The sequence below is a fragment of the Pseudomonas sp. FBCC-B545 genome, assembly GCF_059134095.1.
In genome coordinates this window covers 6,158,994-6,214,977 of sequence record NZ_CP101441.1, presented here as the reverse complement: position 1 = coordinate 6,214,977, position 55,984 = coordinate 6,158,994, and the positions used below count along the sequence as shown (strand labels likewise).

Annotated in this window: 58 protein-coding genes (2 of these 58 only partly in view); 37 read left to right on the top strand and 21 right to left on the bottom strand. The window is 59.7% G+C overall.

Annotation, left to right across the window (positions count from 1 at the left end):
- On the top strand, positions 1–7 hold the 3' portion of the coding sequence (locus NMB39_RS28490; protein WP_198719436.1) for a LysR family transcriptional regulator. It extends 890 nt beyond the left edge of the window; 7 of the gene's 897 nt are visible here — the last part of the coding sequence; its start codon lies off the left edge, out of view; it ends in the stop codon at positions 5–7.
- A gap of 8 nt (positions 8–15) precedes the next feature.
- Here NMB39_RS28490 and NMB39_RS28485 read toward each other — a convergent pair whose 3' ends face one another.
- Positions 16–342 carry an ElaB/YgaM/YqjD family protein gene (locus tag NMB39_RS28485; RefSeq protein WP_003170746.1) on the bottom strand — a complete coding sequence of 109 codons (327 nt, stop codon included), beginning with the start codon at positions 340–342 and terminating at the stop codon, positions 16–18.
- Positions 343–499: 157 nt separating this feature from the next.
- Between NMB39_RS28485 and NMB39_RS28480 the strand changes: the two genes are divergently transcribed.
- The gene (locus NMB39_RS28480; RefSeq protein ID WP_005783406.1) at positions 500–715 is read left to right on the top strand and encodes a dodecin; all 216 of its coding nucleotides are present in this window, start codon (positions 500–502) and stop codon (positions 713–715) included.
- A 115-nt stretch (positions 716–830) separates the two neighbouring features.
- Positions 831–1,055 (top strand): DUF1161 domain-containing protein, encoded by a 225-nt coding sequence (locus NMB39_RS28475; RefSeq protein ID WP_198719435.1) that lies wholly within the window; start codon positions 831–833, stop codon positions 1,053–1,055.
- A gap of 58 nt (positions 1,056–1,113) precedes the next feature.
- Here NMB39_RS28475 and NMB39_RS28470 read toward each other — a convergent pair whose 3' ends face one another.
- Complete coding sequence (locus tag NMB39_RS28470; protein ID WP_046070243.1) at positions 1,114–2,115, bottom strand: LLM class flavin-dependent oxidoreductase; 1,002 nt, start codon at positions 2,113–2,115, stop codon at positions 1,114–1,116.
- A 218-nt stretch (positions 2,116–2,333) separates the two neighbouring features.
- Here NMB39_RS28470 and NMB39_RS28465 point away from each other — a divergent pair, with 218 nt between their 5' ends.
- A complete protein-coding gene (locus NMB39_RS28465) occupies positions 2,334–2,765 on the top strand; it encodes an OsmC family protein (RefSeq protein ID WP_043048284.1) in 432 nt (143 codons plus the stop codon).
- Between the two features lie 205 nt (positions 2,766–2,970).
- Positions 2,971–3,210, top strand: a complete 240-nt coding sequence (locus NMB39_RS28460) for a DUF1161 domain-containing protein (protein ID WP_057023210.1) — start codon at positions 2,971–2,973, stop codon at positions 3,208–3,210.
- On the opposite strand, the gene NMB39_RS28455 is transcribed toward NMB39_RS28460, so the two are convergent.
- Positions 3,211–3,633, bottom strand: coding sequence for a PA0061/PA0062 family lipoprotein (locus NMB39_RS28455; RefSeq protein WP_494339756.1), 423 nt, complete (start codon positions 3,631–3,633; stop codon positions 3,211–3,213). It abuts the gene before it with no gap.
- 110 nt (positions 3,634–3,743) lie between these two features.
- Between NMB39_RS28455 and NMB39_RS28450 the strand changes: the two genes are divergently transcribed.
- Complete coding sequence (locus NMB39_RS28450; protein ID WP_494339757.1) at positions 3,744–4,787, top strand: aminopeptidase; 1,044 nt, start codon at positions 3,744–3,746, stop codon at positions 4,785–4,787.
- Positions 4,788–4,871: 84 nt separating this feature from the next.
- On the opposite strand, the gene NMB39_RS28445 is transcribed toward NMB39_RS28450, so the two are convergent.
- Entirely contained in the window at positions 4,872–5,531 is a 660-nt protein-coding gene (locus tag NMB39_RS28445) for an HAD family hydrolase (protein WP_494339758.1), read from the bottom strand.
- The gene (locus NMB39_RS28440) at positions 5,528–6,070 is read right to left on the bottom strand and encodes a gamma carbonic anhydrase family protein (RefSeq protein WP_494339759.1); all 543 of its coding nucleotides are present in this window, start codon (positions 6,068–6,070) and stop codon (positions 5,528–5,530) included. Before NMB39_RS28440 ends, NMB39_RS28445 begins: the two co-directional genes overlap by 4 nt.
- Before the next feature lie 102 nt (positions 6,071–6,172).
- Between NMB39_RS28440 and prlC the strand changes: the two genes are divergently transcribed.
- The 8 genes from prlC (at position 6,173) to NMB39_RS28400 (ending at position 16,363) form a co-directional block, all read left to right on the top strand.
- On the top strand, positions 6,173–8,224 hold the full coding sequence (prlC, locus tag NMB39_RS28435; protein ID WP_494343365.1) for an oligopeptidase A: 2,052 nt from the start codon (positions 6,173–6,175) through the stop codon (positions 8,222–8,224).
- On the top strand, positions 8,221–8,496 hold the full coding sequence (locus NMB39_RS28430) for a YheV family putative zinc ribbon protein (protein WP_017528719.1): 276 nt from the start codon (positions 8,221–8,223) through the stop codon (positions 8,494–8,496). Before prlC ends, NMB39_RS28430 begins: the two co-directional genes overlap by 4 nt.
- 290 nt (positions 8,497–8,786) lie before the next feature.
- Positions 8,787–9,539 carry a gluconate 2-dehydrogenase subunit 3 family protein gene (locus NMB39_RS28425; RefSeq protein WP_057023204.1) on the top strand — a complete coding sequence of 251 codons (753 nt, stop codon included), beginning with the start codon at positions 8,787–8,789 and terminating at the stop codon, positions 9,537–9,539.
- 2 nt (positions 9,540–9,541) lie between these two features.
- Complete coding sequence (locus NMB39_RS28420) at positions 9,542–11,326, top strand: GMC family oxidoreductase (RefSeq protein ID WP_056847535.1); 1,785 nt, start codon at positions 9,542–9,544, stop codon at positions 11,324–11,326.
- Between the two features lie 12 nt (positions 11,327–11,338).
- A complete protein-coding gene (locus tag NMB39_RS28415) occupies positions 11,339–12,637 on the top strand; it encodes a cytochrome c (RefSeq protein WP_057023203.1) in 1,299 nt (432 codons plus the stop codon).
- A 79-nt stretch (positions 12,638–12,716) separates the two neighbouring features.
- Positions 12,717–13,775, top strand: coding sequence for a PA0069 family radical SAM protein (locus tag NMB39_RS28410; RefSeq protein ID WP_306956751.1), 1,059 nt, complete (start codon positions 12,717–12,719; stop codon positions 13,773–13,775).
- A gap of 226 nt (positions 13,776–14,001) precedes the next feature.
- Entirely contained in the window at positions 14,002–14,730 is a 729-nt protein-coding gene (locus tag NMB39_RS28405; RefSeq protein ID WP_043048302.1) for a carbonic anhydrase, read from the top strand.
- An 85-nt stretch (positions 14,731–14,815) separates the two neighbouring features.
- Positions 14,816–16,363: a SulP family inorganic anion transporter gene (locus NMB39_RS28400; protein ID WP_494339761.1), complete on the top strand. Its 1,548-nt coding sequence runs from the start codon at positions 14,816–14,818 to the stop codon at positions 16,361–16,363.
- Positions 16,364–16,518: 155 nt separating this feature from the next.
- Here NMB39_RS28400 and NMB39_RS28395 read toward each other — a convergent pair whose 3' ends face one another.
- Positions 16,519–17,166 carry a hypothetical protein gene (locus tag NMB39_RS28395; protein ID WP_043048304.1) on the bottom strand — a complete coding sequence of 216 codons (648 nt, stop codon included), beginning with the start codon at positions 17,164–17,166 and terminating at the stop codon, positions 16,519–16,521.
- A 369-nt stretch (positions 17,167–17,535) separates the two neighbouring features.
- Between NMB39_RS28395 and coxB the strand changes: the two genes are divergently transcribed.
- The 4 genes from coxB (at position 17,536) to NMB39_RS28375 (ending at position 21,918) form a co-directional block, all read left to right on the top strand.
- On the top strand, positions 17,536–18,663 hold the full coding sequence (gene coxB / locus NMB39_RS28390) for a cytochrome c oxidase subunit II (RefSeq protein ID WP_057011596.1): 1,128 nt from the start codon (positions 17,536–17,538) through the stop codon (positions 18,661–18,663).
- Between the two features lie 58 nt (positions 18,664–18,721).
- Entirely contained in the window at positions 18,722–20,305 is a 1,584-nt protein-coding gene (gene ctaD / locus NMB39_RS28385; RefSeq protein ID WP_494339762.1) for a cytochrome c oxidase subunit I, read from the top strand.
- Positions 20,306–20,443: 138 nt separating this feature from the next.
- A complete protein-coding gene (locus tag NMB39_RS28380; protein WP_124398841.1) occupies positions 20,444–20,995 on the top strand; it encodes a cytochrome c oxidase assembly protein in 552 nt (183 codons plus the stop codon).
- Positions 20,996–21,030: 35 nt separating this feature from the next.
- Positions 21,031–21,918, top strand: coding sequence for a cytochrome c oxidase subunit 3 (locus NMB39_RS28375; RefSeq protein ID WP_043048310.1), 888 nt, complete (start codon positions 21,031–21,033; stop codon positions 21,916–21,918).
- A gap of 6 nt (positions 21,919–21,924) precedes the next feature.
- On the opposite strand, the gene NMB39_RS28370 is transcribed toward NMB39_RS28375, so the two are convergent.
- Positions 21,925–22,128, bottom strand: a complete 204-nt coding sequence (locus NMB39_RS28370) for a twin transmembrane helix small protein (protein WP_046070265.1) — start codon at positions 22,126–22,128, stop codon at positions 21,925–21,927.
- A 32-nt stretch (positions 22,129–22,160) separates the two neighbouring features.
- On the opposite strand from NMB39_RS28370, the gene NMB39_RS28365 reads away from it, so the two are divergent.
- Genes NMB39_RS28365 through NMB39_RS28345 form a run of 5 tightly spaced genes read left to right on the top strand, consistent with a single transcriptional unit; the run spans position 22,161 to position 26,084 of the window.
- Positions 22,161–22,925 carry an SURF1 family protein gene (locus NMB39_RS28365; RefSeq protein WP_057023198.1) on the top strand — a complete coding sequence of 255 codons (765 nt, stop codon included), beginning with the start codon at positions 22,161–22,163 and terminating at the stop codon, positions 22,923–22,925.
- The gene (locus NMB39_RS28360; protein WP_046072616.1) at positions 22,891–23,475 is read left to right on the top strand and encodes a PA_0111/PP_0108 family redox-active disulfide protein; all 585 of its coding nucleotides are present in this window, start codon (positions 22,891–22,893) and stop codon (positions 23,473–23,475) included. The genes NMB39_RS28365 and NMB39_RS28360 overlap by 35 nt, the downstream gene beginning before the upstream one ends.
- A 10-nt stretch (positions 23,476–23,485) precedes the next feature.
- The gene (locus NMB39_RS28355; protein ID WP_494339763.1) at positions 23,486–24,565 is read left to right on the top strand and encodes a COX15/CtaA family protein; all 1,080 of its coding nucleotides are present in this window, start codon (positions 23,486–23,488) and stop codon (positions 24,563–24,565) included.
- Entirely contained in the window at positions 24,553–25,452 is a 900-nt protein-coding gene (gene cyoE, locus NMB39_RS28350; protein WP_464006557.1) for a heme o synthase, read from the top strand. Before NMB39_RS28355 ends, cyoE begins: the two co-directional genes overlap by 13 nt.
- The gene (locus NMB39_RS28345; RefSeq protein WP_198719481.1) at positions 25,449–26,084 is read left to right on the top strand and encodes an SCO family protein; all 636 of its coding nucleotides are present in this window, start codon (positions 25,449–25,451) and stop codon (positions 26,082–26,084) included. Before cyoE ends, NMB39_RS28345 begins: the two co-directional genes overlap by 4 nt.
- A 482-nt stretch (positions 26,085–26,566) precedes the next feature.
- Here the strand turns inward: NMB39_RS28345 and NMB39_RS28340 are convergent, their stop codons facing one another.
- From NMB39_RS28340 to NMB39_RS28330, 3 genes are read right to left on the bottom strand one after another with little or no spacing between them, the layout of a single operon-like run.
- Positions 26,567–27,337: a MetQ/NlpA family ABC transporter substrate-binding protein gene (locus NMB39_RS28340; protein WP_057023194.1), complete on the bottom strand. Its 771-nt coding sequence runs from the start codon at positions 27,335–27,337 to the stop codon at positions 26,567–26,569.
- A 49-nt stretch (positions 27,338–27,386) separates the two neighbouring features.
- Positions 27,387–28,061: a methionine ABC transporter permease gene (locus NMB39_RS28335; RefSeq protein WP_057023193.1), complete on the bottom strand. Its 675-nt coding sequence runs from the start codon at positions 28,059–28,061 to the stop codon at positions 27,387–27,389.
- Positions 28,061–29,068: a methionine ABC transporter ATP-binding protein gene (locus NMB39_RS28330; protein ID WP_494339764.1), complete on the bottom strand. Its 1,008-nt coding sequence runs from the start codon at positions 29,066–29,068 to the stop codon at positions 28,061–28,063. Before NMB39_RS28330 ends, NMB39_RS28335 begins: the two co-directional genes overlap by 1 nt.
- A gap of 265 nt (positions 29,069–29,333) precedes the next feature.
- Between NMB39_RS28330 and katE the strand changes: the two genes are divergently transcribed.
- Complete coding sequence (gene katE / locus NMB39_RS28325; RefSeq protein WP_057023191.1) at positions 29,334–31,475, top strand: catalase HPII; 2,142 nt, start codon at positions 29,334–29,336, stop codon at positions 31,473–31,475.
- A gap of 101 nt (positions 31,476–31,576) precedes the next feature.
- On the opposite strand, the gene NMB39_RS28320 is transcribed toward katE, so the two are convergent.
- From NMB39_RS28320 to zur, 4 genes are read right to left on the bottom strand one after another with little or no spacing between them, the layout of a single operon-like run.
- Positions 31,577–32,296: a PA5502 family lipoprotein gene (locus tag NMB39_RS28320; RefSeq protein WP_057023190.1), complete on the bottom strand. Its 720-nt coding sequence runs from the start codon at positions 32,294–32,296 to the stop codon at positions 31,577–31,579.
- 37 nt (positions 32,297–32,333) lie between these two features.
- On the bottom strand, positions 32,334–33,122 hold the full coding sequence (znuB, locus tag NMB39_RS28315) for a zinc ABC transporter permease subunit ZnuB (RefSeq protein ID WP_057023189.1): 789 nt from the start codon (positions 33,120–33,122) through the stop codon (positions 32,334–32,336).
- Complete coding sequence (znuC, locus tag NMB39_RS28310) at positions 33,115–33,885, bottom strand: zinc ABC transporter ATP-binding protein ZnuC (protein WP_057023188.1); 771 nt, start codon at positions 33,883–33,885, stop codon at positions 33,115–33,117. Before znuC ends, znuB begins: the two co-directional genes overlap by 8 nt.
- Entirely contained in the window at positions 33,885–34,367 is a 483-nt protein-coding gene (gene zur / locus NMB39_RS28305) for a zinc uptake transcriptional repressor Zur (RefSeq protein ID WP_043048330.1), read from the bottom strand. Before zur ends, znuC begins: the two co-directional genes overlap by 1 nt.
- A 58-nt stretch (positions 34,368–34,425) precedes the next feature.
- On the opposite strand from zur, the gene NMB39_RS28300 reads away from it, so the two are divergent.
- The gene (locus NMB39_RS28300) at positions 34,426–35,355 is read left to right on the top strand and encodes a zinc ABC transporter substrate-binding protein (RefSeq protein ID WP_494340615.1); all 930 of its coding nucleotides are present in this window, start codon (positions 34,426–34,428) and stop codon (positions 35,353–35,355) included.
- Positions 35,356–35,874: 519 nt separating this feature from the next.
- Here the strand turns inward: NMB39_RS28300 and NMB39_RS28295 are convergent.
- Both NMB39_RS28295 and NMB39_RS28290 read right to left on the bottom strand, forming a co-directional pair.
- Entirely contained in the window at positions 35,875–36,828 is a 954-nt protein-coding gene (locus NMB39_RS28295; RefSeq protein WP_057023187.1) for a homoserine kinase, read from the bottom strand.
- A gap of 56 nt (positions 36,829–36,884) precedes the next feature.
- Positions 36,885–37,175, bottom strand: coding sequence for a DUF2782 domain-containing protein (locus tag NMB39_RS28290; protein ID WP_016978788.1), 291 nt, complete (start codon positions 37,173–37,175; stop codon positions 36,885–36,887).
- 74 nt (positions 37,176–37,249) lie between these two features.
- Between NMB39_RS28290 and polA the strand changes: the two genes are divergently transcribed.
- Positions 37,250–40,045: a DNA polymerase I gene (polA, locus tag NMB39_RS28285; RefSeq protein WP_057023186.1), complete on the top strand. Its 2,796-nt coding sequence runs from the start codon at positions 37,250–37,252 to the stop codon at positions 40,043–40,045.
- Positions 40,046–40,313: 268 nt separating this feature from the next.
- Here the strand turns inward: polA and yihA are convergent, their stop codons facing one another.
- Positions 40,314–40,955 carry a ribosome biogenesis GTP-binding protein YihA/YsxC gene (gene yihA / locus NMB39_RS28280; protein WP_043048336.1) on the bottom strand — a complete coding sequence of 214 codons (642 nt, stop codon included), beginning with the start codon at positions 40,953–40,955 and terminating at the stop codon, positions 40,314–40,316.
- Between the two features lie 192 nt (positions 40,956–41,147).
- On the opposite strand from yihA, the gene NMB39_RS28275 reads away from it, so the two are divergent.
- The 6 genes from NMB39_RS28275 (at position 41,148) to NMB39_RS28250 (ending at position 46,648) form a co-directional block, all read left to right on the top strand.
- On the top strand, positions 41,148–41,369 hold the full coding sequence (locus NMB39_RS28275) for a hypothetical protein (protein ID WP_057023185.1): 222 nt from the start codon (positions 41,148–41,150) through the stop codon (positions 41,367–41,369).
- A 33-nt stretch (positions 41,370–41,402) separates the two neighbouring features.
- Positions 41,403–42,029 carry a c-type cytochrome gene (locus NMB39_RS28270; RefSeq protein WP_057023184.1) on the top strand — a complete coding sequence of 209 codons (627 nt, stop codon included), beginning with the start codon at positions 41,403–41,405 and terminating at the stop codon, positions 42,027–42,029.
- Positions 42,030–42,198: 169 nt separating this feature from the next.
- A complete protein-coding gene (gene dsbA / locus NMB39_RS28265) occupies positions 42,199–42,834 on the top strand; it encodes a thiol:disulfide interchange protein DsbA (protein WP_057023183.1) in 636 nt (211 codons plus the stop codon).
- 10 nt (positions 42,835–42,844) lie between these two features.
- Entirely contained in the window at positions 42,845–43,723 is an 879-nt protein-coding gene (locus NMB39_RS28260; protein ID WP_046070282.1) for an endonuclease/exonuclease/phosphatase family protein, read from the top strand.
- The gene (locus NMB39_RS28255) at positions 43,720–45,783 is read left to right on the top strand and encodes a GGDEF domain-containing protein (protein ID WP_494339765.1); all 2,064 of its coding nucleotides are present in this window, start codon (positions 43,720–43,722) and stop codon (positions 45,781–45,783) included. The genes NMB39_RS28260 and NMB39_RS28255 overlap by 4 nt, the downstream gene beginning before the upstream one ends.
- A gap of 88 nt (positions 45,784–45,871) precedes the next feature.
- Positions 45,872–46,648 (top strand): N-acetylmuramoyl-L-alanine amidase, encoded by a 777-nt coding sequence (locus NMB39_RS28250; RefSeq protein ID WP_046070284.1) that lies wholly within the window; start codon positions 45,872–45,874, stop codon positions 46,646–46,648.
- A 105-nt stretch (positions 46,649–46,753) separates the two neighbouring features.
- On the opposite strand, the gene NMB39_RS28245 is transcribed toward NMB39_RS28250, so the two are convergent.
- Entirely contained in the window at positions 46,754–48,541 is a 1,788-nt protein-coding gene (locus tag NMB39_RS28245; protein WP_057023181.1) for an ATP-binding protein, read from the bottom strand.
- A 10-nt stretch (positions 48,542–48,551) separates the two neighbouring features.
- Positions 48,552–49,898 (bottom strand): sigma-54-dependent response regulator transcription factor AlgB, encoded by a 1,347-nt coding sequence (algB, locus tag NMB39_RS28240; RefSeq protein ID WP_057023180.1) that lies wholly within the window; start codon positions 49,896–49,898, stop codon positions 48,552–48,554.
- A 390-nt stretch (positions 49,899–50,288) separates the two neighbouring features.
- Here algB and NMB39_RS28235 point away from each other — a divergent pair, with 390 nt between their 5' ends.
- The 5 genes from NMB39_RS28235 (at position 50,289) to NMB39_RS28215 (ending at position 54,662) form a co-directional block, all read left to right on the top strand.
- Entirely contained in the window at positions 50,289–50,573 is a 285-nt protein-coding gene (locus NMB39_RS28235) for a hypothetical protein (RefSeq protein WP_057023334.1), read from the top strand.
- Positions 50,574–50,651: 78 nt separating this feature from the next.
- Positions 50,652–50,816, top strand: coding sequence for a DUF1328 domain-containing protein (locus tag NMB39_RS28230; RefSeq protein WP_003187386.1), 165 nt, complete (start codon positions 50,652–50,654; stop codon positions 50,814–50,816).
- A 2-nt stretch (positions 50,817–50,818) separates the two neighbouring features.
- On the top strand, positions 50,819–51,286 hold the full coding sequence (locus tag NMB39_RS28225; protein WP_057023179.1) for an inhibitor of vertebrate lysozyme family protein: 468 nt from the start codon (positions 50,819–50,821) through the stop codon (positions 51,284–51,286).
- Positions 51,287–52,002: 716 nt separating this feature from the next.
- The gene (gene gltP / locus NMB39_RS28220; protein ID WP_057023178.1) at positions 52,003–53,334 is read left to right on the top strand and encodes a glutamate/aspartate:proton symporter GltP; all 1,332 of its coding nucleotides are present in this window, start codon (positions 52,003–52,005) and stop codon (positions 53,332–53,334) included.
- Positions 53,335–53,432: 98 nt separating this feature from the next.
- Complete coding sequence (locus tag NMB39_RS28215; RefSeq protein ID WP_494339766.1) at positions 53,433–54,662, top strand: nucleoside recognition domain-containing protein; 1,230 nt, start codon at positions 53,433–53,435, stop codon at positions 54,660–54,662.
- Between the two features lie 92 nt (positions 54,663–54,754).
- Here NMB39_RS28215 and NMB39_RS28210 read toward each other — a convergent pair whose 3' ends face one another.
- A complete protein-coding gene (locus tag NMB39_RS28210; protein WP_464006560.1) occupies positions 54,755–55,366 on the bottom strand; it encodes an ABC-type transport auxiliary lipoprotein family protein in 612 nt (203 codons plus the stop codon).
- On the bottom strand, positions 55,363–55,984 hold the 3' portion of the coding sequence (locus tag NMB39_RS28205) for an MlaD family protein (protein ID WP_057023176.1). 317 nt of this gene lie beyond the right edge of the window; the window shows 622 of its 939 coding nt (coding positions 318–939); its start codon lies beyond the right edge, outside the window — the gene reads right to left on this strand; the stop codon is at positions 55,363–55,365. Before NMB39_RS28205 ends, NMB39_RS28210 begins: the two co-directional genes overlap by 4 nt.

Below are 55,984 nucleotides of genomic sequence, written 5' to 3'. Positions count from 1 at the left end.
GCTATAGCCGGTAAATCAGTCGCCGCGCTTGCACAGCAGGTAAGCCGCCAGCAGACCCAGCGCGCCAACGGCGACGCCGGCGGTGGTCCATGGATGCTCTTGTGCATAGTCCCGGGTGGCAACACCGGTTTCGCGGATTTTGACTTTGCTTTCTTCATAGGCATCGCTGATCAGATGACGAGAGTGCTTGAGGGCGTTCTCGGCGTTGCTTTTCAGGGCCTTCAGCGTTTTGCGCGACTCATCGGATGCATCATCCTTGAGGCTCTCAAGGGACTTGAGCAGGCTCGAGATCTCGGCTTCCATGCTTTCCAGCGACGCTTTGCGTAAAGAAGTGTTGGCCATGTGAACATCTCCTGAAGTGATTGAGTGGCGTGTGTAGATACCGACTGCGGCGGTTTCAGAAAGTGCAGTAATTCTGAACTTTCACCTCTCAACGGTCGCCAGAAGCAGTACGAGTATTCACTGCTAGTCTTGATTAACGACCCCTAGGAGAAACGCCATGAGTGATCATCACACCTACAAGAAAGTCGAACTGGTGGGTTCTTCCACCACCAGCATTGAAGATGCGATCAACAATGCCCTGGCTGAAGCGAACAAAAGCATCAAGCACCTGGAGTGGTTTGAGGTGACCGAAACCCGTGGTCACATCAAGGATGGCAAGGCCGCGCACTTCCAGGTCACGCTTAAGGTGGGATTCCGAATTGCCAGTAGTTAATCGGCTGAGTTGAACTTTGACCGCTGGCCGATTGCCATAACCTGCGCTACAAACAACGGGTGCCGACGCGATGAGCGTCGGCACGCTCTTTCGATCAGCGCAAGGAAAGTAACGGATGAAGAAGTTTCTGTTGGCGGTAGGTTTGTTGGGCATTGCGGGCACGGCCCTGGCGGCGGGCAAGCCTTGTGAAGAGCTGAAAAGCGAAATTGCAGCGAAAATCGACGCCAAGGGCGCGTCGGGTTATTCACTGGAAGTGGTGGATAAAGGCGCTTCGACCGACGCTAAAGTGGTCGGCACCTGCGAAGGTGGCACCAAGGAAATCGTCTACAAACGCGGTTAATCCCGTGTTGCAGACATAAAAAACCGACGCAGGTGCGTCGGTTTTTTTTCGTCTGGGTTCAGCCTTTCATAACCTGTGCCAGCAACTCGTAGGAATGAATCCGGTCGGCGTGCTCGTACAGGTCACTGGTGAAGATCAGCTCATCGGCGCCGGTCTGCTCGATCAACACCTCCAGCTTGGCGCGGATCTTCGCCGGGCTGCCGACCATGGCCAGGCCGAGGAAGCTTGCGACCGCGTCTTTTTCATGGGGCAACCACAGGCCATCCATGGTTTTCACCGGTGGGCGCTGCACCAGGCTTTGGCCGCGCATCAGCGCGAGGATGCGCTGGTACACCGAGGTGGCCAGGTAATCGGCCTGTTCATCGGTATCCGCCGCCACCAGAGGAATGCCGAGCATCACGTAGGGCTTGTCCAACACTGCCGACGGCTTGAAGTGATTGCGGTACACGCGAATCGCCTCATGCATCAAGCGCGGTGCGAAATGGGAGGCGAAGGCGTAGGGCAAACCCCGCTCACCGGCCAATTGCGCGCTGAACAGGCTTGAACCCAGCAGCCACACCGGCACGTTGGTGCCGGTGCCCGGTACGGCGATCACCCGTTGATCGGGCGTACGTGGGCCCAGGTAGGCCATCAATTCGGCCACATCCTCGGGGAAATCATCGGCACTGCCTGAGCGTTCACGGCGCAGAGCGCGGGCGGTCATCTGGTCGGAGCCGGGCGCTCGGCCCAGACCCAGGTCAATACGGCCGGGGTAGAGGCTTTCCAGGGTGCCGAACTGCTCGGCGATCACCAGCGGCGCATGGTTAGGCAGCATGACTCCGCCGGAACCCACGCGGATGGTCGAAGTGCCGCCGGCCAGGTAGCCGAGCAGTACCGAGGTGGCCGAGCTGGCGATGCCGTCCATATTGTGGTGCTCAGCTACCCAGAAACGGTGGAAGCCGAATTTTTCCACGTGCTGGGCCAGGTCCAGGGAATTGCGCAGCGACTGCGCTGGGTTGCCGTCGGCGCGCACGGGCACCAGGTCGAGTGTCGAAAATTTTACGTCGGACAGCGATTTCATAAGCCTGCTTCTCCAAAGGGGCGCACAGGCTTTTTTTATCGAGCCAAAACCTGCCGCGGCATGTGCATGCCCTATGCAATGAGGGCATATACCCGAGATTCAATAGTACGCGAGAATTTTCCTACTTAATCACTAGGTTTTTCTTACGAGTGAACTTTGCCGTGGCGTCTATCCTCAGAACCCTTACTGACACAAAACCACCGTTCGAGGAGAAAGCTATGAGCATCGTTAAAAAGGCATCCGCGCATTGGGAAGGTGATCTGAAGACTGGCCTGGGTTCCATTTCCACGGAAACCGGCGTACTGCGCGAAGCGCCCTACGGCTTTAAGGCCCGATTCGAGGGCGGCAAGGGCACCAACCCAGAAGAACTGATCGGCGCGGCTCATGCCGGCTGCTTTTCCATGGCGTTTTCCATGATTCTCGGCGATGCCGGGCTCAAGGCAGACAGCATCGACACCCAGGCTGATGTGACGCTGGACCAGGTCGATGGCGGCTTTGCGATCACTGCGGTGCATCTGACCCTGAAAGCGAAGATCCCAGGCGCCAGCCAGGCACAGTTCGATGAACTGAGCAAAAAGGCCAAGGAAGGGTGCCCGGTTTCCAAGGTGCTGAATGCGACCATCACCCTGGATGGCACGCTGGTTAACTAACTCAGCACTGCCTGTGTGGGAGGGGGCTTGCCCCGATAGTGGTGGGTCAGCCAATAGTTGGATGGCGGATACACCTTTATCGGGCACAAGCCCCCTTCTCATTTAGTTCTGCGTTAAATCAGAACTCGTGTTTCCCCCATGTGGTCCTATAGCCTATGCAGCCTTAGGCGCACACTCGTGCGCATGCATTCAGGGAGCTACACACATGAAACGTTTTGCCTTGGCGATCATCTGCGCTGTATTGGCCACTTCGGCCGTGGCCGCGCCAAAAGATTGTGAAGAGCTCAGGAAGGAAATCGAGGTGAAGATCCAGGCCAAGGCGATTCCGTCCTACACCCTGGAAATCATCACCGCCGAAGAAGCCAAGAATCATGACGAAGCCATGATTGTCGGGTCGTGCGAAAACGGCACCAAGCGCATCATCTATCAGAAGAACAACGACTGATCAAATGCAGTTAACGCTGCGTTCTTCGGCCAGCAACTGCCGTGCTGAGTCATACAGCCGGATATTGGGCGTGAACGCCAGCGAGCGGCCTTCGAGCACATAGCGCTGGCCGGCCTGGAAATGGTCGTACTGCAAGGTCATGAAGCAGGTTCGATACATCATCTGGCTGAGCCCCCCCAAACCACCGCCGGCGGGCACTTCAAAATCAAAGCGCACCATCAGCTCGTGATGGCCGGGGGGCATCTGGAAAAAGCGTCCGTCGTCGAGGTTTTTCCCATCCAGTCGCTGGGCCATGACCAACTTGGAGCCCGGGGTCGGCGTGGTGAAGTCGACCCAGGCCTGCTGCGGGTCGGCTGGCGGGAGAGGCGTCGAAGCGCAGGCGCTGAGGAACAGGGCGGCGACGGGAAACATAAACTGACGCATGGCAGGTACTCAACGCAGGGAGAGGTTTGAGTATAAACACGCCGCGCCGTAGAAAAATTCCATAAAAGCGCGATAGCTTGGCGAATTAATCAACCAGGAGCAGTGGGGGCATGATCAGGCGTTTTCTTCCAGGGTTGATGGTTGTGCTACTCAGCGGTTGTTCCAGCGTCAGTTATTACAGCCAGTTGGCGAGCGGCCAGTGGCAGTTGTTACGCGCCAGGGAGCCGGTTGCCGAGGTCATTGCCGACCCCTCTCGCCCGCCATTGCTGCGCGAGCATCTGGTTCAATCGCAGAAAGCCCGAGCCTTTGCCAGTGAGCACTTGCATCTGCCCGACAACCAGAGTTACCGGCTATATGCCGATATCGGTCGGCCCTATGTGGTGTGGAATGTCTTTGCCACGCAGGAGTTTTCCCTGTCCGCTGAAAACCACTGCTTTCCCATTGCCGGTTGCGTCGCCTATCGCGGCTACTACCGCCAGGGTGCGGCGCGTGGCGAAGCGGCGCTGTTGCGGCAACGGGGCATGGACGTATCGATCGGTGGCGTCGAGGCCTATTCCACCTTGGGTTGGTTCAACGACCCGATCATGAGTTCGATGATGAGTTGGGGCGACGAGCGCCTGGCCACACTGATTTTTCATGAGCTGGCCCACCAACGCTTTTACGTGAAAGACGACACCGAGTTCAATGAATCCTATGCCAGCTTCGTTGAGCAGGAAGGCACTCGTCAATGGCGGGCGGCACGAGGCCTGGCGCCCGTCAGCGATGCGGCGTTGAAGCAGCGCGACCAGTTTATCCGGCTGATTCTCGAAACCCGCAAACGCCTGGAAGCGCTGTATGCGCAGCCGTTGGCAGCGGACGTGATGCGGCAGGCCAAAGCGGCGCAGTTCGAGCGCTTGCGCAGTGAATACCGGCAGATGCGTGATAGCCAATGGGGCGGCGACAAACGTTATGACGCCTGGATCAACCAGCCGATGAATAACGCACGGCTGTTGCCGTTCGGGCTGTATGACCAGTGGGTGCCGGCGTTCGCAGCGTTATTTGCACAGGAAGGTGGGGATTGGGTGAAGTTTTATGCGGCTGTGGAAAGGCTGGGTGGGTTGCCAGTGGAGCAGCGTAAAGCGGCGTTGAGGCAGTTGGAGGGTGCTGGCCGTTAGGGCCTAATCGGGGGCAAGCCCCCTCCCACAATTGGACTGCGTTCACAGTTCAGTGTGGGAGGGGGCTTGCCCCCGATAGCGATTTCAAGTGCGCTGTAAAAACGCCTGATGCATCAGTGCCAACGTTTCGAAATGCCAGGTCGGTGCCTCGGCATTCAACTCCTCAAAACTGCCAAACCCATACCCCACCGCCGCCGAATCCAGCCCGTTGCTGCGTGCGCCAATCAGGTCATGCTTGCGATCACCAATCATCAAGGTGGTGGCCGGGTCCAGCCCTTCCTCACGCATCAAGTGGGCGATCAACTCGATCTTGTTGGTGCGCGTGCCGTCCAGCTCGCTGCCGTAGATCACCTTGAAGTGCTTGGCGAAGCCGAAATGCCGCGCAATCTCACGGGCAAATTCCCACGGCTTGGAGGTGGCTACGTATAGCTGGCGGCCCTGGCTGTTCAGCTCTTCCAGCAATGGCATGACGCCGTCGAATACGCGGTTTTCATACAGCCCGGTGACCTTGAAGCGTTCGCGATAGAAGTTCACCGCTTCCCAGGCCTTGGCCTCGTCGAAGCCGTAGAACTGCATGAACGCCTGCAGCAAGGGCGGACCGATGAAGTGTTCGAGCTTGGTCAGATCGGGCTCGTCGATGCCCAATTTGCCGAGGGCATACTGGATCGACCGGGTAATGCCCTCACGTGGGTCGGTCAGGGTGCCGTCCAGGTCGAACAGGACGGTGGAGTGGTTCAGATTCATTGATCGAAGCCTTCATCCAGGTGCAGGTCCTTGAGCTTCACGTAGTTCGCGGCGCTGTAGGTGAAAAAGGCACGCTCCTTGTCAGTCAGGGCGCGGACCTGTTTAACCGGGCTGCCCACGTACAAGAAGCCGCTGGCGAGTGTCTTGCCTGGCGGCACCAGGCTGCCGGCGCCGATGATCACGTCGTCCTCGACCACGGCACCGTCCATCACGATACTGCCCATGCCGATCAGGATGCGGTTACCTACGGTGCAGCCATGCAGCATGACCTTGTGGGCGATGGTCACGTCGTCACCGATCAGCAGCGGGAAACCGTCAGGATTGAACGGCCCTGCGTGGGTAATGTGCAGCACGCAGCCGTCCTGCACGCTGGTCCGTGCACCGATGCGGATGCGGTGCATGTCGCCGCGTATCACTGTCAGCGGCCATACCGAGCTGTCGGCGCCGATTTCGACATCGCCGATCACCACCGCCGAAATATCGACAAAAGCCCCGGTGCCCAGGGTCGGCGTGTGGTTCTGATAGGTGCGAAGGGTCACGATAGCCTCTCTCTCTTCTGCTGATAGCTGCGGTGGGTGTTGATTGTAATTAAGATGGCCCCATCTTTGTTCTTACATGTTTCTTCAGCCAAGGTGCCAACCGTGAGCGCGAACAACCCTCTTTTGCAGTCCTACGACCTGCCGCCGTTCTCGGCGATCCGTGCCGAGCACGTCCAGCCGGCCATCGAACAGATCCTCGCCGACAACCGTGTGGCTATCGCAGACATCCTGCAAAGCCAGGGTAAAAATCCGACATGGGCCGGTCTGGTCCTTGCCATGGATGAACTCAATGATCGTCTTGGCGCTGCCTGGAGCCCGGTCAGCCACCTCAATGCCGTGTGCAACAGCGCCGAGCTGCGCGAAGCCTACGAGGCTTGCTTGCCGGCATTGAGCGCCTACTCCACCGAAATGGGCCAGAACCGCGAACTGTTCCAGGCCTTCGAAGCCTTGGCCAACAGCCCAGAGGCCGCCGGTTTCGACGTGGCGCAGAAAACCATCCTGGAACACGCCCTGCGCGATTTCCGCCTGTCGGGCATCGACCTGCCGCCGGAACAGCAAAAGCGCTACGCCGAAGTGCAAAGCAAGCTTTCCGAGCTGGGCAGCAAATTCTCCAACCAGTTGCTGGACGCCACCCAAGCCTGGACCAAACACGTCACCGATGAAACCACCCTCGCCGGCCTGACCGACTCTGCCAAGGCGCAAATGGCCGCTGCGGCCCAGGCCAAGGGCCTTGATGGCTGGCTGATCACCCTGGAATTCCCCAGCTACTACGCGGTAATGACCTACGCCCAGGACCGCGCCTTGCGTGAAGAGGTGTACGCCGCTTACTGCACCCGTGCATCGGACCAAGGTCCGAACGCCGGCCAGAACGATAACGGCCCGGTGATGGAGCAGATCCTCGACCTGCGTCAGGAACTGGCCCAGTTGTTGGGTTTTGCATCCTTCTCCGAGCTGAGCCTCGCAACCAAGATGGCCGAGTCCAGTGACCAGGTGCTGAGCTTCCTGCGCGACCTGGCCAAGCGCAGCAAGCCGTTTGCCGCCCAGGATTTGCAGCAGCTCAAGGCTTACGCCGCCGAACAAGGCTGCGCCGACCTGCAGAGCTGGGACAGCGGTTTCTACGGCGAAAAACTGCGCGAGCAGCGCTACAGCGTGTCCCAGGAAGCCCTGCGCGCCTACTTCCCCATCGACAAGGTGTTGGGTGGGCTGTTTGCCATCGTTCAGCGCCTGTATGGCATTGAGATTGCCGAGCTAAAAGGCTTCGACACCTGGCACCCGGATGTCCGCCTGTTCGAAATCAAGGAAGGCGGAAAGCACGTCGGGCGCTTCTTCTTCGACCTGTACGCTCGCGCCAACAAGCGCGGCGGTGCCTGGATGGATGGAGCCCGTGACCGCCGCCGCACCGTCGATGGCGTGCTGCAAAGCCCCGTGGCCAACCTGGTGTGCAACTTCACTCCAGCCGACAGCGGCAAGCCTGCCCTGCTGACCCACGATGAAGTCACCACGCTGTTTCACGAATTCGGCCACGGCCTGCATCACCTGCTGACCCGCGTCGAACATGCCGGCGTATCCGGTATCAACGGCGTGGCGTGGGATGCGGTGGAGTTGCCGAGCCAGTTCATGGAGAACTGGTGCTGGGAGCCCGAGGGCCTGGCACTGATTTCCGGCCACTATGAAACCGGCGAGCCGCTGCCCCAGGACCTGCTGGAAAAAATGCTCGCCGCGAAAAACTTCCAATCCGGCCTGATGATGGTGCGCCAGCTGGAGTTTTCGCTGTTTGACTTCGAGCTGCACGCCACCCATGGCGATGGCCGCAGCGTGGCGCAGGTCCTTGAAGGCGTGCGTGACGAAGTCTCGGTGATGCGTCCACCGGCCTACAACCGCTTCCCTAACAGCTTCGCGCACATTTTTGCCGGTGGTTATGCGGCGGGTTACTACAGCTACAAGTGGGCGGAAGTGCTGTCCGCGGACGCATTTTCCAAGTTCGAAGAAGACGGAGTGCTCAACGCCCAGACCGGTCGCGCCTTCCGCGAAGCGATCCTGGCGCGTGGAGGTTCCCAGGCACCGATGGTGCTGTTCGTCGACTTCCGCGGACGAGCGCCGTCGATTGACGCACTCTTGCGCCACAGCGGCCTGAGTGAGGACGCGGCAGCATGAGTGAAGGGCCTGTGATTACCAAAAAGCAATTTATCGCTGGGGCAGTCTGCCCGGCGTGCAGCGAGCCGGACAAGTTGAAGATGTGGACCGAAGACAGCGTGCCGCACCGTGAATGCGTGGCCTGCGGCTATACCGATACGCTGAATGATCAAGGCCTGTCGGTGCCCAAGGAGTTGGGCACGCGGGTCAATACGTCGGCGCTGAAAGCGCCTGCGGATCCAAAAGTGCAAGCCGTGCAGTTCTTTCCCAACCCCAAGTTGAAAAAAGACTAACAACCTGTACGCATACCGAAATGTGGGAGGGGCTTGCCCCCGATAGCGGCGTTCCAGCCATGCATAGGTTGGCTGACACGACCCTATCGGAAGCAAGCCCCCACCCACTTTCTATGCGACTTAGGTCGCTGAATCTCTCCTCTACATCCTTAGCCTGCTATCATTTGTAACTATTGATTGCGGCTGCGCTCTATTTCATTGGATCGGTTGGATCCAATGTGCCGCTAAAAAAAGACGAACCGTTCTCAGAAGCGGCTGCCGAACCCGTGCCCACATGATGAGGTGTACCCATGTCTGATCAAGATCAAGACAACCCCCGGCGTGACTTTCTACGCAAATCCTTGACCTTGATCCCGGTGGTCACGGTTGCCAGCACCGGCCTTGGCGGTTCGATGCTGATGGCCACGCCGGAGCCTGCCCAGGCCGCACCGGTCAAGCCGGCCCCAAACGACAAGACCTATGAGCCAAGCTATTTTACGGCTGAGGAATGGGCATTTATCAATGCCGCCGTGGAGCGCTTGATTCCCGCTGACGCACAGGGCCCTGGCGCCTTGGAAGCTGGCGCGCCGGAATACATCGACCGTCAGATGAATACGCCATATGCCAGTGGCGCGCTGTGGTACATGCAGGGACCGTTCAATGCCGATGCAGCACCGGAGATGGGCTGGCAGAGCAAACTAGTGCCCAAGGAAATCTACCGCCTGGGTATTGCTGCGACGGATGCATGGTCGAAGGCGTTCAACGGTAAAGTTTTTGCTGCGCAAGACAGCGCTACCCGAGACGATATGCTGCGGCGCCTGGAGGCTGGCGGCAGTGAGGTCGCAGCGCATTTCGAGGCGGTGCCAGCGAAGATATTCTTCAACCTGCTGCTGCAAAACACTAAGGAGGGTTTCTTCTGCGATCCCATCCACGGCGGCAATAAGGGCATGGTCGGCTGGACCATGATCGGCTTCCCGGGCGCCCGCGCCGACTTCATGGATTGGGTAGAACGCAACGAGCAATACCCCTTTCCGGCTGTTTCCATTCGCGGCGAGAGGGCATAAACGTGGCGACTATCATGAAGAAAGTGGATGCGGTGATTGTTGGCTTCGGCTGGACCGGCGCGATCATGGCCAAGGAGCTGACGGAAGCGGGCCTCAACGTGGTAGCGCTGGAGCGCGGCCCGATGCAGGACACTTATCCGGACGGCAACTATCCCCAGGTCATCGACGAATTGACCTACAGCGTGCGTAAGAAGCTGTTCCAGGATATCTCCAAAGAGACGGTGACCATTCGCCATAGCGTGAATGATGTTGCCCTGCCCAACCGTCAGTTGGGTGCATTCCTGCCGGGTAATGGCGTAGGGGGCGCGGGCCTGCATTGGTCAGGTGTGCATTTTCGTGTCGACCCCATCGAACTGCGCATGCGTAGCCATTACGAAGAGCGCTATGGGAAGAACTTTATTCCCAAGGACATGACCATCCAGGATTTCGGTGTCAGCTACGAAGAGCTGGAGCCATTTTTCGACTATGCGGAAAAAGTCTTCGGCACCTCCGGTCAGGCGTGGACCGTCAAGGGGCAGTTGGTAGGCGAAGGTCGTGGGGGCAACCCGTATGCGCCGGATCGCTCCAACCCGTTCCCGTTGGAGGCGCAGAAAAATACGGTCTCCGCACAGCTGTTTCAGAAAGCCGCGGCTGAAGTGGGCTACAAACCCTACAACCTGCCGTCGGCCAATACTTCGGGGCCCTACACCAACCCTTATGGCGCGCAGATGGGCCCGTGTAATTTCTGCGGTTTTTGCAGTGGCTACGTGTGCTACATGTATTCCAAGGCTTCACCGAACGTGAACATTCTGCCGGCCCTTCGCCAAGTGCCGAACTTCGAGCTGCGACCCAATTCCCACGTGCTTAAGGTCAACCTCGACAGCACCCAGAAAAAAGCCACCGGCGTGACTTATATCGACGCCCAGGGCCGCGAATGCGAGCAGCCGGCAGACCTGGTGATTCTTGGCGCGTTCCAGTTCCATAACGTGCGCCTGATGCTGCTGTCGGGCATCGGCAAGCCCTACGACCCGATCACCAATGAGGGCGTGGTGGGCCGCAACTTCGCCTACCAGAACATGGGCACCATCAAGGCGTTCTTCGACAAGGACACTCACACCAACAATTTCATCGGCGCGGGCGGCAATGGCGTGGCCATCGACGACTTCAACGCCGACAACTTCGACCACGGCCCCCACGGCTTCGTGGGTGGCTCGCCGATGTGGGTCAATCAGGCCGGCAGCCGGCCGATTGCCGGTACCTCCAACCCGCCGGGCACGCCGGCCTGGGGCAGCGCCTGGAAGCGCGCCACCGCCGATTACTACACCCATCAGGTGTCGATGGATGCCCACGGCGCCCATCAGTCCTACCGCAGCAACTACCTGGACCTGGATCCGGTTTACCGCGATGCCTACGGTTTGCCGCTGCTACGCATGACCTTCGACTGGCAAGAAAACGACATCAAGATGAACCGCTTCATGATCGAGAAGATGGGCAAGGTCGCCCAAGCCATGAACCCCAAGGCCATCGCGGTGTTGGGTAAAAAAGTCGGCGAGCACTTCAATACCGCCTCATACCAGACCACCCACCTTAACGGTGGCGCGATCATGGGCACCGACCCAAAAACCAGTGCGTTGAACCGCTACCTGCAGTGCTGGGATGTACACAACGTGTTTGTCCCAGGTGCCTCTGCCTTCCCACAAGGGTTGGGCTATAACCCTACGGGGCTGGTGGCAGCGTTGACCTATTGGTCGGCTCGAGCGATCCGCGAGCAGTACCTGAAAAACCCCGGCCCACTGGTTCAGGCATAAGGAGCGATGACCATGAAAGCATTCGTTATCGCCTCCCTGGCGCTCTTCAGCAGTTGCTCGGTCAGCGCTGCCGAAACCGACTTGATCAAGCAGGGTGAATACCTGGCGCGTGCCGGTGACTGCGTGGCCTGCCATACCGCCAAGGGTGGCAAACCCTTCGCCGGCGGCCTGCCCATGGAAACCCCCATCGGGGTGATCTATTCCACCAACATCACCCCGGACAAGACCGGCCTGGGCGACTATAGCTTCGAGGACTTCGACAAGGCCGTGCGCCATGGCATCGCCAAGAACGGTAGTACGCTTTACCCGGCGATGCCCTATCCGTCTTATGCGCGCGTTAGCGACAGCGATATGCAGGCGTTGTATGCGTATTTCATGAAGGGCGTTGAGCCGGTTGCCCAAGAGAACAAGGACAGCGATATTCCCTGGCCCTTGAGCATGCGCTGGCCTTTGGCGGCTTGGCGCTGGATGTTCGCGCCAGCGGTCGAGGAGCATCAGGCGCAAACCGCTGCTGATCCGGTGATCAATCGTGGTGCTTATCTGGTTGAAGGCCTCGGCCACTGCGGCGCCTGCCATACGCCTCGTGCCCTGACCATGCAGGAAAAAGCCCTGAGTGCCGCTGATGGCAACGCCTTCCTGTCTGGCAGTGCACCGTTGGAAGGCTGGATCGCGAAAAGCCTGCGCGGTGACCACAAGGATGGCCTCGGCAGCTGGAGCGAGGAGCAACTGGTGCAGTTCCTCAAGACCGGTCGCAGTGACCGCAGCGCGGTGTTCGGTGGCATGAGCGATGTTGTCGTCCATAGCATGCAGTACATGTCGCAGGACGACCTGACCGCTATCGCCCGTTACCTCAAGAGCCTGCCGGCGGTCGACCCCAAGGACCAGCCACACCAGTACGACAAGCAGGTAGCCCAAGCGCTCTGGAAAGGCGATGACAGTGAGCCAGGCGCGTCGGTGTATATCGATAACTGCGCGGCCTGCCACCGTACCGATGGCCATGGCTATACGCGTGTGTTCCCAGCACTGGCGGGTAACCCGGTGTTGCAGACGGCGGATGCCACATCGTTGATCAACATCGTGTTGAACGGCGGTACTTTGCCTGCGACCCATACGGCGCCATCGACCTTCACCATGCCGGCGTTCGCCTGGCGCCTGTCGGACCAGGAAGTGGCGGACGTGGTCAGTTTCATCCGTGGCAGCTGGGGCAACAAAGGGGCGCCAGTCAATGCCAGTGAGGTGGCGGACCTGCGCAAAAGCAATATGCGCACGACCTCGGGGGATGACTTGGGGCAGGTGACGCAAAAGCGCTGACCTCCCTGGCCGCCCAACGGCACTGGTCAGAAACCTCACGCCTCGATACTGTATATAAAAACAGTATCGAGGCGTTTTCATGTCTACTGCGTTGCCGCCCCGGGGTCGGGGTACAGCCACCAACCTGCACAACCGGTTTGCACCTACTGTCAGCGTGGCTGAGGACGACGGCTGGTATCAGGAGGTGCCCGAGACCCAAGGCACCGAGGTGCGTATTGAAACGGCCAAGACCATCATCACGCGCAATAACTCGCCGGACTTGCCCTTTGATCGTTCCATCAACCCTTATCGCGGCTGCGAGCATGGTTGCATCTACTGTTATGCGCGGCCCAGTCATGCCTATTGGGACATGTCCCCGGGGCTGGACTTCGAAACCAGATTGATCGCCAAAACCAACGCGGCTGATGTGCTGGAACAGCAGCTGTCGAAGCCTGGCTACGTGTGCGCGCCGATCAACCTGGGCTCCAATACCGATCCGTACCAGCCTATCGAGCGTGAATACAAGATCACTCGGCAAACCCTGGAAGTGCTGCTGCGCTACCGGCACCCGGTGACTATCATCACCAAGGGGTCGTTGATATTGCGCGATCTCGACCTGCTGACCGAGCTGGCCCGCCAACGGCTGGTGGCGGTGATGATCAGCCTCACCAGCCTGGACGATGAACTCAAGCGCATCCTGGAACCACGCACGGCGGCGCCCAAGGCGCGGCTGAGGGCGATTCGGGTTATGCGCGAGGCGGGTATCCCGGTCGGCGTGTTGTGCTCGCCGATGATTCCGATGATCAACGACAGCGAATTGGAGAGCCTGCTCGCCGAGGCTCACGCGGCCGGGGCACAAAGCGCGGCCTATATGATGCTGCGCTTGCCGTTGGAGGTTGCGCCGCTGTTCGAGGAATGGCTGGCGGCCCATTATCCTCAGCGTGCCGCCCATGTCATGAGCCTGGTGCGCCAGGTGCGCGGTGGCCAGGTGTATGACAGCCGCTTCGGTGTGCGAATGCGGGGTGAAGGGCCATTTGCGGACCTGCTGGCGCAACGCTTCAGCAAGGCGATCAAGCGCCTGGGGCTGGATCGTCGTGAAGGTTTCAATCTGGATTGCGCGGCGTTCTGTCCGCCGGGCAGGCAAATGGCATTGTTGTAGACTGATGAATAAGACGGCACCATTACTGTATGAGTGGTCGCGTTTTGATATCACTGAAAGCCCCGAGCTAGAGCGGTTCATTCAGTTTGAGTTAAGTTTCGACGGTTACCTTGTTCAGCGAGTGACTCATAAGTCGCCGCCGTGGGTTGTGGGGGTCTCAACTATTCCACTCGCCCGGCGTCGAATGGTGGTGAACACTCCCCTGCATTAATCAAGAGGATGAATCATGAGTGACAAGGATAAACAGCCGTTGGCTGCGTCGGCTTCAGCCCCTGGGGCGGAGTCCGCCGATGCAGCGTTGCAACATATAGTTGACGGCTTTTTGCATTTCCATCACGACGTCTTCCCCCAGCAGGAAGAACTCTTCAAGAAACTCGCTACGGCGCAGAGCCCGCGGGCGATGTTCATTACCTGTGCCGACTCGCGCATCGTGCCGGAGCTGATCACCCAAAGCTCCCCCGGCGATCTGTTCGTAACCCGTAACGTCGGTAACGTGGTGCCTCCCTACGGCCAGATGAACGGTGGCGTGTCTACGGCCATCGAGTACGCGGTGCTCGCCCTTGGCGTACAGCACATCATCGTGTGCGGGCACTCCGACTGCGGCGCCATGCGCGCGGTACTCAACCCCGACAGCCTGGAAAAGATGCCGACTGTCAGGGCCTGGTTGCGTCACGCCGAGGTCGCCAAGGCCATGGTCCATGACAACTGCGACTGCGCCAATGAAGGCGAGAGCATGAAGGTGTTGACCGAAGAAAACGTCATCGCGCAGTTGCAGCATCTGCGCACCCACCCCTCGGTGGCTTCGCGCATGGCCAACGGTCATTTGTTTATCCATGGCTGGATCTACAACATCGAGACCAGCGAAATTCGGGCCTACGATGCGGAAAAGGCAGCGTTTCGACCGTTGAACGGCACCGAGCCGATCCCGTCCGCGACGCCTAGAGCGCGCTTCTAAAACACTTCCCCGCCGGGTAAAGCGGTGGCTGCCATGGATGCAGCCAGGCTTTGCCGTGCCCGGCGAATGCCTCGGGAGAGCCATCATGCGTGCTGCTCAATTGAAAGCTGTACTGCCGCGGGAGCTGCTCGCCTCCGTGGTTGTGTTTCTGGTCGCCCTGCCCCTGTGCATGGGGATCGCGATCGCGTCCGGCATGCCGCCGGCCAAAGGGCTGATCACCGGTATCATCGGTGGCCTGGTGGTGGGCTGGTTGGCAGGGTCACCGCTGCAGGTCAGCGGTCCGGCAGCGGGTCTGGCGGTGCTGGTGTTCGAGCTGGTGCGCCAGCACGGCATGCTGATGCTGGGGCCGATCCTGTTGCTGGCGGGTTTCCTGCAACTGGTGGCCGGGCGTTTACGTCTGGGCTGCTGGTTTCGTGTCACGGCACCGGCTGTGGTCTACGGCATGTTGGCGGGGATCGGCGTATTGATTGTGTTATCGCAGATCCATGTGATGCTCGATGGGGCGCCCAAGCCATCTGGGCTGGATAACCTGGCAGGATTCCCGGCGGCTGTGGCTGAAGCGGTTCCGACCCTCGGCGGCGGGCTGGGTTGGCAAGCCGGCCTGCTCGGCCTGTCGACCATGTTGGTGATGTACCTGTGGGATAAATTCCGTCCGCAACGGCTACGTTTCGTACCGGGCGCCTTGCTCGGCGTGGGCCTTGCGACCGTCACCAGCCTGGTGCTGGCGTTGCAGGTCAAGCGTGTGGAAGTCCCGGAAAATCTCGCGGATGCCATCGACTGGCTGCGCCCCAGCGACCTGCTCAACCTGGCTGACCCACAGCTGTTGATCGCGGCATTCGCCGTCGCGTTTATTGCCAGTGCCGAAACCCTGCTGTCTGCCGCCGCGGTGGACCGTATGCACAGCGGCCAGCGCTCCGATTTCGACAAGGAGTTGTCTGCCCAGGGTGTCGGCAACATGCTTTGCGGCCTGGTTGGCGCCTTGCCGATGACGGGCGTGATTGTACGCAGCTCAGCCAACGTCCAGGCCGGTGCTACCACGCGTTTATCGGCGATGTTCCACGGCCTGTGGCTGCTCGGCTTTGTACTCTTGCTGTCGAGCGTGCTGCAAAGCATTCCGGTCGCAAGCCTGGCGGGTGTGCTGGTGTACACCGGGATCAAGCTGGTGGACGTCAAGGCGTTCAAAGCACTGGGGCGCTATGGGCGGATGCCGATGTTTACCTATGCGGCCACGGCGCTGGCGATCATCTTTACCGACTTGCTGACCGGTGTGCTGGTGGGCTTTGGGCTGACGTTGCTTAAACTGGCCTTCAAGGCTTCGCGATTGAAAGTCAGTCTGATCGACCTGCCTCAAGAGGGTGAGATGGAGCTGCGCTTGACGGGTGCGGCGACCTTTCTGAAAGTGCCGGCGTTGACTCAGGTGTTGTCGACGGTGCCTGCGGGGACCATGTTGCACGTGCCGCTGAGTAACTTGAGTTATATCGACCACTCTTGCCTGGAGTTGCTGGAGGAGTGGGGCCGGGCCAATGCGGCCAAGGGCTCGACGCTGGTGATTGAGGCGCGTGGGCTCAAGCGCCGATTGGAAGGCCGGGTACGCACAACGGTGGGGATAGGTTCGGCGCCGTCCGTTACCTGACGAAACCGCATCAAAATGTGGGAGGGGCGGTGCGACGGTTCGACTTCCTCCCGATTGGGGTGTGTCAGCCAAAGAGATTTTGACTGGTCCACCGCTATCGGGGGTCGAACCGTCGCACCGCCCCTCCCACATTTGATCTTTGTAAACCGGACGATTTACGCCGGCTGATCCAGCGTCAGTTCAACCCCAAGCTGGCGCGACAGGCACGGCCAGCGTTTCCATGCCGCTTCGGTGCTCGGGCTCTTCAGTGTCTCGCGGTACGCCTCGACCGACTCCAGCGCAAAGCTGTCTTCGTTAAGCATTTCATCTACCGCGTGGTGTACGGCTTCATCCAACTGGTTGGCGAATGTTTCGCCGATCAATCGGTGAGCAATCACATTGGCCACGGTGGTATCCGCGGGAATCAACGGCTGGCCGAAATGTTTGATATACAGATCGTTGACCTCCTCCACCAGACGATGGGCCAGGTAAGCCTCGTCCAGCAGGCCGTCGAGGCCCTCGTGCCCAGCCATGATCGCGGGCGGTTGCAGGAAGAAGTGTTCGGCGATTTTCAGCACCGGCTTGATTTGGCTTTCAATTCCGGCCTCGCGGGCCACGTCATTGGCAGCGTCCAGCAAATCGGGAACCAGATCGATATAAGCGGTGACAAAGCGCGTCATGACAATGTTGCTATCACCGTCAGCCAAGGAAATAGCCGAATGCAGGTGCGGCAATTGTTTTTCCAGCTGTGTGGCAAGCTGGCCAGTGCTGGCTTCGTGTTGATGGGCACGGGAAATCTGCTCGCGCAATGCGGCGGTGTTCATGAAGGCTCCAGTGAAACAGGTGTAGGAAAAGGGAGAAGATAAGGTAGTTCGTTTATACGGGCGCCTAAGACGCATTTGTCATAATTATTTCATGGTTATGCAGGTGTGTTATATCGAAATGCCATCGTTCGTCGGATAAACGTTTGCGCCCCCGGTTTTATTGGGCCCGCTGGTCTGTTTTCGCTCATTTGCCCCTACACATTGCGGGGTTGCCCTGGCTGTCTATACTCGGGTTTGTACGCAATTAGCTGATGACGCCCAACTGCATGACGCAGGCAAGGCTTGGCGGTTGTAAGCAGTATGGAAGCCGCTCCCTTCGCCGCAGGTGCAAACCGGCGGGATAACAAGAAACATAAAGGGGAACCCGCAATGACGCGACATCCACACGTTTGGATGGGCCTACTGTTGTGGTCGGTATTCGGCCAGGCGCACGCCGCCTGGACAACGAATATGGCGCCAGGGGCTACTGAAGTCAGTCACGCCGTGTTTGACCTGCACATGACCATCTTCTGGATCTGTGTGGTGATCGGCATCGTCGTATTTGGCGCCATGTTCTGGTCGATGATCCTGCACCGCCGGTCCACGGGCCAGGTTGCGGCCAAGTTCCACGAGAGCACTACCGTGGAAATTCTCTGGACCGTGGTGCCCCTGCTGATCCTGGTGGCCATGGCCATTCCGGCGACCAAGACCCTGATCAACATCTACGACAGCAGTGAGTCGGATATCGATATCCAGGTCACCGGCTATCAGTGGAAGTGGCACTACAAGTACCTGGGCCAGGATGTGGAGTTCTTCAGCAACCTGGCCACACCCGCCGAGCAGATCCATAACCAGGCGACCAAAGGCGAACATTACTTGCTGGAAGTCGACCAGCCGCTGGTGTTGCCGGTGGGCGCCAAGGTGCGCTTCCTGGTGACCGCCGCCGATGTGATCCACTCTTGGTGGGTGCCGGCCTTTGCGGTCAAGCGCGACGCCATCCCAGGCTTCGTCAACGAGGCCTGGACCCGTATCGAGAAGCCGGGCATCTACCGTGGCCAATGCGCGGAGTTGTGCGGCAAGGACCACGGCTTTATGCCCATCGTGGTCGAGGTCAAATCCAAGGCCGACTACGACACTTGGCTCGGCGAGCGCAAGGAAGAGGCCGCCAAGCTCAAGGAGCTGACCTCCAAAGAGTGGACGCTGGATGAGCTGGTAGCCCGTGGCGACAAGGTCTACCACACCACCTGCGTGGCGTGTCACCAGGCTGAAGGCCAAGGTTTGCCGCCGATGTTCCCGGCGCTCAAGGGCTCGAAAATCGCCACCGGCCCAGCAGCCGATCACTTGGGCATCGTCTATCACGGCAAGCCCGGTACCGCGATGGCAGCCTTCGGCAAACAACTTTCGGAAGTGGATATCGCCGCTGTCGTGACCTACGAGCGTAACGCCTGGGGCAATAACAAAGGCGACATGGTCACGCCCAAAGACGTGCTGGCTCTGAAACAGGCGGAAAGCAAATGACTACTTTCGTTGCGAATGCCCTGAATCGCCCCGCTGACTCGCTTGCAGGAGAACGGCCATGAGCACTGTGATCGACCATGGTCATGCCGACCATGCCCACGGCCCCGCCAAAGGCTTGATGCGTTGGGTGCTGACCACCAATCACAAAGACATCGGCACGATGTACCTGTGGTTCGCCTTCACCATGTTCCTGCTCGGCGGCTCGTTCGCCATGGTGATCCGTGCCGAGCTGTTCCAGCCGGGCCTGCAGATCGTCGAGCCGGCGTTCTTCAACCAAATGACCACCATGCATGGCCTGATCATGGTGTTCGGCGCGGTGATGCCGGCCTTCGTTGGCCTGGCCAACTGGATGATCCCGTTGATGATCGGCGCGCCGGACATGGCCCTGCCGCGCATGAACAACTTCAGCTTCTGGCTGCTGCCGGCGGCATTCCTGCTGCTGGTGTCCACCCTGCTCAGCCCCGGTGGCGGGCCGAATTTCGGCTGGACCTTCTATGCGCCGCTCTCCACCACCTACGCACCGGAGAGCGTGACGTTCTTCATCTTCGCCATCCACCTGATGGGCATCAGTTCGATCATGGGCGCGATCAATGTGGTTGCCACCATCCTCAACCTGCGCGCGCCGGGCATGACCCTGATGAAGATGCCGCTGTTCGTGTGGACCTGGCTGATCACCGCGTTCCTGCTGATTGCGGTGATGCCGGTGCTGGCGGGCTGCGTGACCATGATGCTGATGGATATCCACTTCGGCACCAGCTTCTTCAGTGCTGCCGGCGGCGGTGACCCGGTGCTGTTCCAGCACGTGTTCTGGTTCTTCGGCCACCCCGAGGTCTACATCATGATCCTGCCGGCCTTCGGTGCCGTCAGCTCGATCATCCCGACCTTCTCTCGCAAGCCATTATTCGGCTACACCTCGATGGTCTACGCAACCGCCAGTATTGCGTTCCTGTCGTTCATCGTGTGGGCGCACCACATGTTTGTGGTCGGTATCCCGCTGGTGGGTGAGTTGTTCTTCATGTATGCCACGCTGTTGATCGCCGTGCCCACGGGGGTGAAGGTGTTCAACTGGGTCAGCACCATGTGGCAGGGATCACTGACGTTCGAGACGCCGATGCTGTTTGCCGTGGCGTTCGTGATCCTGTTCACCATTGGCGGTTTCTCCGGGCTGATGCTGGCGATTGCCCCGGCGGACTTCCAGTACCACGACACCTACTTCGTGGTGGCGCACTTCCATTACGTACTGGTGCCTGGGGCGATCTTCGGGATCTTCGCCTCGGCCTACTACTGGCTGCCGAAATGGACCGGCCACATGTACGACGAAACCCTGGGCAAATTGCACTTCTGGCTGTCCTTCGTGGGCATGAACCTGGCGTTCTTCCCTATGCACTTTGTGGGGTTGGCCGGTATGCCGCGCCGGATACCGGACTACAACCTGCAGTTCGCCGACTTCAACATGGTCTCGTCCGTGGGCGCCTTTATGTTCGGTGCTACGCAGATATTCTTCCTGTTCATTGTGATCAAGTGCATCCGTGGCGGCACACCGGCACCCGCCAAGCCGTGGGATGGGGCCGAAGGGCTGGAATGGAGCGTGCCCTCGCCCGCGCCTTATCACACCTTCACCACGCCGCCGGAGGTCAAATGAACAAGTCACCGCTGATCCCCTGTGGGAGGGGGCTTGCCCCCGATAGCGGTATGCCTGTCGACATCATTATTGGCTGTGAGGCAGCAATCGGGGGCAAGCCCCATCCCACACTTTCCTGGCTTGTCTCAGGTGAGCACCATGGCTGACTCCGTGCCCCTCAAACGCCTGGTCACCCGCCTGCTGATCCTGGTGCTGGCGATGTTCGCCTTCGGCTTCGCCCTGGTGCCGATCTACGACGTGATGTGCAAGGCGTTCGGCATCAACGGCAAGACCGCTGGGCAGTACGAGGGTGAGCAAATCGTTGACCCTTCGCGCCAGGTGCGGGTGCAGTTTCTGTCAACCAATGCCATCGACATGGTGTGGGAGTTTCATTCCAAGGCTGATGAAATCGTGGTCAACCCCGGGGCGGTCAACGAGATGCTGTTCGTGGCCTACAACCCCACCGATAAGCCGATGACGGCCCAGGCGATCCCGAGCATTTCCCCGGCCGAGGCGGCGATGTATTTCCACAAGACCGAGTGTTTTTGCTTTACCCAGCAGGTGCTGCAGCCAGGCGAGCGTATTGAAATGCCGGTGCGTTTTATCGTCGACCGCGCCATGCCCAAGGATGTGAAGCATTTGACCCTGGCGTACACGCTGTTTGATATCACTGCGCGGCAAGCGCCGGTGGCCGCGAACAGCGGCGGTTAGCTACTGTTTGCCCCCTCAATCAGGAGAGCGAATACATGTCGACTCATGATACGTACTACGTACCAGCGCAAAGCAAATGGCCGATAATTGCCACGATTGGCCTGCTGGTCACCGTGTATGGCCTGGCCGTATGGTTCAACGACTTAAAGGCGGCGCGCCCGGAGTCCCATGGCCCGTGGATCTTTTTCGTCGGCGGGCTGTTGCTGGCCTACATGCTGTTCGGCTGGTTCGGCGCGGTGATCAAGGAAAGTCGCGCCGGGTTGTACAGCGCACAGATGGACCGCTCGTTCCGTTGGGGCATGACCTGGTTCATCTTTTCCGAGGTGATGTTCTTCATCGCCTTTTTTGGTGCGCTGTTCTATGTACGCGTGTGGGCGGGCCCCTGGCTGGCGGGCGAAGGCCCCAAAGGCATCGCCCATATGCTGTGGCCGAATTTCGAGTTTGCCTGGCCGCTGCTCAACAACCCCGATCCCAAGCTCTACCCTGCGCCCAAAGGCACCATCAGCCCCTGGGGCCTGCCGCTGGTCAATACCATTCTGCTGGTGAGCTCCAGCGTGACCATCACCATCGCTCACCATGCGCTACGCAAAGGCCATCGCGGCGCACTGAAAATCTGGCTGGCGATCACCGTGCTGCTGGGCCTGGCGTTTCTCGGTTTTCAGGCTGAGGAGTACATCCACGCCTATAAAGAGCTGGGCTTGACCTTGGGCTCTGGCGTGTACGGCGCAACCTTCTTCATGCTCACGGGCTTTCACGGTGCCCACGTGACCATCGGCACCATCATTTTGTTTGTGATGCTGATGCGCATCCTGCGCGGGCATTTCAACGCCGAGCATCAGTTTGGTTTCGAGGCGGCCAGTTGGTATTGGCACTTTGTGGATGTGGTGTGGATTGGGCTGTTTTTCTTCGTCTATGTGCTGTGAGGTGGTTTACCACGGCACATGAGAGACCAGTTGGCCGCTGAAAAAGCCCCAGGCGATCAAGCCCACGGTGATGACGGCCAGTACCACGCGCACGGTCAAGGCAGTGACGAGGCGATTGGAGTTGCCCTCGTCCTTGACCAGGAAGAACAAGCCACTGAACAAGCTCACGACAGTCGCGATCAGCATCAGGGCAATGGCTGCTTTGAGCATGGTCTGGCTCCAGGGCTATAGGGGGAGGGGCGATGAGATCCAGTATAGCCAGTGCCGTGCAGCGCTTTCGTCCGGGTATCGCGCCGACGCTGGTGGTGCTGGTGTTGCTGCCATTGATGGTGAGCCTGGGATTCTGGCAACTGGCTCGAGGACATGAAAAACAGCTGCTGGTGGACAGCTATGCCGAGCGCCGCACCGCCGAGCCGGTGAACAGCGTGCAGCTCAACGACATGGCCGATCCTGCCTTTCGCCGCGTCCATCTTCGTGGTCAATTCGATGCCGAGCACAGCGTGCTGCTGGACAACCGTATGCGCGACGGCAAGGCGGGTGTCGAGCTGCTGCAGCCCTTCCACGACCAGGCCAGCGGCCTATGGTTATTGCTCAACCGCGGCTGGCTGCCATGGCCTGACCGGCGTACACCCCCGGCTTTTTCCACCCCCGGGCAGGCACTGAATCTCGACGCCTGGGTGTACGTCGCCCCCGGCGAGACTTTCCAGCTGCATGCCGACCCTGCGAGCGCGCAATGGCCACGTCTGCTCACAGCGCTGCACCCCGCCGCGCTGTGGGACGAGTTGGGGCGTAGCGGTTTTGCCTACGAACTGCGCGCTGAAGCGGGTCCTGGTACGTACGACACCACTTGGCCAATCGTCGCCATGGGCCCGGAAAAACACTTGGCCTATGCGGTGCAGTGGTTTGCCATGGCACTGGCGTTGCTGGTGCTTTACCTCTACTTCGGATGGCACAACAAAAAGGAGAAGCCCCATGGGAGCGGCCATGAATCCACCCAACATGTCTGAGGTGCCTGACCGCCGCAAAGGTCGCTGGCAACTGGTCCTGATCCTGCTCATGGTGGTCGGCCCGATGGTGCTGGCGACCCTGATGTACAAGCTGCAATTCTGGGTTCCAGACAGTCGCAGCTACCATGGCGAACTGATTGGCAACGGCCAGACCCGTGCCGACATCGGCGTACAGGCAGATGAAGATCGCTGGCAACTGCTGGTTACTGCCCCTGCCACGTGCGCTGCCGATTGCCAACAATTGGTCTACCTCGCTCGGCAACTGCAGATCGGCCTCGGTCGCGACGCCTCCCGTGCCAGCCACGCCCTGGCCAGCGCGCAGCCTGTCGCTGCGCAATACGACGCCAAGCTCAAGGCCGAATACCCACAACTGCAGCGTTACCCGCTGGATCTGCCGACCTTTACCAAGAGCGCTGCCGCCCCCGGCGAGGCGCAACTGTGGATCGTCGACCCCCACGGCAACCTGGTGCTGCGCTACGACGCCAAGGTCAAGGGCAAGGACTTGCTCAACGACCTGCGCCTGCTGCTGAAACTATCAAATATCGGATAAGGGCATCGTCATGGCCAAGCCTGGATTTCGCCTCGCGCTGTTTGCCACGTTACTGGCGCTGATTGTCGTACTGCTCGGAGCCTACACGCGCCTGACCCACGCCGGCCTGGGTTGCCCGGATTGGCCGGGTTGCTATGGTTTTATCAGCGTGCCCAACAGCGAAGCCCAACTGGCCCATGCCGAACTGCATTTTCCCGACACACCGGTAGAGGCTGACAAAGGCTGGGCCGAGATGACCCATCGCTACTTCGCTGGCAGCCTGGGGCTATTGATTGCGCTGTTGGCGGCGCGCTCGTGGAGCCATCGGCGTGACCCGGGCCAGCCGGTGAAATTGCCCTTGTTTGTGTTGGCGGTGGTATTTGCCCAGGCCGCCTTTGGGATGTGGACGGTGACCTTGAAGTTGTGGCCGCAAGTCGTCACCGGGCACCTGTTGGGTGGTTTTGCGACCTTGAGCCTGCTGTTTTTGCTGACCCTGCGTTTATCTGGCGTGCTGCCGGCGCTGATCGTGCCCAAGCGCCTGCAATATTGGGCGACGGCGGGCTTGGTGCTAGTGATCGGGCAGATCGCGCTGGGTGGTTGGGTCAGTTCCAACTACGCGGCCGTGGCCTGTGTCGATCTGCCGACCTGCCACGGCCAATGGTGGCCGGCGGCGGATTTTGCCAATGGGTTTCACCTGACCCAGCACATCGGCCCCAATTACTTGGGTGGTCAGCTCGACAGCGAGGCGCGCACGGCGATCCACCTGACCCATCGCATCGGCGCCGTACTGGTGACCCTGGTGCTTCTGGGCCTGGCCTGGCAACTGCGTGTCGTGGGCATGACGCGGCTGGCGGGTTTGCTGTTGATCGCCCTGGCTGCGCAAATCAGCCTGGGGGTGAGCAATGTGGCTTTCGGCCTGCCGTTGCCCGTGGCGGTGGGGCATAACGCGGGCGGAGCGGCGTTGTTACTGACTCTGGTGCTGGTCAATTACCATGCGCGTACCAGCCTGATCCGGGTTCGCCACCAGCTACCGTTCGGCTGGCGTTTCAGCCCGCGCAAACAGGTTTCCGGCCTGATCACCCTTAAAGGAGAGATGCCATGGCGACCTTGATCGGCGCACGTCACGCTCAGGCAATCTGGCGTGACTACCTGGAGCTGACCAAGCCGAAAGTGGTGGTGCTGATGCTGATCACCTCGCTGGTGGGCATGTTCCTCGCCACCCGCGCCGGGGTGCCCTGGACGGTGCTGGTGTTTGGCAACCTGGGCATTGCCCTGTGTGCGGGCGGTGCGGCGGCGGTGAACCATGTGGTCGATCGGCGGATTGATGCGGTGATGGCGCGCACCCACAAGCGACCGTTGGCCGAGGGGCGTGTGTCACCCATTGCAGCACTGACCTTTGCATTGGTTCTTGCTGTTGCCGGCTTGGCCCTATTGCTGGCGTTCACCAACCCGCTGGCAGCCTGGCTGACGCTGGCCTCGCTGCTCGGTTACGCAGTGATCTACACCGGTTTTCTCAAGCGCGCGACGCCGCAGAATATCGTCATCGGTGGCCTGGCCGGTGCTGCACCGCCGCTGCTGGGTTGGGTTGCCGTTACGGGGCATGTCAGCGCCGAACCCTTGCTGCTGGTACTGATTATCTTCGCCTGGACCCCGCCACACTTCTGGGCCCTGGCCATCCACCGCAAAGAGGAATACGCCAAGGCCGATATCCCGATGCTGCCGGTCACCCATGGCGAGCACTACACCAAGGTGCACATCCTGCTGTATACCTTCGCCCTGCTGGCGGTGAGCCTGTTGCCCTACGTCATTCATATGAGCGGCCTGCTCTACCTGGCTTGTGCCTTGGTATTGGGAGCACGCTTTCTGCAATGGGTCTGGGTGCTGTACCGTGACAGCCAGCCGCACGCGGCGATCAACACGTTCAAGTACTCTATCTGGTACCTGTTCCTGTTGTTTATCGCCCTGCTCGTAGACCACTACCTACTGTTGAACCTATGACTCGAACTCAAAAAACCGTCTTCATCCTTGTGGCCCTGGTGGCGTTGATCATGGGCCTGACCGTTAACAAAGTGCTCTCGGGCAAAGGTCAGGGCGACCCCACTGCGCTGATCGACGCCGGCATTATCCTGCTGCCGCAAAGCCGCCAGTTACCGCCGGTGAGCATGACCAACCAGGACGGCCAGCCGGTGCTGGTCAATGAGTTGAAAGGCAAGTGGAGCCTGCTGTTCTTTGGCTACACCTTCTGCCCGGATATTTGCCCGACCACCCTCGCCCAACTGCGCCAGATCAAGAGCGAGCTGCCCAAAGAGGCTGTGGATAAGTTTCAGGTGATCCTGGTCAGCGTCGATCCGAACCGCGATACCCCGACTCAGCTCAAGCAATACCTGGGCTACTTCGATCCGCAATTCGAGGGCCTGACCGGCGCTACTATAGAGGATGTGCAGAAGGTCTCGAATGCCGTGAGCATTCCCTTCATTCCGGCGGATACCAGCAAGCCGAACTACACCGTCGACCACAGCGGTAACCTGGCGCTGATCGGCCCGGACGGTACCCAGCGTGGGTTTATTCGTGCGCCGCTGAACAACCAGAAGCTGGTAGCGCAGTTGCCAGGGTTGCTACAGCGCAAATAAAGACAACACAAAGCAAATGTGGGAGGGGGCTTGCTCCTGATAGCTGTGGACCAGTCAGCTCATGCATCGACTGACACTCTGCTATCGGGGGCAAGCCCCCTCCCACATTAGGGTTTGTGCAAAGTTTAAAAAAGTGTGGTGTCGGACATTTCCTGCATGTTGTCGCGCTTTGCGTGAACTTGTTGGGTGGTGCTTGTGTGGCTAGTCTTTGGCCTGTCGCTGCAAATTCAGTGACAGGGTGTGGAAGCCCTTATATCGTTAGGCGCACAAAGCGCCACCTAGTGTCAGGCGCTTTTTCTTGCCTGTGTTTTAAGGTGGCTGTGCGTTGGATTGATCTCACAAGCGGCGCAAAACAAATGTGGGAGGGGGCTTGCTCCCGATAGCGGTGGACCAGTCAGCTCATGCATCGACTGACACTCTGCTATCGGGGGGCAAGCCCCCTCCCACATTTTGATCTTCAGTGTTTTGGAGATTGGGGCGGCTCAGAACGCTGGCTTGATCGCGCCTTTGTACTTCTCTTCGATGAATTTTTTCACTTCAGGCGTGTGCAGGGCTGCAACCAGCTTCTTCACCGCGTCCGAATCCTTGTTGTCTTCGCGGGTCACCAGGATGTTCACGTAAGGCGAGTCGCTGCCTTCGATTATCAGGGCGTCCTTGGATGGATCCAGCTTGGCTTCCAGGGCGTAGTTGGTGTTGATCAGCGCCAGGTCGACCTGGGTCAGCACGCGTGGCAAGGTGGCGGCTTCCAGTTCGCGGAATTTCAGGTTTTTCGGGTTCTCGGTGATGTCCTTGATGGTCGACAGGATGTCGGTCGGGTCCTTCAGGGTGATCAGGCCGTTCTTGGCCAGCAGCAACAGCGCACGACCGCCGTTGGTGGCGTCGTTCGGGATCACTACGTTGGCACCGCTTGGCAGCTCTTCCAGTTTCTTGTACTTGCTGGAGTAGGCGCCAAGGGGTTCCAGGTGCACGCCGCCAACGCTCACCAGGTGCGTGCCCTTGGCCTTGTTGAACTCATCCAAGTATGGCTGGTGCTGGAAGAAATTGGCGTCCAGGCGCTTTTCAGCGACTTGCACGTTGGGCTGCACGTAGTCGGTAAAGACTTTGACCTGCAAGTCCACGCCTTCTTTGGCAAGGGCAGGCTTCACGAATTCGAGAATTTCCGCGTGAGGCACCGGTGAGGCCGCGACCTTGATAGTCTCGGCATGGGCAGAAAACGCGGCAACGGCAGCGAAGGCAACCAGTAGTTTTTTCATCCAGCAAGCTCCTTGTTCGGGCATCTGCCGGCTGGGCCGGCAATGGCCGTTATTTTCGAGAAAAATGCACCACCAGCCTGTCGCCGACGGTTTGTAGAATTTGCACCAGGATCAACAGCATCACCACTGTGACCACCATCACATCGGTCTGGAAGCGCTGGTAGCCGAAACGGATCGCCAAGTCACCCAGCCCACCGGCACCGACGACGCCAGCCATGGCGGTGTAGGAAACCAGCGTAATCGCTGTCACCGTAATCGCTGCGAAAATGCCGGGACGGGCTTCGGGCAGCAGGGCGTTGGTGATGATTTGGCGCGTGCTGGCGCCCATGGATTGGGTGGCTTCGATGATGCCACGGTCCACTTCGCGCAGGGCGGTTTCCACTAGGCGCGCAAAGAATGGTGTGGCACCGACGACCAGTGGCGGAATTGCTCCGGCGACACCCAGCGACGTGCCGGTGATCAGTACGGTGAACGGGATCATCACGATCAACAGGATGATGAACGGCAGCGAGCGCAGGATGTTTACGATCAGCGACAGCAGCGCGTACAGGCCTTTTTGTTCGTACAGTTGGCGCGGGCTGGTCAGGAACAGCAGCACGCCCAGGGGCAAACCCAGCAGCACGGTGAAGAACAGCGAGCCGAACAGCATAATCATGGTGTCGCCGGTGGCGAGCCAGATTTCGGACCAGTCGATATTGGCAAAGAAACTCAGGAAAACGTCCATCAGCGCAGGACCTCCATGTGAACGTCTGCGGCGGTGAAGCGCGCAAACGCGGCATCCATGTCACCGCCAGTGACGGCGAGGGTCAGTTGCCCGTAAGGGATGTCTTTGATGCGGTCGATACGGCCGGCAAGGATGCTGTAGTCCACGCCCGTTTCCCGGGCGACAGTACCCAACAATGGCGCGTAGGTCGCTTCGCCCTGGAACGTCAGGCGCACGATGCGACCTGGTACATGGGCGAAGTCGTCATGCTGCTCGCCTTCGTCGACCTGTTCGGCTTCTTGCACGAAGCGTTTGGTAGTCGGGTGCTTGGGGTGTAGGAACACGTCCGCCACCGAGCCTTGCTCGACGATCACGCCGGCGTCCATCACGGCGACCTGGTCGCACACGCGGCGGATCACATCCATTTCATGGGTGATCAGCACGATGGTCAGGTTCAACTCCCGGTTGATCTCGGCCAGCAGTTGCAGGACCGACGCGGTGGTTTGCGGGTCGAGGGCGCTGGTGGCTTCGTCACACAGCAAAATCTTTGGCTTGGTCGCCAGGGCGCGGGCAATGCCGACGCGCTGCTTCTGGCCACCGGACAACTGGGCCGGGTACTTCTTGGCATGGTCCGACAGGCCGACGCGCGCGAGCAGTTCGGCGACGCGTTGGTCGATGGCCTTACGCGACAGCTCACCGGCCAGGGTCAGCGGCAGCGCCACGTTGTCGGCGACGGTCTTGGACGCCAGCAGGTTGAAGTGCTGGAAGATCATGCCGACCTGCTGGCGGAAACGGCGAAGGCCGTTGGCGTCCAGGGCGGTGACTTCTTCGCCATCCACGCTGATCTGACCACCGCTGGGCTCTTCCAGGCGGTTGATCAGGCGCAGCAGGGTGCTTTTACCTGCACCCGAATGACCAATCAGGCCAAACACCTGGCCGTTCTCGACGCGCAGGCTGGTGGGGTGCAGTGCGGGGATATCCTTACCGGCGACGCGGTAGGTTTTAAGAACGTTTTGAAACTCGATCACGTAGCGAACCTTGTGGGGCGCATTGAAAAGGGATCAGCGGTTAGCCGGGCGCGCATTTTAGCCTGTCCGTATAGCGTTTCTTAGCATTTATTTCGCATTCATCCAGTCATTTGGCAATAACGCGATCAAAGGTCATAAAAAAGGAACGGTGCAAAACCGCGTCAGTCACTACTTAAGCAACTCGATTTCCCAGGTGCCGTGCCTGGGGTTTTGCTCAAACGAGCCGGGGACCGCTCTGGCCACTTTGAATAAGGAGTTTTGACTGATGAGTATCAACAAGCCAGCCACCCCGCCTAAGAGTGAACTCGCGGGTACCGATACAGTGGATCGTGGCAACACCAACGCCAAGCTGCAGGCCCTGGAAGAATTCCGTTCCGATGCGACCGGCCAGGCCCTGCGCACCAACCAAGGCGTAAAGATTGCCGATAACCAGAACACCCTCAAAGTCGGCGCCCGCGGCCCGTCGCTGCTGGAAGACTTCATCATGCGTGAAAAAATCACGCACTTTGACCATGAGCGTATCCCGGAGCGCATCGTGCATGCTCGTGGTACTGGCGCCCACGGCTATTTCCAATCTTATGAAGACCATTCGGCGCTGACCAAGGCTGGTTTCCTGCGTACCCCGGAGCATAAGACCCCGGTGTTCGCGCGATTTTCCACGGTGCAAGGACCGCGTGGCTCTGGCGATACCGTACGTGATGTACGTGGCTTTGCCGTGAAATTCTTCACCGAGGAAGGCAACTTTGATCTGGTCGGCAACAACATGCCGGTATTCTTCATCCAGGACGCGATCAAGTTTCCCGACTTTGTACATGCGGTAAAACCTGAACCCCACAACGAGATTCCTACCGGTGGCTCGGCCCACGATACGTTCTGGGATTTCGTTTCGCTGCAGCCGGAGTCGGCGCACATGGTGATCTGGGCCATGTCTGACCGGGCCATTCCGAAGAGCCTGCGGGCCATGCAGGGGTTTGGCGTGCACACCTTCCGCCTGATCAATACCGAGGGCAAATCCAGCTTCGTCAAATTCCACTGGCGGCCGAAGGTAGGCACCTGCTCCCTGGTCTGGGACGAAGCGCAGAAACTTGCCGGTAAAGATACCGATTACCACCGTCGTGACCTGTGGGAAGCGATTGAAAGCGGTGACTACCCTGAGTGGGAACTGGGTGTGCAGATTGTGGCGGAAGAAGACGAACACAAGTTCGATTTCGACCTGCTTGACCCGACCAAGATTATTCCCGAGGAATTGGTGCCGATCACGCCGCTGGGCAAGATGGTGCTCAACCGCAACCCGGATAACTTCTTCGCTGAGGTAGAGCAGATTGCGTTCTGCCCGGGCCATATCGTGCCGGGCATCGACTTTACCAACGACCCGCTGCTGCAAGGCCGTCTGTTTTCCTATACGGATACCCAGATCAGCCGTCTGGGCGGGCCGAACTTCCACGAGATCCCGATCAACCGACCTGTGGTGCCTTTCCATAATGGCCAGCGTGATGCCCAACATCGCACGGTCATCGACAAAGGCCGTGCTTCGTACGAGCCGAACTCGATCGACGGCGGTTGGCCGAAAGAAACCCCGCCTGCGCCACAGGACGGTGGCTTCGAGACCTATTACGAGCGTGTCGACGCTAACAAAGTGCGCGAGCGCAGTGAGTCGTTTGGTGATCACTTCTCCCAGGCCACGCTGTTTTACAACAGCATGAGCCACCACGAGAAAGAGCACATCATCGCGGCCTATAGCTTCGAGTTGGGCAAGGTGGAGCGTGAGTTTATCCGTGCGCGCCAGGTGAATGAGATTCTGGCCAATATCGATCTGGAACTGGCCAAGCGCGTTGCGCAAAACCTGGGCGTGCCGGCGCCGACCAAAGGCACAGTCCCTGCGCGTGAGACATCGCTGAAAGAATCACCAGCGTTGAGCCAGGTGAACTTGCTGTCGGGTGATATCAAGACGCGCAAAGTGGCGATTCTGGCGGCTAACGGCGTTGATGGTGCGGCGATTGATGCGCTTAAGGCCGCGCTGGAGGCTGAAGGCGCCCATGCCAAATTGCTGGGGCCGACGTCGGCGCCTGTGACTACCGCAGATGGCAAGACGCTACCGGTAGACGCTTCGATGGAAGGCATGCCGTCCATTGCCTTTGACGCGGTGTTTATCCCGGGCGGTAAGGAGTCGGTGAAGGCGTTGAGCGGCGATGGTGTGGCGTTGCATTACGTACTGGAAGCGTACAAGCACCTCAAGGCGATTGCGGTGGCCAGTGATGTGAAACCGTTGCTGGACTTGCTGAAGCTGGAAGCGGATGCGGGGTTGATCGTGGGCGCTGATGCCAAGGCGTTCAAGGCGTTCTTTGCTGCGATTGCTCAGCATCGGGTGTGGGAGCGGGAGCCGAAATCCAAGGCGATTCCGGCCTAAACTCAGGGTTGTTAGTTAGTTTGTCATCGGGAGCAAGCCCCCTCCCACACTTGAATTGTTAAGACATTCAAGTGTGGGAGGGGGCTTGCTCCCGATGCTCTTTAGTCCGCTTTGCGCGGAATCAGTACAACCTGCGCCGGAATATGTTTCAAAATCTGCCGGTGAATCTTCAGGTCATACCCCGAATCAATCCGCTTCACCCGTTTGGTCAATAACGTGGCCAACCACGGGTAATCCTGGGTGCGCGGCACCTGGATGCTGACATCGCACTGGTAGTTCACCACGTCGGTGGCGATGGCATCCAACTGATGACGCATGTCTTCGACATCCGCGAGGTTCAGCGCCACGGTGGTGCTCGGTGCTGCGGGGTCGATGACCTTGGCCGCAGGCTTGGCTTCGGCGGCTTTCAACGCGGCTTCTGCCTGATCCAATTCGGCTTTGCGCGCATGGCTGATAGCGCTGTTGACGCCACCGGTCAGTGCGGGCGCCTTGGGCATCAGCGCACGGGCACGACTCAGGGCTGTTGCGGCGGCGTTGACGTCGCCTTTTTGCAGCACGATCTGACTGCGTTGCAAGTAGGCTTCGGCCAGTTGGCGCTGGTAAGGCTCAAGGGTTGGGTCGTTGGGCGATTGCGCCTGCAACGCTGCGAGCTGGTCTTCGGCGGTGGCCAGCTCGTTGCTGGCCAGGTTTTGCTCCAGCTGTGCGATAGCCGCAGCGCGTGCGTCCGGCGCCTCGGGGGCGGCGGACGGTGTGCTTTGACAGGCGCCCAGCAGCAGGGAAAATGCGGCAAGGAGCAGATAACGGGAGGTGAACGGCTTCATTCCTGCGACTCTCTATTTGCGCAAAAAGCGAGCAAGTCTACACCCCTCGACGGGGCAGGACAAAACTCAGCAGAAACAGGGCGGCCGCCGTCACCACAATCGACGGTCCGGCCGGGGTGTCCTTGAACCATGACAGCGCCAGGCCCCCGCACACTGCCAGCATCCCCAGGAAGCTGGCGCCGATTGCCATCTGCTCCGGGGAGCGAGCATGGCGCTGGGCGGCGGCGGCGGGAATGATCAGCAGCGACGTGATCAACAATACGCCGACTATCTTCATCGCGACAGCAATCACCACCGCAATCAACAACATCAGGGCCATGCGCAGGGCAGGCACCGGCAAGCCTTCTACCGTGGCCAGTTCTTCATGCACGGTGATCGCCAGCAACGGTCGCCACAGGGTCAGCAGCAGGATCAGCACGGCCGCGCTACCGCCGAGGATCCAGGCCAGGTCGGTCGGGCTGATCGCCAGCAAGTCCCCGAATAGATAAGCCATCAGGTCTATGCGCACTTCATGCATGAAGCTCAGCACCACCAGGCCCAGGGACAGGGTGCTCGGCGCGAGGATGCCCAGCAACGTGTCGGAGGCCAGTGGCTGGCGCTGTTGCAGGGTTACCAGCAGCACCGCCAGCAATAGGCAGCCCGCGGTCACGGCGATGGTCGGGCTTACATCCAGCAAGAAGCCCATGGCCACGCCCAGCAGCGCGGCATGGGACAAGGTGTCGCCGAAATAGGCCATGCGCCGCCAGACCACGAAGGAGCCCAATGGGCCCGCCACCAATGCCAAAGCCAAGCCTGCCAGCAGGGCGTAGAGCAGAAAATCAGCCATGCTTGCAGCTATCTCCATGGACGTGGGGAGTATCGACGACGGCACCATGCAGGTCATGAGCGTGGTCGTGATGGTGGTGGTAGATCGCCAGACTCTGGGCATTCTTGCCGAACAGCTCGACGAAAGCCGGGTCGCTACTGACCTGCTCCGGGTGCCCGGAGCAGCATACGTGGCGGTTGAGGCAGACAACCTGGTCGGTGGTGCTCATCACCAGGTGCAGGTCGTGGGAGACCATCAGCACGCCGCAGCCATGGCGGTCGCGCAGGCGGGTGATCAGGCTGTACAGCTCGGCCTGACCGGCGACGTCGACGCCTTGTACGGGTTCATCGAGCACCAGCAACTCTGGCTCGCGCAACAAGGCGCGGGCCAGCAGCACACGCTGCATTTCGCCGCCTGAGATGCTTTGTACCGGGCTGTCGATCACTTGCTCGGCACCCACTTCCTTGAGCGCGGCCTGTGCTCGGGCGCGGTCGACACCGGGCACCAGGCGCAGGAAGCGCAATACGGACAGCGGCAATGTCGGGTCCACATGCAGCTTTTGCGGCATATAGCCCACGCGCAGCTTGGGCTTGCGCCACACGCTGCCGCTGTCGGGCTTGAGCAAGCCGAGTACGGCGCGCACCAGGGTGGTCTTGCCGGCGCCATTGGGGCCGATCAAGGTGACGATTTGCCCCGGCTCCACGCTCAGTGCGATGTTGTCCAGCACCTTTTGCCCGGCGAATGTGACGCCGACCTGCTCCAGGCGGATTAAGGCGTTGCTCATCAAGCCCCCTGGCAGCCCGCGCACAGGCCGACTACTTCGACCGTTTGCCCTTCGACCTTGAAGCCGACCTCGGCAGAACTTTTGATAATGGCGTCACTGATGCTTTTTTGTTCAAGCTCGATGGCGGCGTGGCATTCTCGGCAGATCAGGAACTGACCCTGATGCGCGTGCTCCGGGTGGTTGCAACCGACGAAGGCGTTGAGCGAGGCGATACGGTGCACCAGACCGTTTTCCAGCAGGAAATCCAGCGCGCGGTATACGGTAGGCGGCGCGGCGCGACGGCCGTCCTGCTCGCTGAGTACGCCGAGAATGTCGTATGCGCCCAGCGGCTTGTGGCTCTGCCACACCAGCTCAAGCACCCGGCGACGCAAGGCGGTCAGGCGCAAGCCTTTCTGCGCGCACAGGGTATCGGCCTCCGACAATGCGGTGTGCACGCAGTGAGAGTGGTCGTGGGGACGGCTGGCAAGCGGTGTTTTAGGCATGAGCGGCGACAGATATTTGATAGAGACGTTATTATGTTACCCGTTCCTACGCCATCGAGTGGTCATCGTGTCCCGACTTTTTGCCGTTTTTGTCGTATTTGTCACCAGTTTGTTCGTCGCGAGTGCCGCCCAGGCCGAGGTCAAGGTGCTGACGAGCATCAAGCCGTTGCAGCTGATTGCCGCTGCTGTGCAGGATGGAGTAGCCGTTCCAGAGGTGTTGCTGCCGCCGGGCGCATCGCCGCATAACTTCGCTTTGCGCCCATCCGACGTACGGCGCGTACAGTCGGTGGACCTGTTGTATTGGATCGGGCCGGATATGGAGACCTTTCTGCCCCGCGTGTTGAAAGGCCGTACGACCGCTACCGTGGCCGTCCAGGACCTGCCAGGGATGAAATTACGTATTTTCGGCGAAGATAGCCATTCCCACGCCGACGATGCCGACGAGCATGACCATGATCATCGACCTGGCAGTGTCGATGCGCATTTATGGTTGTCAACGGTGAACGCGCGGGTAATCGCCACGCGCATGGCTGCGGACCTCAGTGCGGCTGATCCTGTAAACGCCGAGCGTTATCAGAGCAATGCCAAAGCTTTTGGTGAGCGTCTGGATGCGTTGGATGCGCGCTTGAAAAAGCGACTGGCGAGCGTAGATGGCAAGCCTTACTTCGTATTCCATGAGGCGTTTGACTACTTCGAAGAGGCTTACGGCCTCAAGCACACCGGCGTATTCAGCGTGGCCGCCGAAGTGCAGCCAGGCGCCCAGCATGTGGCGGCGATGCGCACGCGCTTGCAGGAGGTGGGCAAGACGTGCGTGTTCAGCGAGCCGCCGTTGCGGCCGCGATTGGCCGAGACGCTGGTTGCCGGGTTGCCGGTGAAGTTGGCGGAGCTGGACGCGTTGGGTGGCTATACCCCGGCTACCGCCCAGGGTTATGAGCAGGTCCTGGAGAAGCTAGGCAATGATTTGGCAGGGTGCCTGGAGTCGTTGTAAGCCTCAATGGGGCCAAATGTGGGAGGGGGCTTGCTCCCGATGGCGGCCTGACAGCCAACCAGGATGTTGGATCAGACCGAGTACATATCCGTTGCTGCGGTAACGGCCACTTAGGGTTACGCCCTTACGGCGTGTCACTTTTGTAAAGGCACAAAAGTAACCAAAAGGCCTTCGCCCCAACACTCGGCACCTCGCTTAGGCTCGGTGTGCCCGAACGCAGGCTTGAATCCGTGGGCCGCCGCCACGCGCCATCCATGGCGCGGGGCGGCTAACCCGGCGTCCTGCCGGGTTACCCACGGATTCAAGCCTGCGTTCGGCCAGCGTGTTTGACGGGGCGCCTGAGATCAAGATCAAAAGCCAGAGCAACAGCAACAGCGCAAGAGCAAGCAGTTGTGTAGATACCTATGCCCCGATGAGAGAGTGTCAGTGAATACAATTGTTGCTGACCCACCACAATCGGGGGCAAGTCGAATCGTCGCACCGCCCCTCCTCCCACATTGTTGACCGAGCAGATCTTCTTTAGAGCGCGAACGGCAGGTGGACACTGACCTGCTGGCGTTGCGCCAGACGGAGCTCGAACTCAGCGGGATCGTGAATGAGAACATCCTGGCCGGCAAACGACTCGGCGGCGATCAGTCGTGACAGCCAGAAACGCACGCACGCCACACGCAGCAGGGTCGGCCATAGCTCGGCCTCCTTCGCTGTGAACGGTCGCAGCCCCGCGTAGGCCCCCAACAGCGCCCGGGCGCGTTGCCCATCAAGCACGCCATCGACATCCGAACACCAGTCATTCAAGGCGATGGCGACGTCATAGAGCATCGGCCCCGAGCAAGCGTTATAGAAGTCGATCAGGCCGGTCAGGTGCGTGCCTTCGAACATCGCATTGTCGCGAAACAGGTCGGCGTGCACGTTAGCCCGTGGCAGGGCGAGGATTTCGGCCTTGTGAGTTTCGATCTCGCTCAACGCGTCCTGCAGCAAGCGCTGTTGTGCGTCGTTGAGGTGCGAAATCAGCTGCGCGCCCTCACTTAGCATCCAATCCAACCCACGGTCGGTCTTGCGCTCCAGCACCTTTGCGCCCTGGGTGGCCAGGTGCAGGTGGCCGAGCAGCTCGCCGACCTGGACGCAATGCTGGGCGTTGGCGTCCTTGATGTGCTTGCCGGCCAGGCGAGGTTGCAGCAGTGCCGGCTTGCCCTTGAGTTCGCGCAAGGCGATGCCATCGGTGGTGCGCAGAGCGTAAGGCACCGGCAGATCAGCCTCGTGGAGCACGTCAAGCAGTTCGATGAAGAACGGCATTTCCGCCACCGGGCCGCGTTCAACCAGGGTCAGGACGAACTCGCCCTGTTCCAGGCTGATGAAGAAATTGGTGTTTTCGCTGCCGGCGGCAATCCCCTGGAAATCAAGCAGGCGGCCGAGCCCGTAGGGTGCGAGAAAAGTTTCCAGCTCGGGCCGAGCCAGGGGGGTAAACACAGACATGGTTAAAACTGCCGTTACGGGCGCGGCCGTGGGCGGCGCCGGTTAAAATTAAGAAATCATTTCCATTCGAAGATCTTCCATGACGGGATCAGCATATCCGGCTGGTCAGAACGGATGAAGTTCGCATCGGTTCCGTCGGCGCGTACCAGGAAGTACGGTGGCGCACCTTTGGGCGTGACCTTGATCGCGTACAGGAAGCCGTTCTGGCGGTATTCCTGGATCGTCTTGTCGCCTTCCGTGCGAATGGTAACTTCCGGATCACCTCCAGGAGCACTGTCTGCCGCCATGGCAGCCATCGGAGCGAGTGCAATCAAACCGGTCAACAGCAGGCGATTGAATGTACGCATGATAACCTTGTCCCTTTGTTTTCATTGGTCCGGCTATTCTAGCGCCTGACCCGCCGAAAAGGTTGATCCTGCTCATGAGCCAATCGCCCCTCGTCCTGGTGGACGGTTCTTCTTATCTGTACCGCGCCTTCCATGCGCTGCCACCGCTGACCACCTCCAAAGGCCTGCCGACCGGTGCGGTCAAGGGCGTGTTGAACATGCTCAAAAGCCTGCGCAAGCAGTACCCGGACAGCCCCTTCGCGGTGGTGTTCGACGCCAAGGGCGGGACCTTTCGCGATGAGATGTACGCCGAATACAAGGCCAACCGCCCGAGCATGCCCGATGACATGCGCCTGCAGATCGAGCCGCTGCACCAGAGCGTGATCGCCCTGGGCTTTCCCTTGCTGTGCGTCGAAGGCGTCGAGGCCGATGACGTGATCGGCACCCTGGCCCGCAGCAGCGCGGCCGCCAGCCGCCCAGTGGTGATTTCTACCGGCGACAAGGACATGGCGCAGCTGGTCGACGGTCACATTACCTTGGTCAACACCATGACCGGTAGCTCGATGGATGTTGAGGGCGTAAAGGAGAAATTCGGCGTCGCTCCGGAGCAGATCATCGACTATCTGGCGTTGATGGGAGACTCCTCCGACAATATCCCAGGCGTTCCGGGCATTGGCCCGAAGACCGCTTCGGGCTTGCTGGTAGGGGTGAATGGCGGCCTCAAAGAGCTTTACGAACAATTGGATATCGTGCCGACCTTGCCTATCCGTGGGGCCAAGACCCTGCCGGCCAAGCTGGAAGAGCACAAGGAGATGGCATTCCTGTCCTATCAGTTGGCGACGATCAAGGTCGATGTGCCGCTGGAAGTGGGCCTGGATGATCTGCATCTGATCGAGCCGGATCGCGAGAAGCTGCTGGAGCTGTACACGCTGCTTGAGTTCAAGAGCTGGTACGAAGAGATCCTGCGCGATGCCAAGCGGGTCGAACTCAAGGCTTCCACCGAGGCTGCGCCAGTCGTCGAAGTCATGGTCGAAGTCACGGCGGCGGTGCCTGTCGAGGCGGTATACACCACCATCCTCGACCAGGCGACGTTCGATGACTGGTTGAAAAGGCTCAACGACGCACCGCTGTTCGCTTTCGATACCGAAACCACCGGCATCGACGCCCAGCAGGCGCAGTTAGTGGGAGTTTCCTTTGCCGTGCAGCCCCATGAAGCGGCCTACATCCCACTGACTCATTCGTATATCGGTGCACCGCAGCAGTTGGACCGTGACACGGTATTGCTGGCCCTGAAGCCGTTGCTGGAAGACCCAACCAAACGCAAGGTCGGCCAGCACGCCAAGTTCGACATGAACATCCTGGCCAACTGCGCCATCGGCGGTGACCCGGCGCGAGGCATTACCGTGCGGGGTATCGCCTTCGACACCATGCTTGAATCCTACGTGTTGAATTCCACCGCCACCCGCCATGACATGGACAGCCTGGCGAAGAAGTACCTGGACTACGACACCGTCAGCTTCCAGGACATCGCCGGCAAGGGCGCCAAGCAGCTGACCTTCGATCAAATCCCACTCGAGCAGGCCGGCCCTTACGCGGCGGAAGATGCCGACGTAACCCTGCGCCTGCACCAGGCCCTGCACGCTCAACTGGCGGCGATCCCGAGCCTTGCCAGTGTACTGACGGATATCGAGATACCGTTGGTGCCGGTACTGGCGCGTATCGAACGCCAGGGCGCATTGGTGGACAAGGACCTGCTGGGCATCCAGAGCATCGAGCTGGGTAACAAGATGGTTGAACTGGAGCGCCAGGCGTTCGAGATCGCCGGCGAAGCGTTCAACCTGGGTTCACCCAAGCAGCTTGGGGCGATCCTCTATGAAAAACTGGGCTTGCCGGTGTTGAAGAAGACCGGCAAGGGCCAGGCGTCCACCGCCGAGGAAGTGCTGGCCAAGCTGGCCGAAGATGATTTCCTGTTGCCCAAGGTGCTGATGCAGTACCGCAGCATGAGCAAGCTCAAAAGCACCTACACCGACCGCCTGCCTGAACAGATCAACCCGCGTACCGGGCGCATCCACACCTCTTATCATCAGGCCGTGGCGGCGACCGGGCGGTTGTCCTCCAGTGACCCGAACTTGCAGAACATCCCGGTGCGCACTGCCGAAGGACGGCGGATTCGCCAGGCGTTTGTCGCGCCAAAGGGCTACAAACTGCTGGCGGCGGACTATTCGCAGATCGAACTGCGGATCATGGCGCACCTGTCCAAAGACGAAGGCTTGATGAATGCCTTCCGCAATAATCTGGATGTGCACACGGCCACGGCGGCCGAGGTGTTCAAGGTCGAGCTGGGCCAAGTCACATCCGATCAGCGCCGTAGCGCCAAGGCCATTAACTTCGGCCTGATCTATGGCATGGGCGCCCAGAAGCTCGGCAAGGACATTGGCGTCGATACCAAGACCGCCAAGGCTTATATCGATGTCTACTTTGCCCGTTATCCCGGAGTTCGCGAGTACATGGAGCGCACCCGTGCCCAGGCTGCCGACCAGGGGTATGTGGAAACCTTCTTCGGGCGCCGGTTGTACTTGCCGGATATCAACTCCAACAAGCCTCAGGAGCGCGCAGCGGCAGAACGCACAGCGATCAACGCGCCGATGCAGGGCACGGCGGCGGACATCATCAAGAAAGCCATGGTATTGGTGGATAGTTGGCTGACCGAATCGGGCCTGGATGCCAAGGTGATCCTGCAGGTGCACGATGAACTGGTACTCGAGGTGCGCGAAGACTTGGTGGCGCAGGTCGGCGAGAAGATTCGCGAACATATGAGCGCCGCGGCACAGCTGGATGTGCCGTTGGTGGTGGATGTGGGCGTGGGCGACAACTGGGACGAAGCACACTGATCCTGCAGCTGCACCACCACTGCGTGGGGCGGTGCAGCGCTTTAGATCGGAAATCGCCGTCAGTTATTTCCAATAGTTTTTCGGGCCTGCCGGAACTTAACCCGTGAATTGCGACTCAGAGTTACTGAATGGGTGGTGAAGCCCTTCAATGCTCCTATGTTGTGTTAAGTGTTGGCAGATATCTGGACCCCGCCCTAGCGGTCCGGAACTTGGACCCCGAACTTCCCTCCCCATACGAAGTCCGGGGTTTTTTTTGCCCGCAGGAAAGTTACTCGGTAACTTCTGCGCCCTTGTCCGCCAATTCCATCCAGTCGGCCAGTACGGTGTAAGCCTCTTCCAGCCCCATGCGTTTTGGCGCTGAGAACAGCTGGATACTGATCGCGTCGCCCCAGCCCTTACGGATTTCGGACTGCACTTTGAGCAAGGTGTTCTTGGCTGCGCCGTAGGTGAGCTTGTCGGCCTTGGTCAGCAGAATATGCATCGGCATGCCGCTGGCGACAGCCCAGTCGAGCATCAGTAGGTCGAAATCGGTCATTGGATGACGGATGTCCATCATCAGGATCAAGCCCTTTAAACTCTCGCGACCACCCAAGTAAGCCTCGAGGTGACGCTGCCAGTGCAACTTCAGCGGGATGGGTACTTTTGCATAACCGTAGCCCGGCAGGTCGACCAGACGCCGATCATCGTCTAGCTTGAAGAAATTGAGCAGTTGCGTGCGGCCCGGGGTTTTCGAGGTGCGTGCCAGGCTGGCGTGGGTCAGAGTGTTCAGCGCGCTGGATTTACCGGCGTTGGAGCGGCCGGCAAAGGCGACTTCAAAGCCCTCGTCATCGGGGCATTGGTCCACTTTGGCGGCGCTGAGCATAAACGTGGACTGTTGGCACAGGCCGAGGATGGGATTCTTGAGTTGCATGAGATTTCCGATGTGGGCGGTGCCGAAAAAGGGTGCGGCAAGCGGTGTCGTTTCCGTTTCAGTAGCGCCAGTATATAATGCCGCAGATTTTGTGTGTGCTTTGTCCCAGCGAAGGATGAAGTTCACGGGAGCGATAGACCTTTATTGCGCATTAGAACGCAAAACGCTCTCAAACCCTGAAAAGGTCGATGTATGGCCTCAATGGTTGCCGCTTCTGGTGTCCTGGACCCGCTTTATGGCGCTCAGGCTACACAGGATCCGGAAGCGCTGTACAACCGAGTTTGCGTGGTCACGCTGTTGCCACGCATGACCCAGGGTTTCAAGGCAATGCCGCCGCGTGGTTTGTGCATGGACTGCAGTACTGAGGATTACCAGGCCGTCATTGAGTTGATGGTGAGTAAACCCGGTAGATAACTCTTAAACCCTTAGCCGTAGTTGGATTAGCTGATGAACAAACTGATCGTGAGTCTGCTGTTGACCTTGGGCATCACAGGCGCTGCCGTCGCTGCAGAGGGCCCCGTCAAAGGTGATGCCACTGCCGGTCAAGCGAAGGCCGCCGTGTGTGGTGCCTGCCACGGGCCGGATGGCAACAGCCCGGCGCCGAACTTTCCCAAACTGGCGGGCCAGGGTGAACGCTACCTGAGCAAGCAGATGCACGACATCAAGGATGGCAAGCGCACGGTGCTGGAAATGACCGGTTTGCTGACCAACCTCAACGATCAGGACCTGGCGGACCTCGCGGCGTATTTTGCCAGCCAGAAAGGCAGTGTGGGAGCTGCTGATCCTAAACTGGTGGCTCGCGGAGAGAAGCTGTTCCGTGGCGGCGATCTGGAAAAGGGCCTGCCTGCCTGCACGGGTTGCCACTCGCCGAACGGCGCTGGTAATGCAACGGCTGGTTTTCCGCATTTGAGTGGCCAGCACGCTCAATACATTGCCAAGCAGTTGACCGATTTCCGTAAGGAAGAAGCCGGCCGGGCCAACGATGGCGACGCGATGACCATGCGTACCATCGCTCGCAAGCTGAGTGACGAAGACATTGCAGCCGTCTCCAGCTACATCCAGGGCCTGCATTAAGTTGCACGCAACGTTAACACTCGATTAATCCCGCGATGCAAGCATAAAAAGGGTGGCCCAGGCCGCCCTTTTTTGTGGCCGCTGCCGTTACACTAACGAACTCATGCCCGCGTAGACCTGTCACAACAAAAGGTCGCGTGAGGCGACTTTATTTGTCCAGGAGTAAAGCATGCGTAATCTGATCCTCAGCGCCGCTCTCGTCACTGCCAGCCTCTTCGGCATGACCGCGCAAGCAGCCGATGTGCCGCTTGAAGCCGGTAAAACCTATGTCGAACTGAGCAATCCGGTTCCAGTATCGGTGCCAGGCAAGATCGAAGTAGTGGAGCTGTTCTGGTACGGCTGCCCGCATTGCTACGCCTTTGAGCCGACCATCAATCCCTGGGCTGAGAAACTGCCTTCGGACGTGAACTTCAAGCGCATTCCGGCCATGTTCGGCGGCCCATGGGATGCCCACGGCCAACTGTTCCTGACCCTGGAAGCCATGGGTGTGGAGCACAAGGTCCACAACGCCGTCTTCGAAGCGATCCAGAAACAAGGCAAGCGCCTGACCAAGCCAGAAGAAATGGCTGACTTCGTCGCCACCCAGGGTGTCGACAAGGACAAGTTCGTGGCCACCTTCAACTCCTTCGCCATCCAGGGCCAGATCAAGCAGGCCAAGGAACTTGCACAGAAGTACGGCGTGCAAGGCGTTCCGACCCTGATCGTCAACGGCAAGTACCGTTTCGACCTGGGCTCTACCGGTGGTCCTGAGCAGACCCTCAATGTCGCTGACCAGCTGATCGCCAAAGAGCGGGCAGCCAAGTAAGGGGCTCGTTATGCGCCGCTGGCGTACCGAACGCGCTGTTGGCTTGCATGACCCGCAGGTCAACGAGCACCACCTGGAGTCCACGGGGCTGCCGCCGGACAGCCGTCTGCGCCTGCTCAGCTTCAATATCCAGGTCGGTATCAGTACCGAGAAGTACCGGCACTACCTTACCCGTGGCTGGCAACACCTGCTGCCCCACAATGGTCGGGCCGGTAACCTGCAGAAAATCGGCACCCTGCTCAACGACTTCGACCTGGTCGCCTTGCAGGAAGCCGATGGCGGCAGCATGCGCTCCGGTTATATCAATCAGGTGGAACACCTTGCCCAGCTCGGTGCTTTCCCTTATTGGTACCAACAACTCAACCGCAACCTCGGGCGCCTGGCGCAGCACAGCAATGGCGTGCTCAGCCGCCTGAAGCCCACCGCCATCGAAGATCATCCGTTACCAGGCCCCAAAGGGCGCGGGGCGATCCTCGTGCGTTTCGGCGAAGGCCCGGAGGCCTTGGTGGTGGTGATGATGCACCTGGCGCTCGGCGGCCGCACGCGCAACCTGCAACTGGCCTACGTGCGTGACATGATTGGCAACTACAAGCATCAGGTGCTGATGGGTGACATGAACACCCATGCCAATGACCTGTTGCAGAATTCCCCGCTGCGCGACCTCGGACTATTGGCGCCGCAAGTCGAGGCCACGTTCCCCAGCTGGCGCCCACAGCGTTGTCTTGATCATATTTTGCTCAGCCCGACCCTTACGCTCGAAAGCGTGCAGGTACTGGCGCAACCTATTTCCGATCACCTGCCGGTCGCGGTAGAGATTCGTCTGCCGGGTTCGCTCACGGCTGATGCGTTCCCCGCATTGAGCCCAGGCACCAGCGGACCCCTTGCATGAGCGACGACGCCCAGCGTTGGAAAGAGAAATACCTCAAGAGCATCGAGCAGCAGGACAAGCTCGAACGCCGCTGGGCTGCCCGCCTCGACCTGCTGCGCCGCGGGCTGGTACGCAGCACGCTGGCTGCTGAAGGCACCGATCGCGCCGTCGATCAATGCATGAAGGAAATGCGTGACGTCGTGCGTACCGACGATATGGACGCTGCCCTCGCCGCCTTGCTGCCACGCCTGGAAAAGGCCGTGCTCGATTCCGAGCAGCGTCGCGAAACCCGGGTCGACCAGATCAGCACCGCGCTCACCGCCTTGGTTGCCCAGTTGCAAAAGCTCCCCCTGCCCCGCGAGGTGGCGCGGCCGCTGAAAACCTTCGCCAAGCAGCTCGATGGCCGCGTCGGGCAAGCGCGGGAGATACCACTGCTGCTCAGTGAGCTGAGCAGCCTGCAAGGGCAGGCGCTGAACAACCTGGAGCCTGAGAGCGAAACCGCGCGTCCGGGGCCGGGCCTGCTGCAGCGTTTGTTTGGTAGTAAAGACGCCTCGAGTGAAGCCCCAGAGGCTGACGTCGCGCCGCTGTCTCCACCAGAAGTATCGCCGTCAAAGCCTGTTGTGCCAAAACCGGTGCCTGAGCCCCAAGAGCCCACGCAATCGGAAGAACTGACACAAGCCTTGCGTGCCTTTGCGCCAGCGCCGCAAACACCCGTCGCCTTTAAGCCAGAGGCTGTTGCGCAGGCCAAGGTGGAAGAGGCCAGCAGTGACACATTTGTATTCGAGGCCCCCGCTCAAGGGCAACCTACGGTAGCGACTGCGCCAGTAATTGAGCCCGACGTGCAGGAGCCACCGATTGCGGAGCCTGCGCATGAAAGTGCACTCGCCGCCTTTATCGAAGCACCGCAGGTTCAAGTAGACATACCCGATGAAACCACCATCGGCAGCCTGTCTCTGCCGCCCGTGCTGGAAAGCCCCGAGCCAGACGACCTGCAATCAGGCGGGATATACGCCCTGCCTGATTCGCCCGAACCGTCCTACAGCTCGGTGGCCAAGCACATCGAAGACACTTTACTCGGCTTGCTGGAAGACTTGTCGCTGCCCGAGCGTCACCGGCCCCAGGCCGAGGCCATGCGTGAGCGCCTCGCCCATGGCCTGAACTGGTACGAACTGCTGCCGATCCTCGATGACTTGGCGGTGCTGATGTTGGCGATCACTGACAGCGGCCAGCATGAGTTCGAGGCTTATCTCAAGCAGCTCAACGAGCGCCTCGAGGCATTCCAGGGCCATCTGCAGGTCGCCAGCGAAGATCACGCCGATAGCAGCCTGGCTGCGCGGAAGCTGGATACGCAGATCCGTGAACAGGTCGACGGGCTGCAAAGCAGCGTGCAGGACGCCGCCGATCTGGACAGCCTCAAGCAAGTGCTCGAAAGCCACCTCGAAGGCTTGCTCGGCACCATGGACGCCCATCAGCAGCAGCGCGACCAGCGCGAACAGGAAGTGGCCGCACGCCTCAAAGGCCTGGCGGAGCGGGTGGCCAACATGGAACAGGAAGCCCTGGGTTACCGCGAGCACTTGGAAGTGCAGCGCCAGAAGGCCTTGCTCGACCCGCTCACTGGCTTGCCCAACCGAGCCGCGTGGAGCGAGCGCCTCGATTATGAGGTCAACGCCTGGCATCAGCGTGGAAACAGCCTCTCGCTCGCCATGCTCGACCTGGATCACTTCAAGCGTATCAACGACGGCTACGGTCACCTGGCGGGCGACAAGGTCTTGAAGATCATTGCCAATGTGCTGAGCAAGCGCCTGCGGCCCACCGACTTCATCGCACGCTTCGGCGGCGAAGAGTTCGTGCTGCTGATGCCCGATTCAACCTTGGCGGATGCCTTGGCCGTGGGTGAGGTGTTGCGCGGCGCCATCGCCTCCTGCCCGTTCCACTTCAAGGGCGAACCGGTGACGATCACGGTATCCATGGGCGTGGCGCAGTTTCAGCCCGGCGAGCGCAGCGACCTGGCACTCAAGCGCGCCGACGGAGCGCTGTATAAGGCGAAGGCGGCGGGACGGAACCAGGTACAGGCGGCATAAAAGATGTTCCATTTTGTAATTTGACCGCCTGGGCATACACGTTACGTTACACTGTTGCATTATCGACTTTCAGTGTAATGCTTCTGCCATGAAATCTTTGTATATCGCTTTTGCGTTTCTGCTGCTCACCGGCTGCGCCAGCGGCCCGCGCCTGAACACCAGCCATCCTTCGGTGAACCACGACAACCGCATACAGTTCGTTGTCGTGCATTACACCTCCGCCAACCTTGAACGCTCCCTGGCGTTGTTGACCCATGGACAGGTCAGCAGCCATTACCTGATCGGCGACGACGCCTCAGGCACCATCTACAAGCTGGTGGATGAAAGCCAGCGCGCCTGGCATGCCGGTGAAAGTGAGTGGATGGGGCGCACCTGGCTCAACTCCAGCTCCATCGGCATTGAGATCGTCAACCCAGGGTTCAGCGATACGCCGACGGGCCGTGTGTGGTACCCGTATTCCGAAGCGCAGGTAAAGTCACTGATCGTGCTGCTCAAGGACATCAGCAAGCGTAATGGCATTGACCCCAAGAACATCATTGGGCATAGCGATATTGCCCCGCTGCGCAAGCTGGACCCGGGCCCGTTGTTCCCTTGGAAGCGCTTGGCCGCGGAAGGCCTCGCTGTCTGGCCGGATGCCCAGGCGGTGGCCCGATTCCAGGTGCAGTACGCCGCACAGCTGCCAAGCATTACCTGGTTCCAGGAAGAATTGGCTCGCCTGGGCTACCAGACGCCGCAGACCGGGGAGCTGGATGTAGCCACGCGCCATGTGATCGCAGCGTTCCAGATGCGCTTTCGTCCATCACTGTTCGACGGCACCCCGGATGCTGAAAGCGCTGCGATCCTGCGGGCCCTGAACCAGCGCTGATTGTGTACATCTAGAAGCGAGCTTGCTCGCGAAGAACCTCAACGATAACGTTGTGCTGTCAGGCGGCTCGCGTCGTTCATGCGTTTTTCGCGAGCAAGCTCGCTCCTACAACGGCAGCGCCATATAGAACTGCGTGCCCTGCCCCGGCCGTGAATACACACCCATGCGGCCGCCGTGCAGTTGCACGATCTCCTTGCACAGTGCCAACCCCAGGCCCGCCCCGCCTTTCTTGCGGCCGACCTGCACAAAAGGCTCGAAGATACGTCCTTGCTGGCCATAGGCAATGCCTTCGCCGTTATCTTCAACGCTGATAATCACCCGCTCGCCATGACGTCGCGCCTGCAGGCGAATCTGCCCGCCTTCGGCGGTATGGCGCAGGGCGTTGCCCAGCAGATTGTCGAGCACACGCTCCAGTTGCACCTGGTCGGCATACAGGCGCGGTAAGTCTGGCTGGGTTTCCACCAGCAACTCAATGCTCTGCGCGTTGGCAGGCTCGACGAACCGGGCCCGCGCGTGCTCCAGCAGGTCGGTCACATCGCAGGCCCCAAGGGTGAGTTTTTGCAGGCCGTTCTGGTAGCGCGAGAAATTGAGCAGGTCGTTGATCAGCTGCATCAGGCGCTGCATTTCTTCATTGACCGTATCCAGCAGGTCCGCTTCGCGGGAATCCGCCGGGAATTTGGCCCGTTCGCGAAACAGGCCGAAGGCCATGTGCATGCCGGTCACCGGCGTGCGCAGCTCATGGGAGGCGCGCAGCACGAACTCGCTGCGCACCCGCTCGAAGGCGCGTTGTTCGGTGACGTCATGCAGCACCATCACCGCGCCGAGAATATGCCCCTGTGTATGGCTGACCGGCGTCAGGCTGTAGGTCAGCAGACGCAGCTCGCCCTCGACTTCCACCTCCAGGTCGTCCGGCGCACGCTCCAGATTACCGCCGCGCAGCACCAGTTGCAGTTGTTCATCCATTTCCGCACGGCCCAGGGCTTCCCCCAGGCCTTGTCCGAGTCGTTCCTCATCCCAGCCCAGTTGGCGCTGTGCGACGGGGTTGAGGTGCTCAAGGCGGCCTTGGCGATCAATCATCAGCAAGCCGTCATCGATACTGTCGAGTACCGCTTGCAGGCGCTGCTGACCGGCCAGCAACTCATCAACATTGGTGGCCTGATGTTGGCGCAATGCTTCGGCCATGATGCCGAAACGGCGGGTCAACTGATTCATTTCCGCCGCCGAAGAGATAGGCAGCGTAACCTCGAAATCGCCCTGACCGATCTTGTCGGCGGCCTTGGCGAGCGCCTCGATGGGGCCACCGAAACGCCGTGCGATGCCATGGGCCGTGACGAAGCCGATGATCAGCACCGCAAGCCCCACCAGTCCCAGGAGGCTGGCGATCAATAACGCCCGCTCACGGGATTTATGCTCGCTGGTGCTGATGTTTTCCAACGCCCGCTTGTGATCGGCGATCAGACCGTTGCGCAACACGTTGAAGGTTGCAGTCAGCTTTTCCTTGCTGCCTGCAGGTGGTGAGGCTTGTTGAGATTGGTCAAACGCCTCGAGCAGGTTCTGGTAATCGGTCCGTGCCTGGCTGAAACCATAGCTTCTTCCATCGAGCTGCTCATGGGCGACGCCTTCGTCCAGCAGCTCGAAATAGTGGCGCTTGGAGGCTTGCAGGGCCTCGGGGTCGGGTCGTTTCTCCAGCATCATGATCAGTTGGTCGCCCAGGCTCTGGCGCAACTTGAGCCCCAGGTCCAGAGTGATGAAGTTGCTGCGGATCAGTGATTCCTGGGTCTTGGCCATTTGCATGACGCTGACCAAGCCCAGGATCAACCCCAGCAAGGCCACGGTGATCAGCGCTGAGATACTCAGGAATAACCGAGTGCGCAGTTTCATCGCGAGCTTCATAAAGTCCTGCTCACAGGTTGTACTGTTTGCGTTTGCGGTACAGGGTCGACGCATCGATGCCGAGGGTACGGGCTGCTTGGTCCAAGGTGTCACTGGTCGCGAGTACCGCGCCGATGTGGGCTTTTTCCAATTCGTCCAGGCTCAGTGCGGCGCCGATACGCGGCGCATTGTTGGTCGGTTGTTCGGCCATTCCCAAGTGGCTGATCTCGACCTTCTCCTGCGGGCAGATGATGCTGGCGCGTTCCACCACGTTACGCAGCTCGCGGATATTGCCGGGCCAGCGATAGTTGAGCAGCGCTTCTCGAGCGTCATCACTGAAGCCGCGAGCGGGACGGGCGTATTCTTTGACGAAGCGTGCCAGGAAGCGGTCGGCCAGTGCCAGGATGTCTTCACTGCGTTCGCGCAACGGCGGCAGGTGCAAGGTGATGACGTTGAGGCGGTAAAGCAAGTCTTCACGGAAGCGGCCATCGCGCACCATGTCTTCCAGGTTCAGGTTGGTGGCTGCAAGGATACGTACATCGGCGCGACGGGTAACGGGGTCGCCCACACGCTCATACTCTTTATCTTGAATGAAACGCAGCAACTTTGGCTGCAACGTGAGCGGAAAGTCGCCGATCTCGTCGAGAAACAGCGTGCCGCCGTCCGCCTGGTTGACCCGGCCCAGCGTGCTTTCACTGGCACCGGTGAACGCGCCGCGGCTGTGGCCGAACAGCTCGCTCTCCATCAGTTCGGCGGTCAGCGATGGGCAGTTGATGGTCACGCAGGATTTTTTCGAGCGTTTGCTCCAGCCATGGATGGCCCGGGCCAGCTCCCCTTTACCGGTGCCGGACTCACCGAGGATCAAGATGTTTGCATCAGTGCCTGCCACTTGGCGCGCCGTTTCCAGTACCACCATCATCGACGGACTATGGGAGTCAAGGCCATCCTTGGACTGACGCACGGCGCCTTCCAGGACTTCCAGTCGTGCGGAGAGCTGGCGCACTTCCAGTTGCTTGGCGGTGGCCAGGCGCAATTGGTCCGGGCTGCAGGGCTTGACCAAATAGTCGGCGGCACCGGCCTGAATCGCGTCTACGGCGGTATCCACGGCGGAATGAGCAGTGACAATTACCACACGCATCCACGGTGCCTGGATACGCATCTGGGCTAGTACATCCAGGCCGTTGTCCTCGCCAAGGCGCAAATCGAGGAAACACAGGTCGAACACTTGGCGCTGCATCAGCGTGTCCGCCTGGGCGGCGCTGTTGGCGGTGGCTACGGTGTAGCCCTCGTCTTCCAGGCAATAACGGAAGGTGCGCAGGATCGCGGATTCGTCATCCACTAAAAGAATGCGGCCTTGAAGTTCCTTGGCTGATCCCATCTGTCCCGCGCTCCTTAACTATAAATGTGATGATGTTTAGTCCCGGAATAATCGGGCAAGTTGCATGGTTTATTCTGATTCATAAAAGACTGTCCGTGTAGGTATCTGCACGCGGCCTGCACAGGATCCGGCTGATGGCGTTTTCATGCCTTCCTGCCACTTCGGCAACGAGGGGGGTGGGTTAGATCCCTCGACCCGACCATTGGCCATCGTGCATTTCGCACGGGCAACGCAGGGGCATCGTGCAGGATGCGAGGCAATAGATCTATGTGGAGTATTTAACTATTTGATTTTATTGAGTTTTATTTTGCAATAAAGCTGGCATGCACTCTGCAATACCTCTCCCAAGAGTGTCATGAACGAATAATCAGAATGCGGGAGAAAAGCAGCATGACTCGCCAAAGCCTCAGCCAATTGCGTGTATCCCCGCTTCGTGTGCAGCAGGGCCTGTTTGCCAGTCTGGCATTGATGGTCACGCTGATTGCCGGCCAGCAGATGCAGCATTGGCAAGAGCGTGCGCAGCCAGCTCCGCAATTTGAACGTCCGGCCATGACCCAGACCCATTTCCGTTCCATTGGCAGCGCCAGCGCTAATGTAACTGCCCCGCAATTGAGCCTGGTCGATCAGGATTCCACCCTGGACGAACTGCCGACCCAAGAGCGCTGGGTGTTCTAGGCAAGACAAGGTCGCTTGAATTGAGCGGCTGTACGGCACTACCGCTGTTACCTCTATAGAAGCATAAGGAGAATCACCATGTTGAGTTGGGCAATCACATTTCTGATCATCGCCATTGTGGCTGCAGTCTTGGGCTTTGGTGGTATCGCGGGCACCGCCACGGGTATCGCCAAGATTCTCTTTGTCGTCTTCCTGGTGATGTTTATCGCTTCGTTCTTCTTTGGTCGTAAAGGCCGAGGCTGAATATGACCACTCTGCCTTTTAAAGCCATTGCTGCCGCCCTGCTCTTGGGCGGCAGCAGCCTGGCGATGGCTGCCAATGACGGTCAGTCCCGGGCTAACGAATTGCTCAGCGCGGACCCGCAGTACCGTGAGACTTGGCAAGACGTGGTGAAGAAAGAACAGCGCCTGCCGGAATGGGTGATGAACCTGTCGGGTACGGCCGAACAAATGAATGCTGTTGAAGAGGACGGCGACAAGTATCTGGTGGGGCCGCTTTGCGAAACTGCGGATACCTGCTTGAACAAGCGCCTCATCGTGGCCTTCAGTTTCGACAAGGAAGACGCCTACGCGATGTTGGTGGAAGTCCCTGCCGGTCTGCCGGCCGATAAGTCCCCGACACGGCATGCCGATTACCGCTTCCTCGGTAAGCCGGATGAAGGCATGCAAAAGCTGTTGATGGAACAACTGAAGAAAGATCCGAATTGGTACTAGGTTCCGTCTGAGGCGGAGCCTGCATCCATGGAAAGAAGCTCCTACGCTTCTTTCTGTCTGCGTCGCTCGCCAAGAGTGATGCATGACCAGGGGGCCGGGTTGCTCTGATCAACCGAGATCGGCGCGACCTACGGGCACAGGGAGTGCCTGCGCAAGGGCCGGGTCAGGCGAAAAGCTGCGACGCAAGTTCACAAGCCCTCAAGCTTGCTGAACTTGCGGCGGGCTTATGACTCTCATCCCCGCGCTTTATGCCTTTCATAGCCGTCATTTCAGTTTTTGCCTTACGCCAACCATTACTGGGTATGTCGGCGTGACCATCTATCTAGAAATTTTCGACCTCGCCATAGGACTTTTCTGGTGCTAGGTGGTGGATTTCTCACGCATTTCTGCCAATCACGTCATCTCGTCCTGCTTCGCTGAGCGAGCCTGATTTGGCAGCTTCACGGCATATTCACCCGCCTGAATGGCGCATTCGAACTGACCGTTCGGACAATTATTTTCAAAAAAAGCCATGCCGATTCGGCATAGGGTAGGCGTTTACGGCATTAGACGTCGCCCCCTTGCATGGGAATAGTTGCGCCTTTTTTCGCCTGCCAGTAAGCCATTTCGGCCACGCTGCGGTGACCTTCCATGGAGGCTGATGCTCACACTTTTTCGCTTTCGGGCGTTCCAGCTGGCGCATTCGCCTTAAGTCCACTTGAAGTAAGGGTAATGACATGAAGAAGGCAAAGCTAAGCCTCGCCTGGCAGATCCTCATCGGTTTGGTACTGGGGATCGCAATCGGTGCAGTGCTCAACCATTTCAGTGCTGAAAAGGCCTGGTGGATCAGCAATGTGTTGCAGCCGGCAGGCGATATCTTTATCCGCCTGATCAAGATGATCGTGATCCCGATTGTGATTTCCTCGCTGATCGTCGGCATTGCCGGTGTAGGCGATGCGAAAAAGCTGGGACGTATCGGCGTCAAAACCATCCTTTACTTCGAAGTGGTCACCACCATCGCCATCGTGGTCGGCCTGTTGCTGGCCAACCTGTTCCACCCGGGCGCCGGCATCGATATGAGTACCCTGGGTACCGTCGATATTTCCAAGTACCAGGCGACCGCCGCCGAGGTACAGCATGAACACGCGTTCATCGAAACCATCCTCAACCTGATCCCATCGAATATCTTTGCAGCGGTTGCCCGTGGCGAGATGCTGCCGATCATCTTCTTCTCCGTGCTGTTCGGCCTGGGCTTGTCGAGCCTCAAGCCTGAGCTGCGCGAACCCCTGGTGACCATGTTCCAGGGCGTTTCCGAGAGCATGTTCAAAGTTACCCACATGATCATGAAGTACGCCCCTATCGGCGTCTTTGCCCTGATCGCGGTGACCGTCGCCAACTTCGGCTTTGCCTCATTGCTGCCGCTGGCCAAGCTGGTGATCCTGGTTTACGTGGCCATCCTGTTCTTTGCCTTTGCGGTACTGGGCTTGATCGCTCGCCTGTTTGGCTTCTCGATCCTGAAAGTGATGCGCATCTTCAAGGACGAGCTGGTGCTGGCGTACTCCACCGCCAGTTCCGAAACCGTGCTGCCACGTGTGATCGAGAAGATGGAAGCCTACGGCGCGCCGAAGGCGATCTGCAGCTTCGTGGTGCCGACCGGTTACTCGTTCAACCTCGACGGTTCGACCCTGTACCAGAGCATCGCCGCGATCTTTATCGCACAGCTGTATGGCATCGACCTGTCGATCGGCCAGCAACTGATGCTGGTCCTGACCCTGATGGTGACCTCCAAAGGTATCGCTGGCGTGCCGGGTGTGTCCTTCGTGGTATTGCTGGCCACCTTGGGCAGTGTGGGCATCCCGCTGGAAGGCTTGGCGTTCATCGCCGGTGTCGACCGTGTGATGGACATGGCGCGTACTGCACTGAACGTGATCGGTAATGCCTTGGCCGTACTGGTTATCTCCCGCTGGGAAGGCATGTACGACGATGCCAAGGGCGAGCGCTACTGGAATTCCCTGCCGCACTGGCGCAGCAAGGAAGCGCTGCCGGCCGGCGAGGTCACTCGCGGCTGAACGCTCGATTGCGCTGACACAAACCCCGGATAATTCCGGGGTTTGTCGTTTCTGCCAGCCCCGTTATCATTCGCCCCATCTTTCGGGGGATTTAACTGATGCTCAATGGCCTGTGGCTTGGCTTCTTTGTCGTGGCAATGGTGTCAGCACTGGCGCAATGGCTGGTGGGCGGTAACGCCGGGATTTTCGCAGCGATGGTGGAAAGCATTTTCGCCATGGCCAAATTGTCGGTGGAAGTCATGGTGCTGCTGTTCGGCACCCTGACCTTGTGGCTGGGCTTTTTGCGCATCGCCGAGAAAGCCGGGATCGTCGACTGGCTGGCCAAGGCCCTTGGTCCGCTGTTTCGCCGCCTGATGCCGGAGGTGCCCGCCGGCCACCCCGCCATCGGCTTGATCACCCTCAACTTCGCTGCCAATGGCCTGGGCCTGGACAACGCCGCCACGCCCATCGGCTTGAAGGCCATGAAGACGCTGCAGGAACTCAACCCTATCCCCAACACGGCGAGCAACGCACAGATCCTGTTCCTGGTGCTAAACGCGTCCTCGCTGACGCTGTTACCGGTGACCATCTTCATGTACCGCGCCCAGCAAGGCGCCGCAGACCCGACCCTGGTGTTCCTGCCGATCCTGCTGGCCACCAGCGCGTCGACCCTGGTGGGCCTGCTGTCGGTGGCGGTGATGCAGCGCCTGCGGCTGTGGGACCCGGTGGTGCTGGCCTACCTGATCCCCGGAGCATTGATACTGGGCGGCTTCATGGCGCTGCTGGCGACCCTGTCTGCCACGGCGCTGGCCGGTTTGTCGTCGATCCTGGGCAACCTCACATTGTTTGGCTTGATCATGCTGTTCCTGGTGATCGGCGCCCTGCGCAAGGTCAAGGTGTACGAGGCCTTTGTCGAAGGTGCCAAGGAGGGCTTCGACGTTGCCAAGAACCTGTTGCCCTATCTGGTTGCGATGCTGTGTGCGGTTGGCGTATTGCGTGCCTCGGGAGCCTTGGACTTCGGCCTGGAAGGGATTCGCCATGTGGTGGCCTGGACCGGCATGGATACGCGTTTTGTCGACGCGCTGCCAACGGCGATGGTCAAGCCGTTCTCCGGCAGTGCGGCGCGGGCGATGCTGATCGAGACCATGCAGACCCAAGGGGTGGATAGCTTCCCGGCGTTGGTGGCGGCGACGATTCAGGGCAGTACTGAGACCACCTTCTATGTGTTGGCAGTGTACTTTGGCTCGGTGGGTATCCAGCGCGCTCGACATGCGGTGGGCTGTGCGTTGCTGGCGGAGTTTGCCGGTGTCGTGGCGGCTATTGCGGTGTGCTACTGGTTCTTCGGTTAAGCCTTAGATTGCTATCGGGGGCAAGCCCCCTCCCACACTTGATCTGCGAATGCATTCAAAATGTGGGAGGGGGCTTGCCCCCGATGAGGCCGTCAGCGTTTTGAGGCAGCCTTGCCCTGCTGCACCACCCAATTCACCACCTGCCCATTCAACTGATCCCCCGCCTTACCAAAGGCTGCCACCACCGCGGGCACCTTGGTGTCACCCACCGGCTGCCTTACTTCAAACCGCCGGCTGGCGATAATCCGCTGGTCACTGCCGCGCACCAACCGTGCGTCGAGGCGAATCACGACGTCTACCACTTTGCCACTGTACTCACTCTGAAATGCCTGCAACTGCCCGCCCAGCTCATAATCGGCTTGCAGGTTGGTCTCGTCGGTACTCAACAACGTCACTCGCCCATCGCGTTGGAAGCCGTCCAGCAGGCGGTTGCGTAAGAGCACCGGCGCCGGGTCGCTCCAGCGTGAGTTTGCATAGCTGCTGATCAGGTTGCCGTCGGGCACCACGGCAATGCGTGGGCTGTCGAGGAATTCGCTGGTCTGGGGTTTGGCTACGCGCAGCGACCAACTGATCGGTGTGCCTTGGGTGGTTGGCTGCGTGGACACCAGGCGGTACACGTCTGATGGATCCGGCTTGGGCAGGATCGAACATCCACTGACCAGGGTCAGGACGATAGGGGCGATCATTGGGTAAACACGCTTCACGGCGTGAACTCCTTGTTCTTGTCACTGCCCAGCAGGTAACCGCTGGGGTTGGCTTCCAGGCGACGGGAGATGGCGCGCAACGAGCCAAGGGTTTCACGCAGCTCGCGCACCGCCGGCGCCAGTTCGTTAAGGCCCTGCATGCCGCTGTTCACTGAATCCTGGTTGTTGCTCAGCAAGCTGTTGATGGTGGCGGTGCTTTGCTCCAGGGATTTCATCGCCTGCTCGGCGCTGCCAAAGGCCTGCTTGCCTTGCTCGTTGAGCAGGCCATTGGCGCTGCGCATCAGCACGGTAGTTTGCTCGAGGGCGGCACCGGCCTGTTTGCTCACCTGCATCAGTTGCTGCATCACCACCTTGATATCGCCACGTTGCTCTGCGATGGCCCCGGTGGTTTGTTGCAGGTTATCCAGGGTGTTGCTCAGGCGTTCGACGTTTTCCCGGGAAAACATGTGGTTAGCGTTGTGTAGCAGCAGGTTGACGCTGGTCATCAGGTCGTTGCTGTTATTGAGCAGGCGCGCGATGGGCGATGGCGACGCGATGATTTCCGGCAGGTTGCCGTTCTTGCTCTTGAGCTCCGGGCTCTGCGGGGTGCCGCCGCTGAGCTGGATGATCGAGGTGCCG

Coding starts and splice junctions, on each gene's coding strand:
- NMB39_RS28215 (WP_494339766.1), top strand. CDS start 53,433: ATGCTCAATGGCCTGTGGCTTGGCTTCTTTGTCGTGGCAATGGTGTCA.
- NMB39_RS28415 (WP_057023203.1), top strand. CDS start 11,339: ATGAAAGCATTCGTTATCGCCTCCCTGGCGCTCTTCAGCAGTTGCTCG.
- NMB39_RS28410 (WP_306956751.1), top strand. CDS start 12,717: ATGTCTACTGCGTTGCCGCCCCGGGGTCGGGGTACAGCCACCAACCTG.
- NMB39_RS28335 (WP_057023193.1), bottom strand. CDS start 28,061: ATGGACGTTTTCCTGAGTTTCTTTGCCAATATCGACTGGTCCGAAATC.
- NMB39_RS28375 (WP_043048310.1), top strand. CDS start 21,031: ATGTCGACTCATGATACGTACTACGTACCAGCGCAAAGCAAATGGCCG.
- NMB39_RS28295 (WP_057023187.1), bottom strand. CDS start 36,828: ATGTCTGTGTTTACCCCCCTGGCTCGGCCCGAGCTGGAAACTTTTCTC.
- znuB (WP_057023189.1), bottom strand. CDS start 33,122: ATGGCTGATTTTCTGCTCTACGCCCTGCTGGCAGGCTTGGCTTTGGCA.
- NMB39_RS28245 (WP_057023181.1), bottom strand. CDS start 48,541: ATGAAGCTCGCGATGAAACTGCGCACTCGGTTATTCCTGAGTATCTCA.
- NMB39_RS28360 (WP_046072616.1), top strand. CDS start 22,891: ATGGGAGCGGCCATGAATCCACCCAACATGTCTGAGGTGCCTGACCGC.
- NMB39_RS28255 (WP_494339765.1), top strand. CDS start 43,720: ATGAGCGACGACGCCCAGCGTTGGAAAGAGAAATACCTCAAGAGCATC.
- NMB39_RS28250 (WP_046070284.1), top strand. CDS start 45,872: ATGAAATCTTTGTATATCGCTTTTGCGTTTCTGCTGCTCACCGGCTGC.
- NMB39_RS28400 (WP_494339761.1), top strand. CDS start 14,816: ATGCGTGCTGCTCAATTGAAAGCTGTACTGCCGCGGGAGCTGCTCGCC.
- NMB39_RS28395 (WP_043048304.1), bottom strand. CDS start 17,166: ATGAACACCGCCGCATTGCGCGAGCAGATTTCCCGTGCCCATCAACAC.
- NMB39_RS28485 (WP_003170746.1), bottom strand. CDS start 342: ATGGCCAACACTTCTTTACGCAAAGCGTCGCTGGAAAGCATGGAAGCC.
- ctaD (WP_494339762.1), top strand. CDS start 18,722: ATGAGCACTGTGATCGACCATGGTCATGCCGACCATGCCCACGGCCCC.
- znuC (WP_057023188.1), bottom strand. CDS start 33,885: ATGAGCAACGCCTTAATCCGCCTGGAGCAGGTCGGCGTCACATTCGCC.
- NMB39_RS28340 (WP_057023194.1), bottom strand. CDS start 27,337: ATGAAAAAACTACTGGTTGCCTTCGCTGCCGTTGCCGCGTTTTCTGCC.
- NMB39_RS28475 (WP_198719435.1), top strand. CDS start 831: ATGAAGAAGTTTCTGTTGGCGGTAGGTTTGTTGGGCATTGCGGGCACG.
- coxB (WP_057011596.1), top strand. CDS start 17,536: ATGACGCGACATCCACACGTTTGGATGGGCCTACTGTTGTGGTCGGTA.
- polA (WP_057023186.1), top strand. CDS start 37,250: ATGAGCCAATCGCCCCTCGTCCTGGTGGACGGTTCTTCTTATCTGTAC.
- NMB39_RS28320 (WP_057023190.1), bottom strand. CDS start 32,296: ATGAAGCCGTTCACCTCCCGTTATCTGCTCCTTGCCGCATTTTCCCTG.
- NMB39_RS28450 (WP_494339757.1), top strand. CDS start 3,744: ATGATCAGGCGTTTTCTTCCAGGGTTGATGGTTGTGCTACTCAGCGGT.
- NMB39_RS28355 (WP_494339763.1), top strand. CDS start 23,486: ATGGCCAAGCCTGGATTTCGCCTCGCGCTGTTTGCCACGTTACTGGCG.
- NMB39_RS28235 (WP_057023334.1), top strand. CDS start 50,289: ATGACTCGCCAAAGCCTCAGCCAATTGCGTGTATCCCCGCTTCGTGTG.
- algB (WP_057023180.1), bottom strand. CDS start 49,898: ATGGGATCAGCCAAGGAACTTCAAGGCCGCATTCTTTTAGTGGATGAC.
- NMB39_RS28470 (WP_046070243.1), bottom strand. CDS start 2,115: ATGAAATCGCTGTCCGACGTAAAATTTTCGACACTCGACCTGGTGCCC.
- NMB39_RS28445 (WP_494339758.1), bottom strand. CDS start 5,531: ATGAATCTGAACCACTCCACCGTCCTGTTCGACCTGGACGGCACCCTG.
- NMB39_RS28430 (WP_017528719.1), top strand. CDS start 8,221: ATGAGTGAAGGGCCTGTGATTACCAAAAAGCAATTTATCGCTGGGGCA.
- NMB39_RS28380 (WP_124398841.1), top strand. CDS start 20,444: ATGGCTGACTCCGTGCCCCTCAAACGCCTGGTCACCCGCCTGCTGATC.
- katE (WP_057023191.1), top strand. CDS start 29,334: ATGAGTATCAACAAGCCAGCCACCCCGCCTAAGAGTGAACTCGCGGGT.
- gltP (WP_057023178.1), top strand. CDS start 52,003: ATGAAGAAGGCAAAGCTAAGCCTCGCCTGGCAGATCCTCATCGGTTTG.
- NMB39_RS28345 (WP_198719481.1), top strand. CDS start 25,449: ATGACTCGAACTCAAAAAACCGTCTTCATCCTTGTGGCCCTGGTGGCG.
- NMB39_RS28365 (WP_057023198.1), top strand. CDS start 22,161: ATGAGATCCAGTATAGCCAGTGCCGTGCAGCGCTTTCGTCCGGGTATC.
- NMB39_RS28425 (WP_057023204.1), top strand. CDS start 8,787: ATGTCTGATCAAGATCAAGACAACCCCCGGCGTGACTTTCTACGCAAA.
- NMB39_RS28230 (WP_003187386.1), top strand. CDS start 50,652: ATGTTGAGTTGGGCAATCACATTTCTGATCATCGCCATTGTGGCTGCA.
- NMB39_RS28275 (WP_057023185.1), top strand. CDS start 41,148: ATGGCCTCAATGGTTGCCGCTTCTGGTGTCCTGGACCCGCTTTATGGC.
- NMB39_RS28370 (WP_046070265.1), bottom strand. CDS start 22,128: ATGCTCAAAGCAGCCATTGCCCTGATGCTGATCGCGACTGTCGTGAGC.
- NMB39_RS28480 (WP_005783406.1), top strand. CDS start 500: ATGAGTGATCATCACACCTACAAGAAAGTCGAACTGGTGGGTTCTTCC.
- NMB39_RS28460 (WP_057023210.1), top strand. CDS start 2,971: ATGAAACGTTTTGCCTTGGCGATCATCTGCGCTGTATTGGCCACTTCG.
- NMB39_RS28465 (WP_043048284.1), top strand. CDS start 2,334: ATGAGCATCGTTAAAAAGGCATCCGCGCATTGGGAAGGTGATCTGAAG.
- dsbA (WP_057023183.1), top strand. CDS start 42,199: ATGCGTAATCTGATCCTCAGCGCCGCTCTCGTCACTGCCAGCCTCTTC.
- yihA (WP_043048336.1), bottom strand. CDS start 40,955: ATGCAACTCAAGAATCCCATCCTCGGCCTGTGCCAACAGTCCACGTTT.
- NMB39_RS28290 (WP_016978788.1), bottom strand. CDS start 37,175: ATGCGTACATTCAATCGCCTGCTGTTGACCGGTTTGATTGCACTCGCT.
- NMB39_RS28270 (WP_057023184.1), top strand. CDS start 41,403: ATGAACAAACTGATCGTGAGTCTGCTGTTGACCTTGGGCATCACAGGC.
- zur (WP_043048330.1), bottom strand. CDS start 34,367: ATGCCTAAAACACCGCTTGCCAGCCGTCCCCACGACCACTCTCACTGC.
- NMB39_RS28260 (WP_046070282.1), top strand. CDS start 42,845: ATGCGCCGCTGGCGTACCGAACGCGCTGTTGGCTTGCATGACCCGCAG.
- NMB39_RS28405 (WP_043048302.1), top strand. CDS start 14,002: ATGAGTGACAAGGATAAACAGCCGTTGGCTGCGTCGGCTTCAGCCCCT.
- cyoE (WP_464006557.1), top strand. CDS start 24,553: ATGGCGACCTTGATCGGCGCACGTCACGCTCAGGCAATCTGGCGTGAC.
- NMB39_RS28225 (WP_057023179.1), top strand. CDS start 50,819: ATGACCACTCTGCCTTTTAAAGCCATTGCTGCCGCCCTGCTCTTGGGC.
- NMB39_RS28455 (WP_494339756.1), bottom strand. CDS start 3,633: ATGCGTCAGTTTATGTTTCCCGTCGCCGCCCTGTTCCTCAGCGCCTGC.